The organism is Streptomyces sp. NPDC012474 (assembly GCF_042955185.1).
Taxonomy (GTDB): domain Bacteria; phylum Actinomycetota; class Actinomycetes; order Streptomycetales; family Streptomycetaceae; genus Streptomyces; species Streptomyces cahuitamycinicus.
The window spans coordinates 69,182-126,240 of the sequence record NZ_JBIBEP010000019.1 but is presented as its reverse complement, the minus strand read 5'-3'; the positions used below and the strand labels follow the sequence as shown (position 1 = coordinate 126,240).

52 protein-coding genes and 4 pseudogenes (2 of these 56 running past the window's edge) are annotated in these 57,059 nt (G+C 67.6%); 34 read left to right on the top strand and 22 right to left on the bottom strand.

The annotated features are described in order from the left end of the window. The 3 genes from ACFY9S_RS32670 to ACFY9S_RS32660 all read right to left on the bottom strand — a co-directional run. Positions 1-940, bottom strand: partial view of an FAD-dependent oxidoreductase gene (locus ACFY9S_RS32670; RefSeq protein WP_391135628.1) — the 5' portion only. 311 nt of this gene lie to the left of the window's left edge; 940 of the gene's 1,251 nt are visible here — the first part of the coding sequence; its start codon is at positions 938-940; its stop codon lies off the left edge, out of view. Positions 941-942: 2 nt separating this feature from the next. Further along, positions 943-2,064: a transaldolase gene (gene tal / locus ACFY9S_RS32665; protein WP_391135625.1), complete on the bottom strand. Its 1,122-nt coding sequence runs from the start codon at positions 2,062-2,064 to the stop codon at positions 943-945. Positions 2,065-2,503: 439 nt separating this feature from the next. Further along, positions 2,504-2,908 (bottom strand): Crp/Fnr family transcriptional regulator, encoded by a 405-nt coding sequence (locus ACFY9S_RS32660; protein WP_298552366.1) that lies wholly within the window; start codon positions 2,906-2,908, stop codon positions 2,504-2,506. Between the two features lie 306 nt (positions 2,909-3,214). Between ACFY9S_RS32660 and ACFY9S_RS32655 the strand changes: the two are divergent. Then, positions 3,215-3,709 (top strand): annotated as a pseudogene (locus ACFY9S_RS32655) (CNNM domain-containing protein); the annotation flags it as partial. Positions 3,710-3,803: 94 nt separating this feature from the next. Here the strand turns inward: ACFY9S_RS32655 and ACFY9S_RS32650 are convergent. Then, positions 3,804-4,586 (bottom strand): transposase family protein, encoded by a 783-nt coding sequence (locus ACFY9S_RS32650; RefSeq protein ID WP_391135622.1) that lies wholly within the window; start codon positions 4,584-4,586, stop codon positions 3,804-3,806. A gap of 346 nt (positions 4,587-4,932) precedes the next feature. After that, on the bottom strand, positions 4,933-5,133 hold the full coding sequence (locus ACFY9S_RS32645) for a DUF2191 domain-containing protein (RefSeq protein WP_391135620.1): 201 nt from the start codon (positions 5,131-5,133) through the stop codon (positions 4,933-4,935). 105 nt (positions 5,134-5,238) lie between these two features. Between ACFY9S_RS32645 and ACFY9S_RS32640 the strand changes: the two genes are divergently transcribed. Beyond that, complete coding sequence (locus ACFY9S_RS32640) at positions 5,239-6,009, top strand: transposase (protein ID WP_391135617.1); 771 nt, start codon at positions 5,239-5,241, stop codon at positions 6,007-6,009. Between the two features lie 243 nt (positions 6,010-6,252). Here the strand turns inward: ACFY9S_RS32640 and ACFY9S_RS32635 are convergent, their stop codons facing one another. Continuing rightward, entirely contained in the window at positions 6,253-8,205 is a 1,953-nt protein-coding gene (locus tag ACFY9S_RS32635) for a pentapeptide repeat-containing protein (RefSeq protein WP_391135615.1), read from the bottom strand. A gap of 371 nt (positions 8,206-8,576) precedes the next feature. Between ACFY9S_RS32635 and ACFY9S_RS32630 the strand changes: the two are divergent. The 21 genes and pseudogenes from ACFY9S_RS32630 to ACFY9S_RS32530 all read left to right on the top strand — a co-directional run. Beyond that, positions 8,577-9,223: pseudogene (locus tag ACFY9S_RS32630) on the top strand (zinc-binding dehydrogenase); the annotation flags it as partial. A gap of 284 nt (positions 9,224-9,507) precedes the next feature. After that, a complete protein-coding gene (gene ctaD, locus ACFY9S_RS32625) occupies positions 9,508-11,229 on the top strand; it encodes a cytochrome c oxidase subunit I (protein WP_391135612.1) in 1,722 nt (573 codons plus the stop codon). Then, a complete protein-coding gene (locus tag ACFY9S_RS32620) occupies positions 11,226-11,588 on the top strand; it encodes a hypothetical protein (RefSeq protein WP_391135610.1) in 363 nt (120 codons plus the stop codon). Before ctaD ends, ACFY9S_RS32620 begins: the two co-directional genes overlap by 4 nt. A gap of 433 nt (positions 11,589-12,021) precedes the next feature. After that, positions 12,022-12,888: a universal stress protein gene (locus tag ACFY9S_RS32615; RefSeq protein ID WP_391135607.1), complete on the top strand. Its 867-nt coding sequence runs from the start codon at positions 12,022-12,024 to the stop codon at positions 12,886-12,888. 40 nt (positions 12,889-12,928) lie between these two features. Continuing rightward, a pseudogene (locus tag ACFY9S_RS32610) lies at positions 12,929-13,186 on the top strand (DUF6343 family protein); the annotation flags it as partial. Positions 13,187-13,658: 472 nt separating this feature from the next. After that, complete coding sequence (locus ACFY9S_RS32605) at positions 13,659-14,099, top strand: universal stress protein (RefSeq protein ID WP_391135605.1); 441 nt, start codon at positions 13,659-13,661, stop codon at positions 14,097-14,099. Positions 14,100-14,557: 458 nt separating this feature from the next. Next, positions 14,558-15,316: an HAD-IA family hydrolase gene (locus tag ACFY9S_RS32600; protein WP_391135603.1), complete on the top strand. Its 759-nt coding sequence runs from the start codon at positions 14,558-14,560 to the stop codon at positions 15,314-15,316. Then, on the top strand, positions 15,313-17,682 hold the full coding sequence (locus ACFY9S_RS32595) for a glycosyl hydrolase family 65 protein (protein ID WP_391135600.1): 2,370 nt from the start codon (positions 15,313-15,315) through the stop codon (positions 17,680-17,682). Before ACFY9S_RS32600 ends, ACFY9S_RS32595 begins: the two co-directional genes overlap by 4 nt. 375 nt (positions 17,683-18,057) lie before the next feature. After that, positions 18,058-18,933 (top strand): IS5 family transposase, encoded by an 876-nt coding sequence (locus ACFY9S_RS32590; RefSeq protein ID WP_391135597.1) that lies wholly within the window; start codon positions 18,058-18,060, stop codon positions 18,931-18,933. A gap of 613 nt (positions 18,934-19,546) precedes the next feature. After that, positions 19,547-20,521, top strand: coding sequence for a serine/threonine protein kinase (locus ACFY9S_RS32585; protein ID WP_391135594.1), 975 nt, complete (start codon positions 19,547-19,549; stop codon positions 20,519-20,521). A 40-nt stretch (positions 20,522-20,561) separates the two neighbouring features. Next, the gene (locus ACFY9S_RS32580; protein ID WP_391135591.1) at positions 20,562-21,140 is read left to right on the top strand and encodes an ABC-three component system middle component 2; all 579 of its coding nucleotides are present in this window, start codon (positions 20,562-20,564) and stop codon (positions 21,138-21,140) included. Then, positions 21,137-23,152 (top strand): DNA recombination protein RecN, encoded by a 2,016-nt coding sequence (locus ACFY9S_RS32575; RefSeq protein WP_391135588.1) that lies wholly within the window; start codon positions 21,137-21,139, stop codon positions 23,150-23,152. The genes ACFY9S_RS32580 and ACFY9S_RS32575 overlap by 4 nt, the downstream gene beginning before the upstream one ends. Before the next feature lie 253 nt (positions 23,153-23,405). Beyond that, positions 23,406-24,446 carry a SpoIIE family protein phosphatase gene (locus ACFY9S_RS32570; RefSeq protein ID WP_391135585.1) on the top strand — a complete coding sequence of 347 codons (1,041 nt, stop codon included), beginning with the start codon at positions 23,406-23,408 and terminating at the stop codon, positions 24,444-24,446. A 603-nt stretch (positions 24,447-25,049) separates the two neighbouring features. Continuing rightward, positions 25,050-25,574, top strand: coding sequence for a DUF2231 domain-containing protein (locus ACFY9S_RS32565; RefSeq protein WP_391135582.1), 525 nt, complete (start codon positions 25,050-25,052; stop codon positions 25,572-25,574). Between the two features lie 196 nt (positions 25,575-25,770). Then, a complete protein-coding gene (locus ACFY9S_RS32560) occupies positions 25,771-27,597 on the top strand; it encodes a glycoside hydrolase family 15 protein (RefSeq protein ID WP_391135580.1) in 1,827 nt (608 codons plus the stop codon). Next, a complete protein-coding gene (locus ACFY9S_RS32555) occupies positions 27,594-28,076 on the top strand; it encodes a hypothetical protein (protein WP_391135577.1) in 483 nt (160 codons plus the stop codon). The genes ACFY9S_RS32560 and ACFY9S_RS32555 overlap by 4 nt, the downstream gene beginning before the upstream one ends. 136 nt (positions 28,077-28,212) lie before the next feature. Continuing rightward, on the top strand, positions 28,213-28,710 hold the full coding sequence (locus ACFY9S_RS32550) for a VOC family protein (RefSeq protein ID WP_391135574.1): 498 nt from the start codon (positions 28,213-28,215) through the stop codon (positions 28,708-28,710). Positions 28,711-28,746: 36 nt separating this feature from the next. Next, on the top strand, positions 28,747-29,109 hold the full coding sequence (locus ACFY9S_RS32545) for a DUF488 family protein (RefSeq protein WP_391135571.1): 363 nt from the start codon (positions 28,747-28,749) through the stop codon (positions 29,107-29,109). Positions 29,110-29,327: 218 nt separating this feature from the next. Continuing rightward, the gene (locus ACFY9S_RS32540; RefSeq protein WP_391135568.1) at positions 29,328-29,786 is read left to right on the top strand and encodes a cyclic nucleotide-binding domain-containing protein; all 459 of its coding nucleotides are present in this window, start codon (positions 29,328-29,330) and stop codon (positions 29,784-29,786) included. A gap of 119 nt (positions 29,787-29,905) precedes the next feature. Beyond that, on the top strand, positions 29,906-30,619 hold the full coding sequence (gene folE / locus ACFY9S_RS32535) for a GTP cyclohydrolase I (RefSeq protein WP_391135565.1): 714 nt from the start codon (positions 29,906-29,908) through the stop codon (positions 30,617-30,619). Positions 30,620-30,659: 40 nt separating this feature from the next. Continuing rightward, positions 30,660-31,547, top strand: a complete 888-nt coding sequence (locus tag ACFY9S_RS32530; protein WP_391135562.1) for a dihydrofolate reductase family protein — start codon at positions 30,660-30,662, stop codon at positions 31,545-31,547. Here the strand turns inward: ACFY9S_RS32530 and ACFY9S_RS32525 are convergent. The 3 genes from ACFY9S_RS32525 to fdxA form a co-directional block, all read right to left on the bottom strand. Continuing rightward, a complete protein-coding gene (locus ACFY9S_RS32525; protein ID WP_391135559.1) occupies positions 31,478-31,912 on the bottom strand; it encodes a hypothetical protein in 435 nt (144 codons plus the stop codon). The genes ACFY9S_RS32530 and ACFY9S_RS32525 overlap by 70 nt on opposite strands. 522 nt (positions 31,913-32,434) lie before the next feature. Next, positions 32,435-33,118 carry a helix-turn-helix domain-containing protein gene (locus ACFY9S_RS32520; RefSeq protein WP_391135557.1) on the bottom strand — a complete coding sequence of 228 codons (684 nt, stop codon included), beginning with the start codon at positions 33,116-33,118 and terminating at the stop codon, positions 32,435-32,437. Between the two features lie 11 nt (positions 33,119-33,129). Continuing rightward, positions 33,130-33,450 carry a ferredoxin gene (fdxA, locus tag ACFY9S_RS32515; RefSeq protein ID WP_391135554.1) on the bottom strand — a complete coding sequence of 107 codons (321 nt, stop codon included), beginning with the start codon at positions 33,448-33,450 and terminating at the stop codon, positions 33,130-33,132. Between the two features lie 84 nt (positions 33,451-33,534). Between fdxA and ACFY9S_RS32510 the strand changes: the two genes are divergently transcribed. Together ACFY9S_RS32510 and ACFY9S_RS32505 are read left to right on the top strand one after the other, a co-directional pair. Continuing rightward, positions 33,535-34,266: a DUF2249 domain-containing protein gene (locus tag ACFY9S_RS32510; RefSeq protein ID WP_391135551.1), complete on the top strand. Its 732-nt coding sequence runs from the start codon at positions 33,535-33,537 to the stop codon at positions 34,264-34,266. Continuing rightward, positions 34,259-34,705: a hypothetical protein gene (locus ACFY9S_RS32505; RefSeq protein ID WP_391135548.1), complete on the top strand. Its 447-nt coding sequence runs from the start codon at positions 34,259-34,261 to the stop codon at positions 34,703-34,705. The genes ACFY9S_RS32510 and ACFY9S_RS32505 overlap by 8 nt, the downstream gene beginning before the upstream one ends. Before the next feature lie 530 nt (positions 34,706-35,235). Here ACFY9S_RS32505 and ACFY9S_RS32500 read toward each other — a convergent pair. Then, positions 35,236-35,595 carry a DUF488 domain-containing protein gene (locus ACFY9S_RS32500; protein WP_306947929.1) on the bottom strand — a complete coding sequence of 120 codons (360 nt, stop codon included), beginning with the start codon at positions 35,593-35,595 and terminating at the stop codon, positions 35,236-35,238. 179 nt (positions 35,596-35,774) lie between these two features. Here ACFY9S_RS32500 and ACFY9S_RS32495 point away from each other — a divergent pair, with 179 nt between their 5' ends. Continuing rightward, complete coding sequence (locus ACFY9S_RS32495) at positions 35,775-36,566, top strand: uracil-DNA glycosylase family protein (protein WP_391135546.1); 792 nt, start codon at positions 35,775-35,777, stop codon at positions 36,564-36,566. A 256-nt stretch (positions 36,567-36,822) separates the two neighbouring features. Then, positions 36,823-37,767 carry a DUF5996 family protein gene (locus ACFY9S_RS32490; protein WP_391135543.1) on the top strand — a complete coding sequence of 315 codons (945 nt, stop codon included), beginning with the start codon at positions 36,823-36,825 and terminating at the stop codon, positions 37,765-37,767. Between the two features lie 79 nt (positions 37,768-37,846). On the opposite strand, the gene ACFY9S_RS32485 is transcribed toward ACFY9S_RS32490, so the two are convergent. From ACFY9S_RS32485 to ACFY9S_RS32460, 6 genes are all read right to left on the bottom strand, one after another. After that, on the bottom strand, positions 37,847-38,212 hold the full coding sequence (locus ACFY9S_RS32485) for a UBP-type zinc finger domain-containing protein (protein WP_391135540.1): 366 nt from the start codon (positions 38,210-38,212) through the stop codon (positions 37,847-37,849). A gap of 676 nt (positions 38,213-38,888) precedes the next feature. Beyond that, on the bottom strand, positions 38,889-39,833 hold the full coding sequence (locus tag ACFY9S_RS32480) for an MIP family channel protein (protein WP_391135537.1): 945 nt from the start codon (positions 39,831-39,833) through the stop codon (positions 38,889-38,891). 205 nt (positions 39,834-40,038) lie between these two features. Further along, entirely contained in the window at positions 40,039-40,401 is a 363-nt protein-coding gene (locus ACFY9S_RS32475; RefSeq protein WP_391135534.1) for a CrcB family protein, read from the bottom strand. Between the two features lie 101 nt (positions 40,402-40,502). Beyond that, a complete protein-coding gene (locus ACFY9S_RS32470) occupies positions 40,503-41,927 on the bottom strand; it encodes a glycoside-pentoside-hexuronide (GPH):cation symporter (protein WP_391135531.1) in 1,425 nt (474 codons plus the stop codon). Next, complete coding sequence (uidA, locus tag ACFY9S_RS32465; RefSeq protein WP_391135528.1) at positions 41,891-43,672, bottom strand: beta-glucuronidase; 1,782 nt, start codon at positions 43,670-43,672, stop codon at positions 41,891-41,893. The genes ACFY9S_RS32470 and uidA overlap by 37 nt, the downstream gene beginning before the upstream one ends. A gap of 22 nt (positions 43,673-43,694) precedes the next feature. Next, positions 43,695-44,312, bottom strand: a complete 618-nt coding sequence (locus tag ACFY9S_RS32460; RefSeq protein ID WP_391135525.1) for a cytidylate kinase family protein — start codon at positions 44,310-44,312, stop codon at positions 43,695-43,697. A 162-nt stretch (positions 44,313-44,474) separates the two neighbouring features. Between ACFY9S_RS32460 and ACFY9S_RS32455 the strand changes: the two genes are divergently transcribed. Continuing rightward, positions 44,475-45,854, top strand: coding sequence for a glucose-6-phosphate dehydrogenase (locus ACFY9S_RS32455; protein ID WP_391135522.1), 1,380 nt, complete (start codon positions 44,475-44,477; stop codon positions 45,852-45,854). Between the two features lie 23 nt (positions 45,855-45,877). Here ACFY9S_RS32455 and ACFY9S_RS32450 read toward each other — a convergent pair whose 3' ends face one another. Then, entirely contained in the window at positions 45,878-47,041 is a 1,164-nt protein-coding gene (locus ACFY9S_RS32450; protein WP_391135519.1) for an FUSC family protein, read from the bottom strand. A gap of 81 nt (positions 47,042-47,122) precedes the next feature. Between ACFY9S_RS32450 and ACFY9S_RS32445 the strand changes: the two are divergent. Then, positions 47,123-47,974 (top strand): annotated as a pseudogene (locus tag ACFY9S_RS32445) (SMP-30/gluconolactonase/LRE family protein). A 311-nt stretch (positions 47,975-48,285) separates the two neighbouring features. On the opposite strand, the gene ACFY9S_RS32440 reads toward ACFY9S_RS32445, so the two are convergent. Then, positions 48,286-48,969 carry a helix-turn-helix domain-containing protein gene (locus tag ACFY9S_RS32440; protein ID WP_391135766.1) on the bottom strand — a complete coding sequence of 228 codons (684 nt, stop codon included), beginning with the start codon at positions 48,967-48,969 and terminating at the stop codon, positions 48,286-48,288. 84 nt (positions 48,970-49,053) lie between these two features. Here ACFY9S_RS32440 and ACFY9S_RS32435 point away from each other — a divergent pair, with 84 nt between their 5' ends. Continuing rightward, positions 49,054-49,491, top strand: coding sequence for a hypothetical protein (locus ACFY9S_RS32435; protein ID WP_391135516.1), 438 nt, complete (start codon positions 49,054-49,056; stop codon positions 49,489-49,491). A gap of 1,159 nt (positions 49,492-50,650) precedes the next feature. Continuing rightward, positions 50,651-51,004, top strand: a complete 354-nt coding sequence (locus ACFY9S_RS32430; protein ID WP_391135513.1) for a DUF6343 family protein — start codon at positions 50,651-50,653, stop codon at positions 51,002-51,004. Positions 51,005-51,474: 470 nt separating this feature from the next. On the opposite strand, the gene ACFY9S_RS32425 is transcribed toward ACFY9S_RS32430, so the two are convergent. From ACFY9S_RS32425 to ACFY9S_RS32410, 4 genes are all read right to left on the bottom strand, one after another. After that, positions 51,475-52,923, bottom strand: a complete 1,449-nt coding sequence (locus ACFY9S_RS32425) for an amidase family protein (protein WP_391135510.1) — start codon at positions 52,921-52,923, stop codon at positions 51,475-51,477. Beyond that, positions 52,920-54,128, bottom strand: a complete 1,209-nt coding sequence (locus ACFY9S_RS32420; RefSeq protein ID WP_391135508.1) for an MAB_1171c family putative transporter — start codon at positions 54,126-54,128, stop codon at positions 52,920-52,922. Before ACFY9S_RS32420 ends, ACFY9S_RS32425 begins: the two co-directional genes overlap by 4 nt. Beyond that, on the bottom strand, positions 54,125-54,601 hold the full coding sequence (locus ACFY9S_RS32415; protein WP_266405286.1) for a hypothetical protein: 477 nt from the start codon (positions 54,599-54,601) through the stop codon (positions 54,125-54,127). The genes ACFY9S_RS32420 and ACFY9S_RS32415 overlap by 4 nt, the downstream gene beginning before the upstream one ends. Positions 54,602-54,671: 70 nt before the next feature. Beyond that, positions 54,672-55,103 (bottom strand): XRE family transcriptional regulator, encoded by a 432-nt coding sequence (locus tag ACFY9S_RS32410; RefSeq protein ID WP_391135507.1) that lies wholly within the window; start codon positions 55,101-55,103, stop codon positions 54,672-54,674. 744 nt (positions 55,104-55,847) lie between these two features. Between ACFY9S_RS32410 and ACFY9S_RS32405 the strand changes: the two genes are divergently transcribed. The 3 genes in view from ACFY9S_RS32405 to ACFY9S_RS32395 are tightly spaced (at most 2 nt apart) and all read left to right on the top strand, a layout consistent with a single transcriptional unit that may run on beyond the window. After that, positions 55,848-55,994 carry a hypothetical protein gene (locus tag ACFY9S_RS32405; RefSeq protein ID WP_210964443.1) on the top strand — a complete coding sequence of 49 codons (147 nt, stop codon included), beginning with the start codon at positions 55,848-55,850 and terminating at the stop codon, positions 55,992-55,994. Next, a complete protein-coding gene (locus ACFY9S_RS32400; RefSeq protein ID WP_391135505.1) occupies positions 55,991-56,887 on the top strand; it encodes a helix-turn-helix domain-containing protein in 897 nt (298 codons plus the stop codon). Before ACFY9S_RS32405 ends, ACFY9S_RS32400 begins: the two co-directional genes overlap by 4 nt. Before the next feature lie 2 nt (positions 56,888-56,889). Then, on the top strand, positions 56,890-57,059 hold the 5' end (the start) of the coding sequence (locus tag ACFY9S_RS32395) for a hypothetical protein (protein WP_391135503.1). Its footprint extends 547 nt past the window's final position; 170 of the gene's 717 nt are visible here — the first part of the coding sequence; the start codon lies at positions 56,890-56,892; the stop codon falls past the right edge of the window.

Here is a 57,059-nt window from a genome sequence, read left to right as displayed (position 1 = left end):
GGCCGAGCATCGCCTTGGCCGCGGTCTGCGGCTGGTGCAGCGCGTTGGCCCAGTGCTCGACGCGGATGTGCTTGCCCAGCAGAGGGTGGAAGGCGTTGGCGACGTCACCGGCGGCGTAGATGTCCGGGTAGGAGGTACGCAGCCGTTCGTCGACGCGGATGCCATTGTCGACCTCCAGGCCCGCCTCCTGCGCCAGCCCGGTGTTCGGCATGATGCCGACCCCGACGATGACTACGTCGGCGCCGATGTGGGTGCCGTCGGATAGCCGCACCCCGTCCGCCGCGCCGGCGCTGCCGGTGATCTCGGCGACCTGCGTCCCGAACCGCCGATCCACACCGTGGTCGCGATGCAGGTCCGCGAACACCTGGGCGACCTCGCGGCCAAGGACCCGCAGCAGCGGCAGCTCGGCCCGCTCCAGCACGGTGACCTCCACTCCGGCCCCGCGGGCGGCAGCAGTGGTCTCCAAACCGATCCAGCCCGCGCCGATGACCACGGCCCGTGAGGCGGACTGGAACGCTTCCTTGATCTGGTCGCTTTCCTCGACCCGCCGCAGGTACAGCACCCGCTCCAGCTCCGCACCCGGGACAGGCAGGCGGCGCGGCGAGGATCCGGTGGCCAGCAGAAGCTTGCCGTAGTCGACCCGGCTGCCGTCGGCGAGTGTCACCTCGCGCGCAGCCGGGTCGACGGCGGTGACCGCCATGCCGAGCCGCAAGTCCACGTTGTGTTCGGCGTACCACTGCGGCGGGTGGACGTAGATCTGCTCCCTCGCGTCCTTACCCGTCAGGTACCCCTTGGACAGCGGCGGCCGCTCGTATGGCCGTTCACTTTCGTCCCCGATGAGAATCAGCGGGCCGTCGAAGCCCTCCTCGCGCAGGGCCTGCGCGGCCTTAGCACCGGCCAGACTCGCCCCGACGATCACACACGCGTCGCTCGCGGACATCGTCAGTTCCCTTCCCGGGCTGCGGGACGGCTCCGCAACGTTTCGGCGAGCTGCTCAGAAAGCTGCTCCCAGCTGGCGTCGAACTTCGACACACCCTCGTCCTCAAGGGTCTGCACGAGGTCGACGTAGTCCACGCCCACGGCCCGCAACCCCTCAAGAACCTGCTGAGCGTCGTCGTAGTGGGCGCGGACCGAGTCGGCCGGCACTTCGCCGTGGTCGGCGACCGCGCGCAAGGTGGCCTCGGGCATGGTGTTGACCACGCCGGGTGCGACGAGTTCGGTCACGTACCGCGTGTCGGGGTAGGCGGGATCCTTGACGGAGGTCGAAGCCCACAGCGGACGCTGCGGATGGGCCCCCGCCCCCCGAAGGGCTTGCCAGCGGGGCGAGGCGAGAACCCGCTCGTAGTGCTGGTAGGCCAGCCGCGCGTTGGCGATCGCCACCCGGCCACGCAGCTCGTCCCCCTGCGCGGTGCCGGTCTTGTCCAGGCGTGCATCTGCCTCGGCGTCAACACGGGAGACGAAGAACGAAGCCACCGAGCCGATGCCAGAGAGCTCCCGGCCCGCCTCGCGGGCGCGCTCCATCCCGTCGAGGAACGCATCCATGACCTCGTCATAGCGGGCGAGGGAGAAGATCAACGTGACATTGATGCTGATTCCCTCGGCCAGACACGCGGCGATCGCCGGCAGGCCCTGCCGGGCGGCCGGAATCTTCACGAACAGGTTGGGCCGGTCGACCAGCCACCACAGCGCCCGCGCCTCCGCGATCGTCGCCGCCGTGTCGTGCGCGAGCCGGGGATCCACCTCGATGGACACCCGACCGTCGACACCATCCGTCGCGTCATAGACCGAGCGCAGCACGTCACACGCCCACCGCACGTCGGTTGTGGTCAGCGCCCGCAGCGCCTCACCGACCCCCACTCCGCGGGCAGCCAGATCACGAATCTGTGCGTCGTACGCGTCGCCACTCGTGATGGCCTTGGCGAAGATCGTCGGATTTGTGGTCACCCCCACCACCCGGTCCCGCGCGACCAGGTCCGCCAAGCTCCCGGAAACCAACCGCTCCCGGCTGAGATCGTCCAGCCAGATCGACACTCCGGCATCACTCAGTGTGTTCAACGGATTCATGACGTGCCGCTCCTCCCACGCGCCAACCGGAAGGGCTTCCTGCTGCTCATCCGCGGCCCGCACCAGAGCCTGCCTGTCGCTCCATCGTCCCTGGAAGGCCAGCGGCCCGCATCCGCACGCCGGGCCTGGCCGACGGACGGTGTGTCGGTCTGCCGCACGGTTCACCAACGCCGAATACGTCCGTGTTCGTGATTCTCAGTGAGACGAGCCGCTGGGCTGCCCACCCGTACATGGCCGCTGTCCAGGAACGCGTACGACGGCCTTCACGTTCCGGGACCGGCCGGAACAGGGAGCACTGGGGACGAAAGATGATGCTGCTGCACGCCATGGCATGGGCGAGACTGTCGCATTCCTTCGGGTGCGTGTGTCCGACGGCCACGACCGCTTTGGTCATAACACTGTGCAGAGTCTCAGACACCGGGTGCCTCGTCTCGCCACGTCAGGGCGGCACCTCGCCGGCGCCGTAGGGCGCATACAGGTCGAGCAGCCGTACCCGGGCGGACCTGAGCCGACTTCCGATCACCTCGGCGACATAGGTCCACAGCTCGTGCCTCAGCTCCGGGTTCTTTTCGCACAGCTCACGGACCACAGTCGCGTCGAACTCGTAGGCACGCACCGGGCTGGTGGCATGGGCTCCCAGGTACCAGTGATGAGGAGGGACCAGCCAGGACCAGCCCAGCAGTTCCCCGACGCCGAGTCTCTCGATGACCGCCGCGGGACGGCCGGGCACGCGAATGTCGAGGGCGACGGTGCCCGTGCGGATGATCCAGAAGCGGTCGGCCTTGCCGCCCTCGTCGAAGATGCGCTCGTCGACGTCGAACGACACCTCACGAGCGAGCGACATGAGCTGATCGCGATGCTCTTTGGTCAGGGCGCCGAAGACGCCGGTCCTTGCAACCACGATCCCTTCTCCCTTCTCCGTGATCGCGAAGTGGAGGCGGGCTTTGTGAGTTCGCGGACGCGTCTCACGAACGCGGGTGATGCTCTGGACGGCGAAAACACCGGACACATGGCACGAACCTACGCATTGCAGTGGTGCGTGTGCTGCGAATCGGTCTTGTCTGAGGGGCCGCTCATCAGCCCTGGGTAGCGCACCATTGTCGGGCCAGTCCCGCAGTCCCGCAGGGCTTCCCCCCTCGCCGAGGCGTCGGTGTTCTGCCGCTGGACCCGCAGGCGGAGCGTGCCGATACAGCCGTCCCCATGCCCGCCGCAGAGGCGAAAACCACCTCAGCCATGCCGAGTGGCAACCCCGTACTCCGATCCCAGCCCATTACTCCACGATCGTCGCAAATCGGCAGGGTGCAACCCGAGCAAGAGAGTCTTCGACACCGTTTCCCTCGACCCAGTCAGCGGGCGGTCCGCCTCGCCACAGCGTCCACCGTGGGATTGGCCGAGCACGCCCGGCGTCCCGCGGGCACGCTCGGGCTGCACGGAGCGTGTGGCCTCCGTCACTCTCACACTGACCTTCGTCACCCTGGTGGCAGGCGAACTCGCACCCAAGCGCCTGGCCATGCAGTACGCGGAACAGTGGGCCTTGGTGGCTGCAACACCCCTCGACATCCTCGCTACCATCGCCCGCCCCGCCGTGTGGACGCTGAGCCAGGCCACGGACCTGATCGTGCGCCAGTTCGGCGGCAACCCGCGGCAAGCTCACCACGAAGCCTCTGGTGGAGACGGATTTCTAACGAGCTCGTGCACGGTAGGCGGTGAGACGTCACGAGCTTCGGTGCGGCCCGGATTCATGTCTGCCGTGTCGGCTTCAGGTCCACGGTCTGCTGGTGGGACAGCAAGCCGGCGATTGCTTGGATGGTGTCGCTCATATGCTCGCGGCGGCCGAGGTGGCGGGCCAGGGCTCGCCGGTTCTTCAGATGGGCGATGCCGTGCTCGACCCGGATACGGCGTGAGGAGTGTGCCTTGCGCTGGCGCTCGTACATCTCCTCGTACCAGTCGGGGGCGTTCTTCTTGAACTTGCGGTGCGGTGGTGTCATCACCCGGCCGCCGGTCTGGGCGCCCAGGCCCTGGTAGCCGGCATCGGCGAGGATCTCGACTGCGGGCCCGTCGGCCAGGAGCCTGACCAGCCCTAACTGGCGAGCTTGGGTGATGTCCGCGCAGCTTGCGGGCCGTGCTGGGCTGCACCACAGCACGCGGCCTTCGCCGTCTGTGACGACCATGGACTTGACGGCGTTCTGCTTGTTCTTGCCGGAGATGAAAGTGTCCCGGTCCTTGCGTCCGGCGGCCGGGCGGCGAACCCGGATCTCGGTGCCGTCGACGATGCCGGTCGTTCCGCTCGAGCCGAGATGGTCGACGACCTCGGCCAGAGACCGCAGCCGCACGTCGGGGCTGACGGTGCATCCTCGCTCGGCGAGCAGGGGCCGCACCTCACCGACGGCCCGGGTGATGGTGGAGCGGTCCACTCCGAACCAGCAGGCCAGCACGTCATGGGTGACCCCGTGACGAAGATGGACGAGCGTGGCCAGGAGGCGGTCGACGAACACGAGCCGGTGCTTCGCGCCCGCGCCCACAGCCCGCTTCCGCGGTCGAGCGGCAAGCCTCGCTTGGTGGCGATCCTGCCACAACGGGCCGATCTCCTCGACGAGTTCAGCAATCACTCCGGCAGTCAGGCCCGTGATCCGCCGATTGCTGATGATCACCGCACGAGTCGAGTTCCCCACCACCTGACCATGATCAACCATCCAGGCTCGACGTCTCACCGCCTACCGTGCACGAGCTCGTAAGGGCTGTCCCGTAAATACCCTTCGCCGTCTGTGCCGACGAACCCTTGGATGCGTCGCGAGGCAGTTTGAGCAGCGGCAGGCGGCAGGCGGCAGGCGGCAGGCGGCAGGCGGCAGGCGGCAGGCGGCAGGCGGCTCAGCCTTGCGGCTCCTGCGGCTTGACGTCGAGCTCGCGCAGATTTTGGTCCTTGAGCTCGGTGCGAGCCTCCGTGCGGTGGCCACGGGCGATGTAGTCCCGCACAATCGCCTCGATCGCGTCCTGGGGCGAGCCGATCCCAGCCAGGACCATCACTTCCACCACGAGTTCGGCGTCGAGACTGATATCGACCTTGGCCATCGTGCCCCCTCATCGCGTCGCACGCGCACTCTAGCTGCTCACGGTTCCGTTGTGTGTGCTCAAGATCCGATCCCAGGAGACGGTCCAGAGTGGGATGATCTTGCTGTGGCTGGTGTGCTCACGGCGTCGGAGCCGTCCTGGATAGCCCCGTTCACCGGGCTGAGCCCGCGTCAGTTCGGCAAGCTGATCACCGCGCTGCGGCGTGAAGGCGCGGATCCGGTCCGCAAGGGCCGGCCTTGGAGCCTGCCGTTGGAGAACCGGGTTCTGCTGGTCGCCGCGTACTGGCGCACGAACCTCACCCTGCGGCAGCTCGCCCCCCTGTTCGGCATCTCGAAGTCCGCCGCCGACCGCGTCGTTGACCACCTTGGGCCGTTGCTGGCGCTGCAGCCCAGCAAGCGATTCCGCAGGGACACCGTGCTGATCGTGGACGGCACCCTGGTGCCCACGCGTGACCACACCGTCGCCGCGCAGTCGAAGAACTATCGGTACTCGACCAATCATCAAGTCGTCATCGATGCCGACACCCGGCTCGTCGTCACCGTCTGCCGGCCCGTGCCCGGCAACCGCAACGACTGCAAGGCGTGGGAGCTGTCCGGCGCGAAAGACGCTGTCGGCAAGGCCACGGTCATCGCGGACGGCGGCTACAGGGGCACCGGCCTGATCATCCCGCACCGTCGCGAGCGGGACAAGAAAGAACTCCCCACCTGGAAAGAGGAACACAATGCCCCTCACCGCAAAGTCCGCGCCCGGGTCGAGCACGTCTTCGCCCGCATGAAGGCTTGGAAGATCCTCCGCGACTGCCGTCTGAAAGGCGACGGTGTCCACCACGCCATGCTCGGCATCGCCCGCCTGCACAACCTCACCCTGGCCGGGTAACGGAGAAACAGGCTGGTCAATCAGCACGCTAAAGATCATTTACGGGACAGCCCTGAGGTCGAAAACCCATCTACCAGGGGCTTCACCTGTCTGTCAGCCCGACTGCCCAGCTTGCGCGGCAGGTTGGAAAACGCTCACTGACGTGTGCGGATGAAGCAGTTGAGAATCTGAGCACACGACGGAAAGACGTTCCTTTGGGGCGCCACCTGACGGATCCGATTGTCAGCGGATTTCGCAGGCCGGCTACCGCTTGATTCGTCCACGGACGGCGAGTACCGCGAGACCGAGGAAGACCGGCTCCACGACCCGTGAGACCATCTCGACGTACTTTCCGGAAGTCGTCAGATCCTGCTCCGAAGAGCGGAACACCACAGAATTAATGACCACGCGCAAGGATTTCTCGAAACGCTCTACCGACAACCGCGCAAGATATGACCCCGATGGATTCTCAGGGTCAGGCGTCTCTGTAGTAATTGTGATCTGATTCCCAGATAATCTACCTGAGCTCTCTAGTTTTGCAGATTCCTTAGGTATACCCCAAAACATCATAGCGAGCATGGTGATTAGCATGGAAGTTGCAAGCCATCCAACGGCTCGTGTCGCACGCAGGCCGTACCCGGACACGGCCCAGTAAGACGTTAGAAGCGTCCGCTCGCCTAGGGAGATTTCTGGGTCATGACGACGCATCTCCATTTCACCGTAGTAGAAGTCGGCCGCTCCGGGTTCGTTCTTGCTATCCTCGAAGGCTTTACGAAGCTGCCTGTACACCGGGGCCAGCGCAGCCGGCTCCAGCACTCGAACTCCTTCTGGTGCGGGATTCCAGCCGATTTCCTGCTTGCTCCGCGTGGCCCGCCAATAATGTTCCTCCACCAGCGTCCGGCGTGGTGTCCAGCGCAGAGGGAGCAGGCCCTGCCTTCGCATTCCGGCCGGGGTTGCCGGCAGAGGGCACCGACCTTCAAGCCGCAACTGATCCAGGTGAATTGTTCCCGCGAACCGGCACTCTCTAAGGTCGACATCTGTCAATACGAGGTGCGCGGCGTCCACACCTTGGAGCGAGGCGACACGGGCCACTGGAGGCACATTCGGAACTGCTTCGTGCTCGTCACCTGTCCGGTCGGGCATAAAACCCCCGACGATGCTCACCGGGAACTCCAGGACGGCTTCACTGAGATCCAGCTCGGCATCCCCTGCGTAGAGTGTGGCAGTAGACGCCCAACGTACGCGGCGACAGACTGCCCGCGCCTCTACCTTCATAGCAATGGAAGATTCGAAGGTGACGCCAGACAGATCCGCAGTGCCTCTGCGGAGCAGCATCTCAAGCAGTGGAGCGCGCGTGAACACGGCATGATTGAGTCGCAGAGTGCCGCTCATTTCTGCAAAATCAAACCGAACCTCGCCATCGATTGCCGCTTTATCAAACCGCGCATCACCGTCAAGCGATGATTTGTCGAAAATCACGCCGCCATTGAGTGATGCCCCGGCGAACCAGATGCCGCCCTCGATCGTCGCGAATAGGAAGCGGATGCCAGTCTCAATATTTGCATTGACCGCCCAAAGGCCGCCGTTGACGGTCGTCGCAAGAGACCAGACGCCCCCGCCAATCTCAGCCTTAACGAATCGCGCACCGCCCTCGATCTTCGATTCAACGAACGAGACATCATTTTTAACGCTCGCCCCGCGAAAGAACACGCCGCCTTCAATTTTCGCATTCCCGAAGAAGGCCCATCCGATTTTTGCTTCATCGAAATAGGCGCCGCCCTTGACTTCTACTCTGTTGAGCCGAGCGTCTTCTTCGATTTCAGCGGCGCGGAACAGGAGTTTCCCGCCGACTCTCGCGGCGTCAAATCTGGCGTAGCCCCTAATTGTTGCGAAGTCGAATCGAACATCCCCAACCACTTGAGCTCTATCGAACCGGACGACGCCGTTTACGGCTGCCTTGACGAACCAGGCGTCCCCTTTAATATTCACGCCGTCGAACCGGGCCGTGCCATTGATGGTCGTGTTGACGAATCGGGCGTCACCATCGATCGTCGCATTGCTAAATGTGGCGTCACCCTCAATTTTTGCGCCATGAAACGAAGCGTTTCCGATTCGAGGAAAGCCGCTTTCGGGATCTCTCAACGCATCGAGCAGCCGGGTGATCATTTCCGAAGATAGGACGGTCTCCTCATGGAAAATATCGGCACCAGGCGTCAAGGCCGCAAGGAAGGCCGACTTTTCCTGTTCGCTTAGATGCTCCAGGCACGATCCGTACGGGGCTACGCGGCGACCCCGGCAGCCCACGGAGTCGCTGGCCGGGTCGGATCCGTGCCCGCAGTGCGGCCAGTCTGGTGGAGCACAGGACTCCCCAGCGGGCGAAGTAACAGACATGCCTGTAGGCCCCCCCACACTGACAGCGCCTGGCCGAGAAGCTTAACGCAGGACATGAGTGAGCCGACCAGACGTCAGCCTCAGAGGTCGCTTCCTATGGCATGGCTTCGTCGTCTGGGTCGGGGCGAGGGTGGCCCCTCGTCCAAGCCGTCCTCTGCCTGCATCTGGCCAGCTCAGACTGAGGATGGAAAACGCTCACTGGCTACCACGGTTGTGAACTCGCGCAGGTCCGACCTGGCGAGACGCGGTGTACGGCGCAGGTCCAGTTGGACTCATGGCCGCCTACTCGGCCCTGCTGCGCGGCGCGAGGAAGGTGTTCGTCGTGGACCGGGTTCCCGAGCGCCTGCAGAAGGCCGAGGAGATCGGCGCGATACCGGTCAATTTCGCCGAGGGTGACCCGGTCGAGCAGATCGAGGAGCAAACCGAGGGCATCGGCACGGACAAGGGGGTGGACGCCGTCGGCTACCAGGCGACGGCGCAAGGGAGTGACAGCGAGGAACCGGCGACCGTTCTGAACTCGCTCGTCCGCACCGTCCGACATACCGGAGCGCTCGGCGTGACCGGGCTCTATGTCCCGTCCGACCCTGGAGGCCCGGACGAGCAGGCCAAGCAAGGCATGCTCCTCGTTGCGATCCGCAGGCTCTTCGAGAAGGGCCTGCCGATGGGTACGGGCCAGTGCAACGTGAAGCGCTACAACCGGTTCCTGCGAGACATGATCATCGAGGGCAGGGCGAAGCCCAGCTTCGTCGTCTCTCACGAACTGCCCCTGGATCAGGCATCATCGGCCTACGACAAGTTCGACAAGCGGATCGAGGGCTTCATGAAGGTGATGCTGCACCCGTAGCACTACGGACCTGCCACTCGCCGGTTGCATCGGGGCGCCGGCCGTAGATAGGTGCGTGTGTCACGAGCCGCCTCCAGCTGATCAGTCCGTGGATGGATGGACACGTAGCGGTACAGGCTGCCCACGTTGCGCCGGCATCGTTCCGCCGCTTGGATCGGCATCGCGACCTTGTCCTCACGGGATAGGACGCAAGACCCGCCCGAATGGAGGAATCACAACCCCGGTGGAGCAACGCCATGGTGGCTGTCAGGCGTACGTGTGACCATTGACCGTAGTGTGCCGCAGTGACCACGACGGACAATGCCGGAGCAGCCGTACCCAGCCTCCAGGCCCCTCAGCGGCGGCTGCGGGGCGGCAAGATGGTGGTGGCGTGGCTGACCACCACCGACCATAAGACGATCGGCTCGCTGTACCTGATCACCTCGTTCGCGTTCTTCATCATCGGCGGCGTCATGGCGCTGCTCATGCGTGCTGAACTGGCCCGACCCGGCATGCAGATCCTGTCCAGCGAGCAGTTCAACCAGGCGTTCACGATGCACGGCACGATCATGCTGCTGATGTTCGCAACACCTCTGTTCGCCGGCTTCGCGAACTGGATCATGCCGCTGCAGATCGGCGCCCCCGACGTGGCGTTCCCACGCCTGAACATGTTCGCCTACTGGCTCTATCTGTTCGGCTCGCTCATCGCCGTCGGCGGTTTCCTCACTCCGCAAGGCGCGGCCGACTTCGGCTGGTTCGCCTACGCCCCACTTAACGACGTAGTCCACTCGCCCGGCATCGGCGGCGACATGTGGATCATGGGCCTGGCCTTCTCCGGCTTCGGTACGATCCTCGGCTCGGTCAACTTCATCAGCACGATCATCTGCATGCGTGCTCCGGGCATGACGATGTTCCGCGTGCCGATCTTCACCTGGAACGTCCTGCTCACCGCGGTGTTGGTGCTCCTGGCGTTCCCTGTGCTGGCCGCCGCTCTGCTGTGTCTGGAGGCAGACCGGAAATTCGGTGCCCATGTCTTCGACGCCGCCAACGGCGGACCGTTGTTGTGGCAGCACTTGTTCTGGTTCTTCGGACACCCGGAGGTGTACATCATCGCGCTGCCGTTCTTCGGCATTGTGAGCGAGGTCATCCCGGTCTTCAGCCGCAAGCCGATCTTCGGTTACACAGGTCTGATCGGCGCCACCATCGCCATCGCCGGCCTTTCGGCGACGGTGTGGGCGCACCACATGTTCGCGACGGGCGGTGTCCTGCTGCCGTTCTTTTCCTTCATGTCCTATCTCATCGCGGTCCCGACCGGCGTGAAGTTCTTCAACTGGATCGGCACCATGTGGAAGGGGTCGCTGAGTTTCGAAACCCCAATGCTGTGGGCGACGGGCTTCCTGGTCACCTTTCTGTTCGGTGGCTTGACGGGTGTCCTGCTGGCCTCGCCGCCGCTGGATTTCCACGTCACGGACTCGTACTTCGTCGTCGCTCACTTCCACTACGTCGTCTTCGGTACGGTCGTCTTCGCCATGTTCTCCGGCTTCCATTTCTGGTGGCCGAAGATGACGGGCAAGATCCTCGACGAACGCCTAGGCAAGATCACCTTCTGGACGCTGTTCACCGGATTTCACGGCACCTTCCTCATCCAGCACTGGCTGGGCGCGGAAGGCATGCCGCGCCGGTACGCGGACTACCTGGCCACGGACGGGTTCACCGCGCTGAACACCATCTCCACGATCAGCTCATTCCTCCTCGGCATGTCGATGCTGCCGTTCTTCTACAACGTGTGGAAGACAGCCAAATACGGCACGAAGGTCGAGGTCGACGATCCGTGGGGATACGGCCGTTCTCTCGAATGGGCAACGTCGTGCCCGCCCCCGCGGCACAACTTCCTCACCCTTCCCCGCATCCGCAGTGAGTCACCGACGTTCGACCTGCACCATCCCGACCTCGCCGCGAGAGAAGAACTGCGGGACCGCTCTGCGGGACAAGCGTCCCTGGGACAGGGTGGGGGCGATGAACGGTGAAGCGTTCCGGCCTCGGCGTTCGTGATGAGCGGCACAGCCAGGAGTACGCGCGCGGCCTGAACGAGTTGGAGGGCTATCTACTGGCTCAGGCCGAGGCGACTGACGCCCTCAGTTGCGGCGAGGCATTCGCCGCGCAGATGCCCTGGCTGACGCCCGCTCAACGGGAGGAGCTCGTCCGCCTCTATGCCACCGACCGGCTTCAGATCTCACGTGCCGCCCTCCAGCGCGTCACCGACCGGGTGCTGGAGCTGCAGTGCCAGTACTCCAGCCGCTACCACGCGCTGCAGGTCCGGCTGCTGGGTCTCTTCTTCTCAGCCCTCGCCGTGTTCGTCGTTGTGCTGATGATCCTTGTGTACTGATCAGCCGCCCCCAGTCCCCCGGCCGTTACCCACCAGGGGCCCATCGGAGGCTGGTCAGTGACGAGGAGGCCGTCGTCGCGTGGGCTCCCCCGGCCGTCGGCCCGTCGCTGGGCTGCTGTTGATCCCTGAGCCGCGCTGTCTGCTCGTATGGTGCCGTCCGTCTGGGGCCACCCGGCCCGAGCAACGGTTATGGCCGGACTGCGCAGGCTGGGAGCAGCCCAGCGAGCTCTGCCAGGCTCCCGCGACCGAGGAATGGGGCGAATGTGATCGCAGAAGACGCTCTGCGGCGCTCGCAGTGCGGTAGGAGTTCTTTTGAGGTGTATTGGTACAGGAGCCCGTTGACCGGGCGGTACTAGGGCCTCAAGGCCACGGACAGGGACGCACGCTTCCCGCTTCTCGGCACCCAGCTTCTATCGAGACGAAGGCAGTCGTTATGACGCCAGTGCTCACTGTGGGTCTGGACGGCTCCCCCGAGAGCCTGGCCGCTGCCCGCTGGGGCGCGGCGGCAGCCGACCGGCAAGGGCTTACCTTGAGGCTTTTGCACGCGTGGGTCCCGCTGGCGCCGGGGCCTCGCGGTGTCTCTACGGAGAGTGACCAGCACCATTGGGCACAGCGCATTCTTCACGACGCGCATGTCGAGATCCACAAGCGTTACCCCGTGCTGTCCATCGTTGAGGATCTTGTAGCCGACGACGCCAGGCCCGCACTGCTGACAGCGGCAGCGAAATCCCGGATGATCGTGCTGGGCTCGCGTGGACTGGCGGCGGCTGGCAGTTACTTCCTTGGCAGCACCAGCATGGACGTCGTGTCACGGGCCGAGCGGCCGGTGGTCCTCGTACGTGCAAGCCTGGAGGAGACAGCGCCTCCTCCCGTCGGCAACTGCGTGGTGGTCGGCCTGAGCCTGCGGGACCCATGCGATGAGCTGTTCGAGTTCGCCTTCTCTGCCGCCCACGCACGCGGAGTGCCCCTACGGGCTGTCCACGGCCACGAGGTACCGGTGCAGGCGCATATGCCCTGGGGCGTGGACCCTGAAGTTGCCGCAGAGATCACGGACAAGGCGCAGAAGAAGCTCCGCAAGCAACTCCGTCCGTGGCGCAAGAAGTTCCCCGGTGTGCGTGTGATCAAAGTGCTTACCCTTGACAGCCCGGCCAGAGCAGTCGTCCACGACACGGAGACGGCGGGACTGCTGGTCGTTGGCAGACGCAGGCACCGGGGAGCCCTGGCGCCGCGGCTCGGGCCCGTGGCCCAAGCGGCCGTGCACCATGCGGCCTGTCCCATCGCCGTTGTCCCCCATGGCTGAGCCCGCCTCCCACAGGACATGTCGAGGAGTAGTGGTTCTGATGCGTACGGGCAGTGAACCGATGACAGCCCGGAGTCCCCTGCGAGCACGCTTCTGGCTAAGCGTCTGGGGTCTGGTCTGGGCAACCTTCGGAACGGTCGTGTTCGCCCTGGTCGGGCGGCCCGGCTGGGCAGCGGCGTGCGGCGCGCTGTGGCTCATCGTCACCGTCAGCATGGCCGTGATCCTTCGGCGTATGCACCAAGGCACGCGCTGGCAGCCGGGCCGCGAGGTCCCGCCGTACGTGCCGCCGGAGGGGCCATCGCCGGTAGAGAAGACTAGGAGACCCTGGCCTGCGCAGGGCCGGGGGCGAATCGGTAGAGCGTGGCGGCCACGGTTAGGCCGCACACCACGGGCGCACCAATGTCCTCGTCCCCCCACCGTTCGCTGCCCTGCTGCTCGAATAGATCCTGGATCGCCAGCGGCCGGCCGCCAAGGAACGTCACTTCGGCAACTGCCTCGAGAAAGGCGCGATAGGCGCGTCGCCAGGATGGTCCCCCGCTCGGGAAGGGTGGTGGCTTCAGGGACTTCACCGAGATCGAGGATTGGGCGGCCCGCTTGGCAGGTGAACTTGATGATGAGGAGCACCGCTGCCTTCCGACCGACCGTAAGGCCCCGCACCCGTATGCCATGCCCTCGGCCGCCTCCTCTGGCGAGCCGTAGGGCAGTCACGCAGCGTGGATGGCAGAGGTGCCGGTCAGTGCAGCGGACGTATCAGCCATCGGAGGTGAGGTATGGAGAGGGACTCTGGGCCGCGTGTTGTGGTGGGTGTCGATGGGTCGCAGTCCTCGTACGCGGCGCTGCGGTGGGCCGTCCGGTACGGCGCTCTCATCGGCGCTGGCGTGGAGGCTGTGGCCGCGTGGGAGTCGCCGGGTGGGCGTGTCTGGCCGGCTCGGGCCATCGATGCCACCTTCGATGAGCAGAGAGCGCGAGAGGGTCTGGTCCAGGAACTCAGGGGTGCCCTCGGCGCGGAGCATGCCGACACTGTTCGGGCGTACTTGGTGCAAGGCAACGCCGTTGATGTGCTTCTGGGGGCGGGCGAGGGCGCCGAGGCCCTGGTTGTGGGCAGCCGGGGGCGGGGCGGCTTCGCCAGGGCCCTGCTGGGGTCGGTCAGCCAGAATGTCGCACAGCATGCGAAGTGCCCTGTCGTGATTGTCCGCCCGGACGCGTCGTGACCCAGGGTGTGGTTGTGAGCGCAGAGATGCGATGGCGTACGGAGAAACCCGTCGGCAGCAAATCGGCGCGTCCTGGGACGCCCGACCGACGAGGCGTACGCCCTGGTGATCCGACCGGTCAGTGCCTGCGAAGGCCGTCTGCGGCCGTCCGTTCCCCACGGCCCCTCCGGCCGGGCGATGGGGCCGACGCCCGTGCGAAGCCCGGGGCTATCGGAGAGGCTGGATCTGCAGGGCGATCCCCGCATTGCACCGGCGCCTGGTCGTACCTCCGGCGCAGCGCCGTCTGGAGACAGGAAGGGGAGGGGACGCCGCCGCCATCACCGCAGCGCGCCGCAGGCGGGAGACTTCGGCCTTCAGCTCGGCGGGGTTGGCCACGGGCTGCTGCACCACGCGGCCTGCCCGGTCGCGGTTACGCCGCAGCGGGGGTGCCGCCCGACGCACCGACGAGAGGAGTTCTCATGGCCGTCCGGTCCGAGAGTACGCTCGCACCCGTACTGCGGGATGTCAGTGCCGTCGTCCTCGACACCGACGGAGTGATCACCGACTCGGCTCGGGTGCACGCCGCCGCCTGGAAGGATGCCTTTGACGCCTTTCTCAGTGAGCACCCGCCGGAGGACCCCCCGCAGCGGCGCCCCTTCGACGTCCGGGCCGACTATCTCCCATACGTGGACGGGAGGTCCCGGCTCGACGGCGCCGCCGCTTTCCTCGCTTCACGGGGCCTTGATCCCTCGGCCGAGACGGTGCGGGCTGTCGCCGCGGACAAGGAGCGGCTGTTCACAGCCCGGCTGCGCGAGAAGGGCGTCGACGTGTATCCGGGCACGGTGCGGCTCGTGCATGCCCTGCGCCGGGCGGGGAAGTCCGTTGCCGCCGCCTCCGCGTCCCGCCACGCTCGTGAACTCCTCATCCGGGCCGGGGTGCTGGATCTGTTCCACGTGCTCGTCGATGGCGGTGAGGCGGCCCGGTTGAGGCTGCCGGGCAAGCCGCACCCCGATCTGTTCCTCGAGGCGGCTCGTCGACTAGGCGTCCCGGCCGACCGCGCCGCCGTCGTCGAGGACGCGCTGGCAGGCGTCGAGGCAGGCCGCCGCGGTGGATTCGCCCTCGTCGTCGGCGTGGACCGCACGACCGGCACGGACACCAGGGCGAGACTGGTGCAGCACGGTGCGGACATCGTCGTACGTGACCTAGGAGAACTGCTTGTGGCAGGAACGCCGCAGTGACCGGCTGGACCTGGCGGTACGAGGGCTATGACCCCGCGGACGAGCGTCTGCGGGAGTCCCTGTGCACGCTGGGCAACGGCTACTTCGCCACCCGCGGGGCGCTATCCGAATGCGTCGCGGACGACGTGCACTACCCGGGCACCTATGTGGCGGGTTGCTACAACCGGCTCACCTCGGAAGTGGCCGGACGCCGGGTCGAGAACGAGGACATGGTCAACCTCCCGAACTGGCTGCCCCTGCGTTTCCGCCTCGCCGGGCGGCAATGGCTCACCCCGGACACGGCGACCGTCCTCGACCACGACCAGGTCCTGCACCTGTCCTCGGGCCTGCTCGAGCGCCGGACCCGGTACGGGCTCGGCGACGGACGCGCCCTGTCCGTGCACCAGCTTCGTCTCGTGCACATGGCCGACCCCCATCTCGCCGCCCTGCGTACCGAGCTCACGGCCGAGGGCTTCTCCGGCGAGCTGGAGGTCGAGGCCGCAATCGACGGCGCTGTCATCAACGCCGGCGTGCCCCGTTACCGCGACCTGGACGGCCGCCACCTGGTCCACGTGCACACCGGCCCCGCCGCCACGGACACCGTGTGGCTGCGCTGCCGCACCCGCACCTCCGACATCCGAATCGGTCTGGCGGCCCGGCTGGCCGCCGAGGCGCCCGTCGCCACCCAGCACACGCCGGCCTGCGCCGTCCAGCGAGTGCGCCTGCACGTGACGTCCGGCCAGACCCTCACCGTCGACAAGACCATCGCTCTGCACACCTCCCGCGACCCCGCGATCAGCGATCCGCTGGACGCCGCGATCGACCGGGTCGAGGCCGCATCCGGCTTCGACGAGCTACTCGCATCCCACCGCACGGCCTGGAACCAGCTCTGGCGCCGGGCCGCACTCGACGTCCCCGGGGAGGCAGGCCAGGTGCTGCGGCTGCACCTTTTCCACCTCCTGCAGACACTCTCGCCGCACACCGCCGACCTCGACGTGGGAGTGCCCGCCCGGGGGCTGCACGGCGAGGCATACCGCGGACACGTCTTCTGGGACGAGCTGTTCATCCTGCCGTACCTCAACCTGCACTTCCCCGAGGTGTCCCGCGCCCTGCTCCACTACCGCCACCGACGCCTGGACCGGGCCCGAGCCGCAGCCCGCGCGCTCGGCAGGCGGGGGGCCGCGTACCCGTGGCAGAGCGGCAGCGACGGTCGCGAGGAGACCCAGGAACTGCACCTCAACCCGCACTCCGGACGCTGGCTGCCCGACCATTCCCGACTCCAGCGGCACGTCGGCTCGGCCGTGGCGTACAACGTGTGGCAGTACTGCGAGGCGAGCGGCGACGCCGAGTTCCTGCACACCAAAGGAGCCGAGATGCTGTTGGAGATCGCCCGCTACTGGGCGGACTCGGCGACCTACGACGACAGCCTCGGGCGGCACCGCATCCGCGGCGTGGTAGGCCCCGACGAATACCACGACGCCTACCCCGGCGCGCCCGAGCCCGGCCTCGACGACAACACGTACTCAAACGTCACTGCCGCGTGGGTGCTCACTCGCACCTTGGAGGTTCTGCGCGCGCTTCCCGAACCCCGGCGGCGGGAACTCGCCGAGCGCACCGATCTGGACGGCGGTGAACTCGAGCACTGGGAGGACGTGTCCCGCACGCTCCACGTGCCTTTCCACGACGATGTCATCAGCCAGTTCGCCGGCTACGGCGACCTCGCGGAACTCGACTGGGACGCCTACCGGAAGCAGTACGGCGACATCCGGCGTCTCGACCGGATCCTGGAGGCGGAAGGCGACAGCGTCAACCGCTACCGGGCGTCCAAGCAGGCCGACGTGCTGATGCTGGGATACCTCTTCCCACCGTCCGAACTCCGGGCCCTCTTCGACCGTCTGGGCCACCGGCTTGACGAGGAAATCTGGCGACGCACCGTCGACTACTACCTGGCCCGCACCAGCCACGGGTCCACCCTCAGCAGCGTGGTCCACTCCTGGGTCCTGGCCCGGGCCCGGCGCTCCGAGGCGTGGCAGTTCTGCCAGGAGGCACTGCGCAGCGACATCGCCGATGTGCAGGGCGGCACCACCGGAGAGGGCATCCATCTCGGCGCCATGGCGGGTACCCTCGACTTCGTCCAGCGCGGACTGCCCGGGCTCGAGACCCGCCAGCAAGCACTCTGGCTCGACCCCGTACCACCGCCAGAGCTGTCGTCGTACGAATTCGCCGTCCGCTACCAGGGACATTGGGGCGTGCGGCTGCGTTTTGAGCGCGGAAGGCTCGAGATTAAGGTGCCCCCCTCCAACCGTTCCCCCATCAACATCCGGCTGCTAGACCGCTCGGTATGCGTCCAGCCGGGGGAGACACGCCAACTGCTGCTCCCACACTGAAACTCCAGGGCCGTGGCCCCAGCGACCTTCCGGTGCCGCGGGATGTCGGCCCGGCCGCTGCAGGCACAGGCGGACTGGTGCCGAGGGGGGGGCGGGGGTGGCGGCCCGGATGCCGGGCAGGTTCCGGGGCCGCCACCTCATGCGAGTCCGCCGGGCCGGCGGAACAGGGCATGCGCCCCAACAACGCGCCCGTGCCTGTCGAGGTCACGACCGATCATCCCTTTCACGCGACAAGGTGTTCGCATCTCGCCGCCCGGGCCGCCGACCGCGGCTTGGGAGACCTCCGCCCCCGCCAGCCGCGTCACCAACCTGCCCGAACAGCACATCTAGGCCGTGTATCGAAAGTGGATCTTGGGTTCTGAATGATCATGGTTCATGGGCCGGGGAGATCTCACGGACGAGCACTGGGCAGCGCTGGAGCCGGTGTTGCCGAAAGGGACGAAGGCGGGGCGGCCGCCCGTCTGGCCTCGGCGGCGGCTGATCGACGGCATACGGTTTCGAGTCCGGACCGGTGTTCCCTGGCGGGATGTGCCCATCGAGTACGGGCCGTGGGGCCGGGTCTACGATCTGTTTCGCCGGTGGCAGCGGGACGGCACTTGGCCGCGGCTCCTGACCCGGCTCCAGTCCCAGGCCGACGCGAAGGGTGCGATCGTGTGGGATCTGAGCGTCGACTCCACTGTCTGTCGCGCCCATCAGCATGCGGCCGGGGCTCGTAAGCAGGGTGATCTGCAGAAGGAACCACCCGGCGGTGTGTTCACTGAGCCTCGTGATCACGGGCTGGGACGGTCGCGCGGCGGGTTCACCACCAAGCTGCATCTGGCCGTCGACCAGGGTCAGAAACCAATGTCGATCGTGGTGACGGCAGGGCAATGTGGAGACTCGGCGCAGTTCGAACCGGTGCTGGAGAAGGTCCGCGTGCCCCGCCTCGGGCCGGGCCGGCCACGCGTTCGCCCCGACGGGGTGCGGGCGGACAAGGCATACGCCTCCCGCAAGAACCGCGCTTACCTGTGCCGCCGCGGGATCTGCTGCACCATCCCGGACAAGGCCGACCAGACACGCAACCGCCAGAAGTTGGGCTCTCGCGGTGGTCGGCCGCCGTGCTTCGACCCGCTCGATTACCGCGAGCGCCATGCGGTCGAGTGCGGGATCAGTCGACTGAAACGTAATCGCGCTGTGTCCACCAGATACGACAAGCTCGCCGTCCGTTATGAGGCGACCGTGCTGGTCGCGGCCCTCAACGAGTGGCTCTGACCAGTGTTGGTAAGCCCGGCTATCAGCACTGGCGGAATGCCAGGCGCGCTCGACCACCGAAGAGAGACGTGCAAGACGGGCACGGACGGGAACACTCGATCGCTCTGGCGCCCGTGCCACAAGCTCAAGACTCGTGCGAGGACTTCGGGTCCGCTGGTGCCCAGCCTGGACATCGGCGCGCAGATCGCCCTGCCCGGACAGCGGCAGCCGGGGAGGCGCCGGTGGCCGGGTGACGGCCCATACGCCGAGGGGCGGCCCCGGCCGGGATGGCTGGACCGGCGTCACGACGTACATCACCGGAACACGCCTGCACGGGCCGGCCGCAGTCCGGCTGCCGCACGCAACGGCGGCGTTTGACCACTGCACGACTACGGACGGATGGTGCGGGAGAGCGCGAGAGGGTTGCAGCCCTCTCGCCAAGGCGACCTGCACGCCTGGACCGTGGCCCGCAGGTTTCGCGCGATTGCGGTGCTGCGTGGTGGACCGTATTTGAGATGCCGGTGCGTTCCACTTCTTGATCAGACGAGTGGCCGTTGGGTAGGCTCCGCCGATACGGTGTGTGACGCTCGGGGAACATCCTGTGTGCGGCCACCGGCGCAGGGGGGGGTGGGCTGTGCCTGACTCGATAGCCGTGCCGACGGGTGTCCAGCCAATCAGCTTCGACGTGCACGCAGTCCGCGGGGGAAGCCCCGGCGGAGCCCGCGACGACTTCGAAACGATGATCGCTCAGCTTGCCGCCGCGACGACCCCAAACGTACGGTCCGTCGCTGCCAACCCGGGCGACTGGGGTATCGACGCCTTCGCCGGGAACCTCGGCGGAGCGATCACAGTGTGGCAGTCCAAGTACTTCATGCCGGTCACCACCAAGAAGCACGTACAGCAGGTCAAAGACTCGCTCGACAACGTGCTGAAGGCAGCCGTCAAGAACGGCCACACCATCGCCAGCTGGATTCTGTGCATCCCCTCCAGCATGGACGGCCCCATGACGGCATGGTGGGACACGTGGTCGAAGGCGAGGGAGAAGGAACACAGCCTCGTCATTCAGCTCTGGGACGAGACCGCCCTCCGGAAGAAGCTGCTTAGCCCCGAGGGCGACGACGTGCGTCGCGGCTTCTACGAGACGTACGCTCAGGCCGCCCCCACCCCCGTGGAGCAGCTTCGGCTGGTACTCGAAGTCGAGGACGATAAGGCAGCCGCCCTTGGCTCCGCCTTGTTCATTCGGCAGATGACCGAGGCCGGCCACGTGGAGCTGGACTCGGCCAAGAGGCAGTTCTTCAATGCCGATCTGGTGGCTCGCGAGATCGCGCACAAGGATGTTCCGGTGGAGGTGGCGGCGCTCAGTTCCGCCGATGCGACGCTCCACGGTCTATGGGAGATGCAGTTCAACGAATGCGCGGCCGAGGACGCGCTTCGGGTTCTCCACCCCCGTGTCTGGCGGGATGTACGCAACGAGCACGACAAACTGCCGAAGTCGCTCCGCCTGGAGCTGGTGCACAGCTGGGGGCTGGTCCACCGGCTCGTGGACAACCGCAAGGCGGGCTGGGTCAAACACTGGCGGCAGATCGCGGCCGAGCACTCCGACGGCTGACCGCCGTCGCCTGTCCTGTCAGACCTACGAGGAGTTCGCTGTGGAAGCACACCGGCCGGTGATGATGCCGGAGGACGAGGTGACCTTCCGGCTGGCGCAGCTGCTGCTTCTTCTCGACGCTGTCGCCGGACAGGACGCGAAGGGGGCGAGCCTGGAGCGCATCGGCTACTACGACTTCCTGTCGGCGAATCCCTTCCTCGTTGTCGATTCCGACGGCCGGGAGGCAAATATGCTCAGACTGGCCGGGTTCGACCCGCAGGTGCTCTCGTACGCGTCCTCCTCGCAGCGCTTCACCAGTCGACGCGAGCGCATCCAGCACGATCTCGGACTGCTCGTGGCTTACGGGTGTTGCGAGGTCCACAACCGCAACGGCGCCTTCGCCTATTCGATCAACAACCGCGGTCGGGAACTCGGGGCTCGCTTCACCGCCACCTACGCCGCGTCGTTCACCACTGCAGCGTCCATCGTCGTGCGTCGCCTCCGCAAGCTCAGCGACAAGGCACTGCGGGAACAGACCGCACGGTGGCTGCGGCCAGATGGAGAGGGCGGGCCCGGTGCCGCGCTCCTCAGCGTGCTGGGACCGGGACCGCAGGCACCTGACATGCCCTGGGAGGGATGACCACCATGCAGCCTCTGCCTGGCATCCGGATCCGGCACCTGCGCCTTGCTGGCGTCAGCCGGAACTATGACGTCGATTTCACGCAGGACCAGCGGGTTCGGGACCTGTCCGTGGTGGCCGGGGCATTCAGCTCGGGCAAGACTGCGGTGTTGGAGTTCATCGCCTACGGCCTCGGTGGGAAGCGCCACCCACGGCATCCTGAGGTGCTGCGGAAGGTCCGTTCCTGCCTTCTGGAAGTCGAGCTGTCCGGCGAACCGCACGTCATCGAGCGGCCCGTCGGGGAGCCGTCGAAGGTCGCCTACGTACGCCGGGGGACGCTGGACAGCCCGCCGCTCTCCAAACCTGAGAGCAGGACCATCGAGCCGGCGGGAGCGCCCGAGAGCCTCTCCGCTCTGCTGCTGGGGCACTGCAAGCTCGAAGGCGTACAGCTGCGGGAGGCTCCCTCCAGCCGTGAGTCCCGGACCGACCCCCTGAGCATCCGCGACCTCATGAACCTCGCGTTCCTCCCCAACGAGCGCATCGCCTCCAAGAACTTCCTGTTCGAGAACGAGTACATGAAGAAGCACAAGCTGAAGCAGGTGGTCGACGTCGTCTTCGGCGTTCACGACGACCGCGCCGTCGAGCTTGGGCAACGCATCAAGGAACTGGGCGCCCGACTCACCCAGGCACGCGCCGAACTCGCCGCAGCACGGGCGTTCATCGACGAGCAGGACGTTCCCACGGTCGGCGCGCTGATCGCTGAGCAATACGACGGCGAGCTGCGGGAGCTGACCGAGCAGCTACGGGCCCTCGACGAGGCAGCGCAAGCCGGCACCACCTTCGCCGGGCGTCTGCGCCGCGAGCACCAGCAAGCTGCCCAGCGCGCCCGGCGAGCCGCTGGCGTGGTACGTGACTGCGAGACGCAACTCACCCGGATGATGCCGCTGCGGGCGCAGTACGCGGACGACCTCGTCAAGCTCAATATGCTGGCCGAAGCGCAGCGCCTGTTCGACCCCCTCAGTGTCACGACCTGCCCGGCGTGCCTGAATCGGCTGCCCGCTCCCCCATCGGTGGAGAACGGCGCGTGCAGTCTGTGCAGCCACGAGCTGCCCCACGACGACGGGCACCTGACGCTCGGCACCGCCACAGCCGAGCACTCGTCGGATGAAGGGCGGCTGGATGTCGCGGCCGAGGTCAGGGCCACCAAGGCCCGTTTGAAGGAGATCACTGCCTACGTTGAGGGCCTGGACAGCTCGCTCGTCACGTTGAAGCTCCAGGCAGAAGACGCCGCCATCGACGAAGAACGTGCCGCGGCCGCGGTCGACGAAGCCACTTCGCCCACCGTCACCCCGTTCCTCGCCGCTCGCGACAACCTCCAGCGTCGGCGCGAGGAGGTCCTCCGTCATCTCCAGCACGCCGAGAACGCGACGAAGCTTCAGGCTGGCCTGGAGAAGCGCGCCGCGCTCGTGGAGCGGCAGGAGGCACAGATCGAACGCCTGCGGGAGGAACGCGACCGGCTGGGAGATGCCGCACAGGACCGGGACCTGGTCGTCGGCCGAATCAGCGGCCGGTACAGCGAACTCCTGCGGCAGTGGCGCTACCCGAAACTCAGCCAGCCGATGATCGACACGAACCTGGTTCCTCACGTACGCGGCGACTCTTACCGCGAGGCCTCATCCGGCGCCCGAACACTCCTGACCCTGGCCTGGCAGCTGGCCGTCTTCGAGGTGGCCGTCGAAACATCGGCCGCCCACCCCGGCTTCCTCATGATCGACAGCCCGCAGAAGAACCTGGGCCACGGCGCCACCCGGGACGCGGTAATCGCAGACGCGATCGCCATCGACGACTTCTACCGACACCTGACCAGCTGGCTGGCTGAACAGGGGGCCGGTGCCCAGGTGATCATCGTCGACAACAGTCCGCCCGTGCTCGTGGAAGAGAACGTCGTGGTCCGGTACAGCCGCAACGAGGACCGGCCCCCCTACGGGCTGATCGACGACGAGACCACCACAGACGAAGGCAGCCCCGAATAACCTCCTCACCCCGCCTGGGCCATTCACCCGCCCGCCCCTGCGTCTGCCGCGGCGTTGGCGATCCGCCGCCAGCGGTCTCAGGTGTGAGTGATCACGTCAACAGGCTGCGTCGTCCGCCGTTGCGAGGCCGAAAGAGCTGAAGGAGGCTGGTGGTGTGTTCCGCAGGCGTTTGCCATCTCGTGTAGCCGACGCGCCACTTCTACGCGTCGAGAGCGCGGTTGAGTCACTTCCCAAAAGCGCGGTCAGGGCTCCGATGGTCTATGTGGTCGCGCTGACGATCCCGATTGTGGCGCTGGAGCTGGTCATTGATGACCGTACAGTGCGGCTCGCCCCCCTCTTGATCCTGCTGCCGGCCTTCCCGGCGGCGATCGGCACGGTGCGACAGACCATCTACGCGGTCGGCTGGGTATTGATCGTGATCACCGGAGTACTGATCTACCGGCCGCTGCCGTCGTGGTACAACTTCGTGATCGTCATGGTGCTGGCCGCAACGCTTGGCGTGCTAGGCGTCCTGACCTGCCATTTGCGGATCCGGCGCGAGCAAGATCTCCGCCGGGTCCGGTCCACAGCTGTCGCCCTGCAACGGCAGGTGCTGCGGCCTCTGCCCGTGCTGACCGACCGGGTGATCGTTGACGGCGTGTATCTGCCGGTGGAGCAGGACCGGCTAGTAGGCGGAGACATCTACGAGGCCGTGGCCTCGCCGTACGGCACGCGTCTGCTCTTCGGCGATGTCCAGGGCAAGGGCCTGCCTGCCATCGGAGCCGCCTTTGCCACGCTCGGAGCGTTCCGCGACGCCGCATTGCGCGAGCCGACGCTCACCGCGCTCGTGGATGACCTGGAAAGGGCCGTCGTCCACCACAACGTCTTCGCCCAGCAGACCGGCGAACCTGAACGATTTGTCACCGCTCTCATCCTGGGCATCGACGCCTCGGCGGACACGCAGGCAGTCAACTGCGGCCACCCTCCGCCCTATCTGCTGAACTCAGAAGCGGTTACCCCCATACAGCTGGGCGACCCAGGCGTGCCTCTCGGCCTTGCTGACCTCGCTCCGAACCCCCGGACAGTCGCCTGGTTCCCGTTCCTTCCCGGGGCCACTCTTCTTGCCTGCAGCGACGGCGTCACCGAGGCACGCAGCATCACCGGCGCCTTCTACCCACTCGAAGAGCGCCTGCGAGCCTGGACAGACGTTTCACCCTGGGAAGTCGCCCACAATCTGGCCAAAGACTTGAGTCAACACACCGCAGGCGAACAGCGGGACGACATCACGGCACTCGTGGTTCGCAGAGCCTCCTGAACAGGCGCTTCAGTAGTGAGACCACCACCACGGCCGGTAGGTGGCCTCAGTGGCGAACCACCCCTCTCGAACCCATGTGGCAACGACAACGGTCGTGTGCCTCCTGCGCCTCACCTTCAGCTGGTACCTCTGAGCCGCATGGAGCCTGTGACAGAGGACTGCAAGAAGTTCAGCCGTCGGCCGCGAGGACCGCGGGCCTCCTGCCGATCATTGACCTGGAGGATGACTCTGCGGCCTTCGGCGGCTCGGCGGCCAATCTCCCTGCGAGTGAGGGGCCGCCGTCCTTGCGACATACGCGCAGTCCACTGGAGGGGGCCGCAACACCGGCTCCAGAGGCACCGAACACCCCTGTGCGCCGGCTCACCAATCAGCCCCGAGGCGTCCGACACCCCCCGACCGCGCCAGTGACGGGGCCGAGCCGACCTTTGTCGGTACCGCTCTGATACTCCGCGAGAGACATCTTCAAATCAGCCGAAGCAACGGGGCCAAGGATCTCCTCGCCAGGCCCAGGATCCGTACCGCTGGTCCGGTCCCGTTGGCGCTCCTGTACATCGAAGGAGAGGCTAGAAAGGCGTAGCACGGACCGACCGGCCTGGAGGCGCCATGTACAGCAAGATCACCATCGCCGGCCATCCCATTCACCCGATGCTCGTCGGTTTCCCCATCGCCTGCTACACCGGCACGCTGGTGGGTTTCGCCGTCTACGCGGCCAATGGGCAGCAGTTCTGGCTGAACCTGGCCATCGCTCTCAACATCGCTGGGGTCGGCACGGCACTGCTGGCAGCCCTGCCCGGCATCGCTGATCTGGCGTTCGGCGTTCCCCGCCGGTCGGCGGCCAAGACCGTCGGCATTGCCCACGGCAGTCTCAATGTCGTGGCGCTGGGCCTCTTCGGCGCGAGCCTTGCCATCTACGCCACCCATTGGGATGGCCCAGCGACTGGCGTCACTCCAGGGCTGGCACTGTCCGCGGCCGGACTCGCCTGCACGCTCGGGGCCGGCTTCCTGGGCTGGACGCTGGTCCAGGACTACCACGTCGGCATCCGGCTCACGCCCCTCCAGGAAAGCGATGAACAGGCGGTGCAGGACGCCCAGTTGATCCACCTGCACCGCGGCTCCCACGTGGCTTGAAGGGCGTAGTCAGGCCGCTCCTAGGCCGGAGCCGCCGACCGGCCATTCCACCGACACTGACGCACCCGTGGCCGACCTCCTCCTCGACCAGGAGGACGCGGATTACCGGAAAAGGTGCCTTCAGGTGACACCTACACCGTCCAGTTCGGGTTCTGGCTCGCCGACGCCGGAAAGGCCCAGGAACCGCCAGACTGACTTGCCTGATCTGTCAGACGTCCCGGCCGACCCACCGGCACGTCTGGACGGGTACACGGAACTGCGAAACTACGCGGTGATCGGGGACGGCCGCTGCGTCGCGCTCATAGCCCGGGACGGCTCGGTGGACTGGCTGGCCTGGCCGGACCTTGACTCGCCGACCGTGTTCGCCGCCGTGCTCGACCACCTCAACGGAGGACGGTTCCTCCTCCGGCCAGAGGCGCCCTACACTGCCTCCCGCCGCTACCTGCCTGGCACCAACGTGCTGGAGACGACGTTCACCACAGCAGGCGGCAGGGTTCGTGTGACCGACGCACTGACCATTCCCGACAGCCGCTCGCTGGCGCCTGCCCGGGAGCTGGTCCGGCGGATCGAGGGCCTGGCGGGCAGCGTCCCCATGCGTTGGAGTGTCCAGCCGCGCTTTGGCTACGGTGCCCGTGTACCTCACCTGACACGTCGTGCGGGCGTCCCGGTCGTCACTTCAGGTCCTGAGGCGGTCGGGATCTGTGCCTGGAACGCGGGAGAGCCGCAGCCCACCTCCGATGCCGTCGCATCCCGCTTCCGCGCGGACGCGGGCACCCGGGCCATGCTCGCAGTGCCGTACGCACACCGGGAACCGCTGGTGCTCGCCACGCGTACCGAGTGCGAGGCCCGACTCGACCACACGGCCGCCACCTGGAGAGAGTGGACCGACGGCCGCACCTATTCGGGCCCCTGGCGGGAGGCGGTGCTGCGCAGCGTCCTCGCCCTCAAGCTGCTGGTCTTCGCGCCCTCCGGCGCGGTCGCCGCCGCGGCGACCTGCTCGTTGCCCGAGGAGCTCGGTGGGGAACGCAACTGGGACTACCGCTTCAGCTGGATCCGCGACTCCGCCTTCACCTTGAACGCCTTCCTCAAGCTGGGCTGCGCTCCGGAAGCGACCGGCTACTTCTGGTGGCTGATGCACGCCTCCCAGCTCACTCACCCCCGCCTGCACGTCCTGTACCGACTCGACGGGGGCGCCCGCGCACCCGAGAAGACCCTTCCCCTGTCGGGGTACCGCGGTTCGACGCCCGTACGCGTCGGCAACGCCGCCGCCGGCCAGCTCCAGCTGGACACGTACGGGGAGCTGGTGCAGACCGCGTGGCTGTACACCGCAGCGGGTCATCGGCTCGACGCCGACATCGCCCGCCGTCTGGCCCAGACCGCCGACTTCGTCTGCACGGCCTGGCAGCAGCCCGACATGGGTATCTGGGAGGTCCGCAGCGCTCCCGAGCACTTCGCTCAGTCCAAGATGATGTGCTGTGTGGCCCTCGATCGCGCTCTCGACCTCGCCAAGCGGGGGCTGATCCCCGACCGGCACGCACCTCGCTGGCGGCGCGAACGGCAGGCCATCACCGAGTTCGTCGAGCACCGCTGCTTCAGCCCGCGGCTGAACAGTTACGTGCGCTCCGCCGACAGCGACGAGCTGGACGCCGGCCTCCTGCTCGGGCTGCTCCACGGCTATCGGTCGCCCGACGACCCACGCATGCGCGGTACCGTCGCCGCCATCCAGCAGGCATTGCAGGACGGTCCCTACGTCAACCGCTACCTCGGCGCCGACGGAGTCCACGGCAGTGAGGGTGCCTTCCTCGCCTGCTCCTTCTGGCTCGCCGAAGCCCTCGCCCGATGCGACCGCGCCGACGAAGCCGCCGACATCATGGACCAGCTCGTGCCTCTCGCGAACGACGTCGGCCTCTACAGCGAGGAGATCGACCCCTCCACCGGCGACTTCCTCGGCAACCTGCCCCAAGGTCTGTCCCACCTGGCCCTAATCAGCGCCGCGTGCGCGATCGGGCAGGCCGCACGATGAGCATCTGGGCCGCACTGGCGGGCGGGCTCGTCGGCACCCTGGTACTGACCACAGCCCTGCGCGCGGCCAATGCCCTCAGCCTCACCCGCATCGATCTGCCGTTCCTGCTCGGGACCGCCTTCACCAGCGACCGGACGCGCGCCAAGGCCCTCGGCTACGGCGCACACTTCATCAACGGCCTGATCTTCGCCCTGCTCTACTACGCGGTCTTCGTCGCCATCGACTACAGCAGCTGGTGGCTGGGATGCCTCTTCGGCCTCGTCCACGGCCTGTTCGCCACCACCGCGCTCGTCAACATCCTGCTGCCGCTCGTCCACCCGCGCATGGGCCAACCCGAAACCAGCGCCCCTCATGTCGCGCTGCTCGAACCACCCGGCTTCCTCATGCTCAACTACGGGCCCGGCACGCCCGCCGTCACGCTCACCGCACACCTCGCCTACGGCACCATCGTCGGCGGGTTCCTCACATGGCCAGGATGAGAACCCGTGCCCACACCCCTCGGGGCCTGCCGCACGCCCCCAGCGGACAGGACACCCTCCGGGTAGCGTGGAAAGCGGACCAGGAAACCGCACAAAGAATCCCTCGCATCACGGTCGCAGCCGGAAGGGAGCCCTCATGGCCGACCCACACGAAGCGGCGTCCTCCGGCCCGCGCCCTGCGCGGCTTCCACCGGATGCGTTGCCGAACGGTAGCGAACCGGACACGCGCGGACCCCGGCTAGCCTCGGTCGTGGTGTTCGTCCACGACCACGATGCCTCGGCGGACTTCTACGGAGAGCTGCTGAACATGGAGGTCACCGTACGCACCGCCACTGCCGCGCTGCTCGTGAGCCACAACGGCTTCCAGGTATACCTACGGGCCGTGGGCCCGCACGCCTCCCACCCGGTGGGCCACGCCGGCACGCAGTACGTGATCTGGACGGCAGACGGCCCCGACGACTTCCAGCGCTGTGAGCGCGTGCTGAGAGCCCGCTCCGACCGTGTCGACACCAGAGAAGCTGAGGGCTTCACCCTCATCGAAGGCCGGGACCCCAGCGGCCTGCCGGTCCTGGTGGCTTATCCGGGACCGGACGAAGTGGCGCGGCTCGAGATCATCTCTCGTTACTACGTGTGATGCCGGAAGCAGCGGAGACTCGGTAGGAGGTCCTCCATGGCACACAAGCGAACGGTGCACGTCCGCCGCGTCTACGACGCACCGACCCAGACCGACGGCGCCAGAGTGCTCGTCGACCGCATCTGGCCCCGCGGCATGACCAAGCAGAACGCCCGCCTCGACGAGTGGTGCAAGCAGGTCGCACCCTCCACGGAGCTACGCAAGTGGTACATCCGCAACCCTGATCGCTTCCCGGAGTTCAGTCACCGCTACCAGGCCGAGCTTCAAGATCCCGAACGCGCAGCCGCTCTGGCGCACCTGCGTGAACTCGCCGAAGACGGAACCTTGACGCTACTTACCGCAACCAAACATCCCGAGACCAGCAAAGCCGAGGTGCTTGCCGAGCTACTCCGAAGCTGACAGCACAGGGTGGCGAGCTCCACTCTCCCTGCAGGCCCCATGGGCTCTGCGAAACCGAGCAGTCGCACCGTCCACGTGCATCTCTTCGTGTGCGCGACGGCCCCGGAGCCCCTGGAGAGATGAGACCCCGTAGGGCAGGCAATTCCCAGCGAGTCCGGTCGCCGCTTCTCTCGAAGCAATTCGGCGTAGAAGGAAGAACTGAGACAGGGAGGGCCCGGATGGCTACCACGACGAATCTGCTGAGCCTGCTCTCGCCCGAAGACCGCGACCGTTTGCTGCAGTTCGCGGCCGACGTGTCTTTCCCCGCAGGAACCCGCATCTTCGAGGAGGGCAGCAAGGCCGACCGGTTCTGGACCGTCATTACCGGATTGGTCGCTCTCGACGTACACGTCCCCGGCCGCCGGGCGGCCACCGTCGACGCCATCGGCCAAGGTGAACTGCTCGGCTGGTCGTGGCTGGTCCCCCCACACACCTGGCAACTCGGCGCAGAAGCACATGGCCCTGTACATGCACTGGAATTCGACGCGACGGCGGTGCGCACCCTGATCGAGGAGGATCCGGTGCTGGGGCTGGCGATCACCCGCTGTGTCGCCACCGTGGTCGGCAACCGGCTTCAATCCACCCGGACCCGTCTGCTGGATCTGTACGGGCCGGCTGGCAGCGGCCCGAAATTCTGACCGGCAGACCGTGCGTTGCCGCGGACGCCTGCGTGAACTCGCTCAGCACTCCGGCACAGGTAGCGCGATAATGGAATGAGCCGACTGCACGGGATGTTTGTCGCGTCTTGAGGCCGCATATGAACGAGCAATTCACGCAGATGCATGGGCCCCCGCCCGTCGTGGGGATGGTGGGCGAGCGGCTCGTGCCCCTCACCGACGAGGCGGAGTGGGCTGCCGTGTCTCCACGGCGGATCGCCCCCGAGGAGTGGCAGCGCTTCGAGGGATATATGAGTGAGATCTTCGGGGCGCTGGGCCTGGCCGTCGGGTCAGAAGCCACCGCGGACACCCCCCGCCGCTTCCTGCGTGCCCTGTTCGACGCCACCAGCGGGTACGAGGGCGACGAGAAGCTGGTCACCGCCTTCGAGACCGAATGCCACGGGGGGTCGGACTGCCGGATCAGCCAGATCGTCGAAGGGCCGATCCCCTTCTTCGCCCTCTGTGAGCACCACGCTCTGCCGTTCTTCGGCAAGGCGTACATCGGTTACATCGCCCACGAGCACATCCTCGGTCTGTCCAAGCTGACCAGGCTGGTGCGGCTGTTCGCCCGCCGCTTCTCGGTACAGGAGCGCATCGGCCGCCAGCTCGCCGAGTCGTTGCAGCAGATCCTGCTGCCCCACGGCGTCGCGGTCCACTTGGAAGCGGTGCATCTGTGTACACAGATGCGCGGCGTTCGGGAGATCGAGTCCAGCACCCGCACCACCCACTGGCGGGGCACCTACGACGAGGATCCGCAACTGCGAGGCGAGTTCTTCACGCTGTGCGGCCAGCGGGGCATCGCCGGCCATGGCTGAGGACAGCGCCGGGCACCCCGAAGGAGGGACACAGACAGGTTTGCTGGAGCCGCTGGAGTTGTTGTACGAGGGAGCCGGGCAGCCCCGGTTCGGACTGCCACCGGTGCTCGCCACTGCCTATGGCGGCGATCTGGGCTTCGCCTTGCCGTGCGTGTACGCGAACTTCGTCACCTCCATCGACGGAGTGGTCGCTCTTGGGCCCGAATACCCCTCCTCCGGCTCGGCGATCAGCGGGCGCGAACCCACGGACCGGTTCGTCATGGGACTGCTGCGTGCATGCGCCGACGTCGTACTCATCGGGGCCGGCACTCTCCGAGCCACGCCCGGCCACCAATGGACACCCGATCATGTCTGCCCGCAGGCCGCCCCCGCCTTCGCCGAGTTGCGGCGCAATCTGCGACGCCTCGCCCAACCAAAACTGGTCGTGATCACCGCGAGCGGTGACCTCCCCATCGAGCACCCAGCCCTGGAATCGGGCGCGCTTGTGGCTACCACCGTGGAAGGCGCCCGTCGACTGGAGGGACGCCTACCGCCGGCGTGCACGACACTCACCGCAGGCGAAGGGACCGTCCTGCGTATGGCCGACGTACTCGCGGTTCTCCACGCTCGCGGACACACCGCAGTGCTCACCGAGGGCGGACCGCACCTCATCGGCAACCTGCTCGGTGAGAGCTTGCTGGATGAACTGTTCCTCACGACATCCCCGGTACTCGCCGGCCGTGCCGACACCTCGCGCCCCGGACTGATCACGGGACTCGAACTGCTGCCGACGCAACTGGCATGGGCCGATCTGATCAGTGCTCGGCGACGGGATTCATACCTGTTCCTCCGCTACCGACTCCGTTTCCGTGTCCTCGGTCACCGGGCCAGGACCGCACAGCCCAGCGTGAGCAGGGACAGCACCTTCACAAGCTCGAGCGCTACGTAGTGCAGGTGGGCGCGGGAGCGGTGCCGCGCGGGATCCTCACCCGCCAGTACGGCGTCGGAACGCCTGTTCAGGCGCGGGCGGACGACGGCGAGTTGTCCGCCCAGGACGGCCAGGGTGATCGCGGTGAACGTGACGACGGTCGTGGACGGTGCGGCCGTGGCGACGGCGGCGACAACGATGACGGCGAGGGCGGCCTCGACGAGGTTGAGCGCGCGGAAGACCATCCGGCCGATGCCGAGTCCGATCGGGATCGTCACTCCCGGGGCCCGGAACTTCAACGGCGCCTCCAGGAAGGAGATCGCCAGCACCATGCCGAGCCAGAGAAAGGTGGCGGCGCCTGCCACGGCCGCCGACGTCGTATTCATTGCTGTGCTCTCTGTCATGTCCGGGGCGGCGGCATCCGTCAGAAGCAACTGCGTGACGTCACCGCCGAGCGGGAAATGTTGGGGCGTGAGGCGGCGGGCGCGTTGGCCCGGTGCTTCAGGCGATCGGTCACGCCGCCAGCCGGGACGCGAGCTCTGGGGGTGGGGCCACAACCATCAGCGGGGCGGGCCCGGTGTCCAGGTTCGCGAGGCTGACCCCGCTCGCCGGTGTCGATATGCGCCGCGGCGCCGGGCACCAGGGTGTGTACGTGCTGGCCGTGGCGCACCTGAACCGACCCCGGAGACCGGGACAGGACGATCTGTGAGGCGCCATAGTCGTGCTCGGGAATGGCGCCGCCGGGTGGGGTCCCCACGTGGATGACGGCGACTTGGTCGGAGGTGGTAGGGGTCGTGAGCGGTGCGGTGGCCGGGCGATCGGCTACGAGGTCTCGGCGGCGGGTCGCGGTTTCGGTGCCGGCGACGTGCATAGGGATTCTTATGCGCAGGGGCAGGTACATGAGGGGACTATGCGGTTGTGGAGGGGGCGAGATGTGCCAGGCAGGCGTTGGGTTCGGCGAAGGGTTCGAGTCTGGTGGCTTCCACGGGGGCGCGCAGTTCGGCCAGGGCGCCCTGTATCAGGCCCAGGTGGAGCGGGCAGACGATCGTGCCGTACTCCTCGGCGAGTTCGAGGAAGGGGCAGTGCCGCAGCCGGACGGGGCCAGGCATCTCACCGTCATCACCGACCTGTGGGTCGAAGCCCAGATCGTCGAGCATGGCGGCCAGCCGGCCGACGGCTTCGTCAGCGGTCAGCTGGCGGGAGGGGGGCACGTGCTCGATCAGATACCGGCCCCAGGCGCGTCCCGCGTCGGTGGCTGCTGCGTCGGTGCCGGGCCCGGTCGAAGCCAGTTGGCTAAGCAGCATCCGGGCCAGCAGCTGGTAACGGCGCGTTCCACCCCGGTCCATTCCCGGTTGCGGCGCGTAGACCGTGCGCGGGCGTCCCGGACCCGACGGTTGCTCCACTGCCCGCTCGACGCGGCCCTGTGTCACGAGCGCGTCGAGATGGAAGCGCACCGTGTTGGGGTGCACGTCGAGCCGGTCGGCGACCTCCGTGACGCCCAGCGGGGCATCGGCGGCCTGCACCGCGTCGAGTACCGCGCGGCGGCGTTCGGACAGCTGTTGGCGATCCGGCGGCTTCTGACTGTTGTCCATGGTGGTCAGCCTTAACGGACGTGCGACTGCAGTGCGGCGATGAGCGGGTGGTCACGCTCGATGAGTTCGAGCTTGGCGCCGCCGCCGGGTGAGCCGAGGGCATCGAAGAACTCGACATTCGCCCGAGTGTAGTCCTGCCGATCAAGCGGGACGTCCTCGTCGTAGAAGATCGCCTCGACGGGGCAGACCGGCTCGCAGGTCCCACAGGCCACGCATTCGTCCGGGTGAATACACAGAGAACGCTGTCCCTCGCAGATGCAGTCGACGGGGCATTCTTCGACGCGGGCCTTGTCTTTCACGTCGACGCAAGGTCCGGCGATCACGTAGGTCACGATGCGCTCCTCCCGCCCACCGAGAAGTTTCTCCAAATACTACATGTAATAATCGTGAGCGGGGGCTGAGAGGAGCATCACGCCGTGGCATCGTCATCCGAGATCCATATCGACGCGACAGAAACCGACCCGGCCGTCCCGGCCCAGATAGCGATCCGTGCCGTGCACCAACGGCTACGGATCGGGCTCGCCGTCTTCGGCGAGTCCGAACCGATCGCCGCCTCCCAGAACGTCGTGCACGCTGCCCTGGTGGACTTCTGCACCGGTGAGCTGCGCCATCATCTGGCCGCCACCGACCAGGCGCTCTTCGCGGCCGCCTCCGGCGCGGCCGAGACACGCCTGCTGGTCCGCGCCCTGCGCACCACAACCGCAGCCCTCGACGCACACATCGACGCGCTTGCCGCCACCGACACCACCACCTCCGCGATGGCGATCGCCCAGGTGATCGAGGCGGTCCTGGCCGTCCATCTGGCTGCCGAGGAGACCGTCCTGCTGCCCGCGCTCGCCGCCCTGCCTGGCGCCGATCTGCCCGCCCTCGTCACGGACATGTTGACCCTGCTCGCGGGCGGTGAGCTCGACCATTCGCCGGTCCTCGACGTCCGTGAGATCCCGCACGGCCATCGGCACCCGCGGATCTTCGCACGCTATGGCCGCCTGGGCCCCGGCGAGGCGTTCGTCCTGGTCAACAATCACGACCCCAAGCCCCTGCGCCGAGAGTTCGAGGCCACCCACCCGGGCACCCATACCTGGGAGTACCTCGAGTCCGGCCCGGAGATCTGGCGGGTACGGATCGGAAGGGCGGCCGTCGATGCCTGAGACCCCACCCCCCGGTGCCCCCGGGGCGATCGACGCGGAGGTCGCCCAGCCCTCGCCTCGGTCCGCTCCTGCGCCGACATCGCGCCTGCTGTGTGACGTCCAAGCCCTCGCCGGGACCGATCCGGCGAGCGCGGGTGCCGTGTGGAAGCTCACCGAGTCTGGCCGTCAACTCGACGCCAACCTTGTCCACCTGCCGGCTCACCAGTGCGTCGAGACCCACGCCGAGCCTGACCTCGACGTGCTCCTGCTCATAGTCGCCGGGTGCGGCATCCTCGTCACCAGCGACCGGACCGAACCCCTCACAGGGGGTGCGCTGTTCTGGCTTCCCCACGGCTCGACCCGGGGCATCACCGCAAGTGCTGACGGCCTGTCCTACCTCACTGTTCACCATCGACGCCCCGGCATGCAGATCCGCCCCCGCCCCGCAACGGACAGCTGATCGCCGGCGCATCTCCACCAGTGCCCGTCCCACAACGCGGGCTGCGCAGCCCCGCCGCAGTGGGAGCGGCACACCCGTTCGTCGGCCTCGGCTCAGCAGTGCCGGTGGTGTCGATGGCAGCGGGTTCGAGGCGGTCGCGGTCGAGCCGGGCCGCCAGCGCGAGGCGAGGGTGGGAGCTCGGTGCCAGGCCCGGCCCCGATCGTAGGCAGCAGGGCGGCTTGTTCCACGGTCAGATGAGCCGCGAGACCGCCTCATGTGCTGAGCGGGGGTGGCCACTGCACCTGCGTCATGGGCGCGGGACTCAATCGTCAATCTGGTCGTCCGAGACGGCCCGCAGCGTCCGGATCAGCAGGCAGTTGGCGGCAGCCCCCGGCCAGCAGGGCCGGTGGCCGATGCGGCCCGAGCGCCGGAGAGTCCCGCTGCCACCTGCTCCGGTGATACCAGTGGAGGGCGCTACCTTTCCGACCAGCCGGGGCACCAGCGAGCCGGCCTTGCAGGGTTCCGGCGTTGTTCAGAGCTTGCTGTACCGGTCAGATCTCGGCAAGCCATTCAGCGAGTACGGCGGCCTGGCTGTGATCCACGTCCTTGGTGGCGGTGAGGAGCGTGAGCTTGTCGTGGGCGGCCAGGTCACGCAGATGCTCGGCGGCCTGCCGGTGCCCGGCGTCCTTCAGCTCGGACAGGTAGCGGCGGCGGAACTCGGCGAAGCGGCTCGGCTCGTGGCCGTACCAGCGGCGCAGGTCGGTCGAGGGGGCGACATCGCGCAGCCACTCGTCCAGGTTCGCCTCGTCCTTGCGCATACCCCGTGGCCAGACACGGTCGACAAGGACCCGCTTGCCCTCTTTGGGCGAGGTCTCCTCGTAAACTCGACGGTAGGTGATCTGCTCGGCCATGACGGCACCTTCCAGATCGATCAGTCAGTCCGGCCCGCGACTGTGAGCGGCCGGTGCCTACCCCACCCAGGGGTGCGGGGTGTTTCTGACTCACCCATTTTATCGGGGGTCGCCGTTTGCCGAGGGGCGAGCGGGCCGGGCTGTTCCGCGACCGTTCGACAGACGGTGTGAGGAGGAGCATGACGAGCACGCACGGCAGCCGCCCGACACCGCAGGCCCGCCACTTCCCCTTGGCGACAGCTCCCCGACTGGATTCCGTGCGCGAACTGGACGAGACGGTGAGCACCTGTCGGGCCTGCCCGCGGTTGGTGGCCTGGAGGGAGGAGGCCGCCCGCGTCAAGCGCAGGTCCTTCCGGGACTGGGCGTACTGGGCCAAGCCCGTGCCAGGCTTCGGTCCGCCGGACGCACCACTGGCGATCATCGGACTGGCTCCAGCCGCGCACGGCGGCAACCGCACCGGACGCATCTTCACCGGCGACCCGTCCGGCGATGCCCTCTACGCCGCCCTGTACGACTTCGGTCTCGCCTCCCAGCCACAGGCCACGCACTGCGACGACGGGATGGAGCTGTTCGGCGTGCGGATCACGGTGCCGGTGCATTGCGCACCGCCCGACAACCGCCCCACCACCACAGAGCGCGACACCTGCCGGCCATGGCTCGCGAGGGAGCTGGAACTCCTGCGCCCGACCCTGCGCGCAATCGTGGTCCTCGGCGGCTTCGCCTGGCAGGCGCTGCTCCCGGCACTCACCGCGACCGGCTGGCAGGTGCCCCGTCCGCGCCCAGCCTTCGGGCATGGCGCACACATGCAGCTGGCCGACGCTCGAAGTGGACGGGTGTTGCACCTGATCGGCGGCTACCACCCAAGCCAGCGCAACATGTCCACCCGCACCCTGACCCCCGCCATGCTCCGCGACGTCCTGCGCCGCGGTGCCGACATCGCCGACCTGCCGGTCCGCCAGCCTCCTGGGTGACCTGCCGTTGACCAACTCTCCTACGACGGGCCGGCGACGCCTGCCGAAGGCGGGATCCGTCCCTGTTCCTCCGCTGCTGCCTTCGACCCCATGCGCGGGCGTCAGCCCACAATGATCATTGTGCAGGCCGCGTCGCCGTAAGCGGTGGTCCGTGCCGGCGGCGTGCCGTTCGCGGCGGGGTCGGCCATCATTGAGGGGTAGGGGCCGCTGGTATCGTCGGCGCTCTCCCGGATGCTCCGTGCAGGAAGGAAGGCTCATGGAGCTCTTCCCGCCGATTCCGCTCGCCGAATGGCGGGACTGCAAGGAGACGCTGCACCGGTTCGCGCAGGTCGTCGGCAAGATCCGGCTCACCGCCAGCGTTCGGCGCAACCACTGGTGGAATGTGCCCTTCCACCTCACCGGACGTGGCATCACCACGCGTCCGATGGGGTCGGCCGAAGGTAATTCGTTCACCATCGACTTCGACTTCGTCCGCCATCAGCTAGTGGTCGCTTCGCTGGCCGGCGCAGAGGTGTCCTTTCCGCTCTACGGCCAGTCCGTGGCGTCCTTTTACCGCGCGACCCTGGACGCTCTGGCCGTGCTGGGTGCCCGCGTGGACATCCCAGCCCTCAGCCCATTCGACTTGCCGGATTCAGCGCGGCCGTTCGCCGAGGACACCGAACATGCGGCCTACGATCCAGTGCAGGTCAACCGATACTGGCGAGTTCTCAGCCAAGTGGCGCTGGTGCTGGAGGAGTTCGCGGCTGGTTTCTCTGGGAAGGCCAGCCCCGTGCACCACTTCTGGCACACCTTTGACATTGCCCACAGCAGATTCTCCGGACGGCACACTGTACAGTCGGCAGAGGCCGACTCGGTTACCCGCGAGGCGTACTCCCGTGAGGTAATCAGCTTCGGCTTCTGGTTCGGAGACGACACGTTCCCCGATCCTGCCTTCTACTCCTACACCTCACCCGAACCCCCAGGGCTGGCGGAGGAACCGCTCGCACCAGGACCCGCCCGGTGGGTAGCGCGCAGCGGCAGTCATCTGGCCGTGCTGCGCTACGACGACGCCCGCGCCGAAGAAGACCCCCGCGCCGCCGTGCTCACCTTCTACGACAGCGCCTACCGGGCCGGAGCCGGGCGCGCTGCTTGGGACATGGCCGGGCTGGCCTGCCCTGGAGGGATTACGGATCAGCACCTGGCGGCGGCTCCGCCTGCATGATCTCAACCCGGCGCATGCTCGCACGGGGCGCTAGCCCGGCCACAACTCGCGTACTGACCCGTTCGACGTTCTCGTTCGTTCAGCGCAGGTGCCGCCGGTCCATGGGGAGCTTGTCCTTGGGGCCAGGCACCGGCTGCGATTCAGGGTGCGAGGTGGGCGGCATCAGTTTCGCCCCCTCAAGGAACGTCTCGGTCTCGACATTCCAAAACCAGCTCTCTCCGGGTTCGAAGCTGGCCAAGATGGGATGCCCGGCGTCGTGTGCGTGCCTGGTGGCGTGCTGGGAGGGTGAGGAATCGCAGCATCCGATGTGCCCGCAGGCGGCGCAACGCCGCAAGTGGAACCACCATCCGGGGCCGTCGCCCGCCAAGCACTTCACACACCCCACCCCACTCGGCCCCGCGGTGAGATCGATTCCGGGGGTGCACTCCGACGCGCCATCAAACATGAACCTATCGTAACTATTGCGCAGGTCTACGTGGCTTTGGCAGGAGGGTGGAGCGACTGTCGCATGACCGCCGGAGTGGACGAGCCCGGTGGGGATTTTCCAACTCCCCGGTCGCAGGAGATCTACGGCAGAGTCGGCCGCCTGCACTCTCGTCAGAGGTGCCCGCAAGGCAATGCGCATGGCCGCAGTTGTGTTGACGCGCCAGAGCGCGTGACGCGATCGGCCGGCAGCGTGTTCGCGAACCGGTGTGCCCACCCATCGTGGGGAGGGCATCATCACTCGGATGCCGGATGCGGATGCCCGGGTGGGCCACTCATGGCTTGAAGTCCGCTCATACTCGGTGGGCTCGCGATTCGTTTGGGCCGAGTTCCGCGTGGCGCTGGGCGATGTCTGCTGCGATTTGGCGGAACTTCTTCTCGGTCAGGGGGTAGGTCACCATGAGGGCAATCGCGGGGATGATGACCAGGGCCGAGACAGCCCTGGCCGCGATTCTGATCGAGGTGACAGCGCTGTCGCTCTGGGCGGCGGCGCCGCCCTGGTGCATCCGGTGAATGACGCGCCGCCTGCCGTTGTCAAGTCGTTGCCACACGTGCCACCCACCCAGGAGCTGCTGCCCCCGGCGTGCCGACCTCGTGACGACGGTGTCGCCAGCCGGGCGCCCGGCTGGCGACACCGGTTACTCATCGTCTGATGTGGTGGGGCTCGTCCGGCCGGGCTCCGGGGCCTCGCCTTGTTGCGCGCGGATGTGGAGCACGTCGCCGATGAACAGGTCGTACACCAGCACCCCGATCACGCCGCCGACGAGCGGTCCGACGATCGGGATCCACCAGTAGCCGCTGAACGCCCCTGCCAAGCTGCCCGGAAACGCCAGTTCCCCCCAGCCCTCCATCCAGGTGAACAGGCGTGGGCCGAAGTCGCGGGCCGGGTTGATCGCATAGCCCGCGTTCGCCCCGAAGGACATGCCGATGGCCGCCACGACGAACCCGATCACGAGGGGTCCGAGGTTCGCCTTCACCGCCGTGTTCCGCAGGTCGATGATTGCCACCACCAGCATGGCCAAGAAGGCCGTGCCCACGACCTGGTCGATCAGTGGACCCCAGATGCCGCCGTGGAAGTACGGCGCCGGGAAGGTGGCGAAGATCGAGAACGAGGCGAGCGTGTGTCCGCCCGTCTTCGGCCCTTTCATGGCGTCGTCGAAGGTGTTGATGGCGTCGTGGTACACGGCGTAGACCAGTGCCGCGCCGGCCAGGGCGCCGAGCACCTGGGACACCCAGTAGGGGACGACCTTGACCCACGGGAACTTGCGGCGAACCGCGAAGGCCAGGGTCACCGCCGGATTGATGTGCGCACCGCTGACCCCGCCGGCCACATAGATACCGAGGATTACAGCCATAGCCCATCCCCAGGTGATCAGCAGCCAGTCTCCGGCACCGAGGAAGAACGTGGTGGGCCCCTCGGTGCGCCCCGAGCCGGGCAGGGCCGCGACCGCCATCGCGACCACGCCGCAACCGAAGGAGATGAGGACGAAGGTCCCCAGGAACTCTGCAACGCATTCGCCCCACAAGCCTCCGCGGCGCCTCAGCCGAGAGGGCTTCAGCAGGGGCTGGATCTCGACGGCCATGGAGTCCTCCCAGACATTCATCCGGCCGCGTCTGTGTACGGCTGCCCGTGCCGTTTGGGTTCGCTTTCCTGCGCCTCCTTTACCGTCATGCCATGTCGCTAAAGTAAATCCGTGCCGCGGCTGCCGCGAGTCGACACCGACGTGGTCAGGGCAGAGGTCCGGCGAAGTGCGAGCGAACCCTCGACGTGATCATGTGGGGCACTGGTCAGGCTGCCTGCAGGCCCACCAGTACTCCAACAGTGGCTACTCCTGCGCCGACCAACCAGCTGGTAAACGCTCTCAGCCCGGCCAAACCGTACAGTCCGCCCTGGGCAAGTCTGAGAAACTCATGCCCGAAGATGCTGAACGTTGTAATAGCTCCGCCCAGGAGCAGGAGCACCGAACTGGGCAGGTCCCGCGCGATCGTGTTTCCCAAGAAGACACCCAACGTGAAGCAGCCGCTGAAGTTGACCACGAAGGCTGCCCACGGCATTGGCTCGTGGGGCCACACTCGGAAGAGCCCCTTTTCGAGGACGAGACGCAATGCGGCTCCACCCACTGCTCCCAAGAACATCATGAGTGACGCCATGTGACGTTGCTCCTCTCACCATGGTTCCGGACCGTAGAGGTTTTACGGAAGGGGCAACTACGAACCAAGATCCCCGGCAAGCTCCAGGGCTTGTTATCCGGTCATGCTCGGGAGACTCGCGGTTCATCTGGGCCCGGTTCCGTGTGGCGCCGGGCGATGTCTGCGACGATTTGGCGGAACTTCTTCTCGGTCAGGGGGTAGGTCACCATGAGGGCAATCGCGGGGATGATGACCAGGGCCGGAACAGCCCCGGCCGCGATCCTGATCGAGGTGACAGCGCTGTCGCTCTGGGTGGCGGCGCCGGATTCGTAGCCTCCGAGGCCGATGATGTAGGCCGCGGCGGCAGCCCCGATGGCCTGCCCGAATTTGCGGCTGAGGGAGAGGACCGAGTAAGTCGCGCCTTCAGCGCGCACGCCGGTTTTCCATTCCCCGTACTCGACGGTGTCGGCGACGAGCGCCCAGATCAGGGTGTTGATGGCACCGATCCCGATGCCAAGGATACCGAAACCGACGAAGGCGATCGCGGGAACGGATCCTGGCGCGACGGCGGTGACGACGCCGCCCAGCACGGCGATGGTCCCGCCCGCGACGTAGGAGGTCCGCTTTCCGACCTTGCTCACCATGGTGGGGATGAGCAGGGTGGCCAGGAGCATGCCGACAACCTGTACGGCGACAAGAACGACGTAGAGGCCGGCGTCGTCGAGCACGTACCGGGCGTAGTAGATGGCGGTGGTCTCCAGGGCGAACATGCCGCACAGGAACAGCACACTGGACAGGCCCAGCCGGAGCAGCGGCTTGTTCTGCTTCACGGTGTCCCACGCCTGGCGCAGGCTGACCTTCTCGACGTCGCGCTGCACCCGCTCCTTGGCGGTGGCGAAGGTGAACACATACAGCGCCATCCCGATCACCACGAGGCCCAGGGTGATGATCGTCAGGGATCGCTGGAGGTCGTCGGAGGTCGCGATCTGCCGTGAGACGACGACCGCCAGCAGCAGGATGACCAGGTTCGTGGCGAGAACTCGGGCGCTGGAGAGTTTGGAGCGTTCGTCGGGATCCTGTGTCATGGCGGTGGACAGGGAGCCGTAGGGGATGTTGACCATGCCGTAGGCGAAAGAGAACAGCGCGTAGGAGATGTAGGCGTACACGAGTGCGCCGCCCTCACTCAGGCCGCCCGGCACAGAGAAGAGCGCGACGAGCAGCAGCAGCAGCGGCAGAGAGGCGAACAGCAGGTAGGGGCGGTATTTGCCCCATCGGGTGGAGGTGCGGTCGACGATGCGGCCGGCGATCACGTCGCCGATCCCGTCCCAGGCCCGCACGATCAGGAACAGTGTTCCCGCCGTGGTGGCGGAGATCCCGACGACGTCGGTGTAGTAAAGGAGCAGGAACATCGAGGCCATGGAGAAGGCCAGGTTGTTGGCGAAGTCTCCGGCGCCGTAGCCGATGTACTGGATGGTGCGCAGCTTGGGGGTCTGCCCGCTCGTCGGGCCGGTCATCGGCGTGCTCGCCAGCGTTCGCGGAGCTGCCATGCGCTGGTTTTGGGGCGGCGGTCGCGGGTGAACACGCCCTTTTTGTTGCCGTCGACGCGCAGCAGGCCGGGGGCGGTGGCGAAGTCGGCGAAGTTCCAAATCTGTTCGCCGACGACCGCCTCGATGCGGTCGAAGACGCGGTGGTACATCGCGAGTACGGCGGCCTGGTAGTCCTCGGTCCACGGGGTGGGTGTGATGGTGCGCAGCCCCATGAGTGCGTCCGCGCCGTATTCGGTCATGATGATCGGTTTGTCGTGCTTGCGTGTCCAGGCGCGGAGTTCGTCTTCCAGGTTCCGCTCGGCCGCCGCCAGGTCGGCCAGGTTCTTGTACCAGCCGTAGTAGCGGTTAAGCATGAGGACGTCGAACAGGCCGGAGATGACGTCGTTGTCCGGGGTGGCGCTCATGAAGTTGGCGAAGGCCAGCGGGCGGGACGGGTCCAGCCGCCGGGCTTCGTCGACCAGCGGCTCGAAGTAGGAGCGGGAGGCCGTGGTGGTGGACTCCGGCTCGTTGGCGATGCTCCAGATCACCACACTGGGATGGTTCTTGTCCCGGGCGATCATCTCGGCGAGCGCCTGGCGGTGGACCTCCTGTGTGGCGCTGTTGATGGTGAACTCGGAGAACGTGGTGAACACCGCCTCGGCGAGCGTGGCACCGAGTTCGGCGTTGAGTCCGACAGCGGGGGTTTCGCCGATGACCACGATGCCGTGCCGGTCCGCGTACTCGAGCACCTCCTCCGCATAGGGGTAGTGCGAGGTGCGGAAGGAGTTTGCGCCGAGCCACTCCAGCAGCGCGAAATCATGGACCATGAAGGCGTCGTCGTGGCCCTTGCCGCGTACGGGGCTGTCCTCGTGTTTGCCGAATCCCGTGAAGTAGAACGGCTCTCCGTTGATGAGGAACCGGTTCCCCTCGACCGCCACAGTCCGTACTCCCACCTGCAGCGTGTACGCGTCGGCCGGTTCCTCATCGGCGTCCCGCAGTTCGGCATGGAGGTGGTAGAGGTAACCCTCGCCCGGCCGCCAGGGGTGCACGTCCTCGAAGGTGAGTCCGCCGGTGCTGCCGGTGGCTCGCGCGACCTCGGCGCCGTCGGCGTCCCGGAGGATGACGCGGACGTCGTGCTCCTCGTGGCCGACCGCCTGGATCTGGTAGTCGACGGTCCCGTTCGATCCGGCCAGCCGGGTGAAGACGGTGATGTCACCGATGTAGGTGCGGGGTGTGGTGTAGAGCCAGACGTTGCGGTGTAGACCGGCGTAGTTGAAGAAGTCGTGGAAGTAGCGCTGGCGCGGTCCGTCGGGAGTCTGCTCGACGTAACCCGGGGGGATGGACTGCCATGACAGGGTGTTGTCGACCACGATCGTCACCCGGTGCTCGGCGCCCGGCTCGACCAGGTCGGTGAGGTCCGCCTCGAACGGCGTGTACCCGCCCTCGTGGGCCGCGACCTCCGTGTCGTCGACCCAGACCACCGCCCGGTGGGTCGCGGAGTCGAAACGCAGGACGATCCGCTGGCCCTCCCACCGCCCCGGAATCCGTATCACCCTCTGGTACCAGACGTCGCCCACATGGTCGTGGACCGTCGGATCCGGGAACAGGTCGTTGTAGCTGGCCGGCACGGGAGCCTCCCGCCTGCCGGGCAAGGTGTGGCGCCACCAGCCGTCAGCCCGGCCGACCCCTTTGGTGTCGACGGCGAACCGCCACAGGCCGTTGAGCGAGGTGCACTCGCGGGTGGGCGTATCGCGGGGCCTGAGCATAGGTACTCCTCATGTCTTTAACTCACTTGCTGCGCGACATGCGCAAGGTGGCGGCAGCGACGATCAGTTCCACGCACGCGTCGACGCTGAAGGCGGTGGCGTCGATCATGAGGTGATACAGGGCCGGGTCGTCACCGTCGGTGCCGTACGCCCTGCGGACGTACTCCCTTCGCGCCCAGTCGTTGGCCTTTACGCGCTGCTCAGCAGTGGCACGATCGACGTCTTCAGCTTCCATCGCCTGTGCGATACGGGCATCCAGGGACCCGCCCAGGTACACGTGCAGCGCTTGCGGCAGCTCGCGCAGCACGATCGCGCCGCCGCGCCCCAGCACGACACCCCCGGACCGGGCAGCGGCCACCATGAAGCGGCGGATCTGCGCCCGCATCTCGCTCTCTTCCAGAGGCCAGCGCTCCTGGGCCGGGCCGGCTGTCAGGCTGGGCGCCCTGCCCAGCAGCGCCAGCAACCGTTGCCCGCGCCTGAGCGGGCGCTCATCGGCTGCGGCGACGACCTCCTCTGGGACGCCGGTCTGCGCGGCGACCGAAGCGGGGATGGCGCGATCGAGGAAGGCAACGCCGAGCCGCTGCGCCACCTCGGGCCCGATGACGACGCCGCCCGTGCCGTACAACGCGGCGAGCGTCACCACCGGAGGAGACCGCTTCGGTTCCGAACCTGCCGACTCAAGATCAGGCATACTTGGAATTCTTCATGAACCGCAGCAAACCGCCACTCAATCGTGTTTTCTGGATTAAACGGCACCTTCGCGCTGTCCGGTGCTGCCGATTCGTCGTACAGGGGCCAGCAATTGATCAAGACGTTGGTGCTGCTCGGTGCGACCGGTGACCTCGCCGGCCGCTACCTGCTGCCGGCTCTCGCTGTACTCCGCGCCGCGGACCGGCTCCCCGACGGCTTCGAGATCATCGCGGCCGCCCGGCAAGACCTGGACAACCGCGCCTTCCAGCGCACAGCCGCGGAGAGGCTGGAGCGTCACGCCCCGGATGTACCGGCCGCAGCCCGCGAGGACCTGCTGCGCTGCGTGCGCTACCGGCGAACCGAGATGGCCGATCCGAAGAGCCTCGCCGGCCTGCTGCACGGTGTCCGGCAGCCGGTGGCGGTCTATCTGGCCCTGCCCCCCGGTCTGTACACAGCGGTGGTGACCGCGCTCGGGGCCGCCGGGCTCGCTGCGGGAAGCCGGATTGCCCTGGAGAAGCCCTTCGGTGAGGACCTCGACAGCGCCGTGGCGCTCAACCGGCTCCTCGCCCAGGTGGCCGGCACCACCGGGGAACAGGCGGTGTTCCGGGTCGACCACGTCCTCGGGCTCCCCACCGTCCAGAACTTGCTCGCGCTGCGCCTGTCAAACCGGGTCCTGGAACCGGTATGGAACGGCCGGCACATCGAGCAGATCGACATCCTGTGGGAGGAAGACCTCGGTCTGGAGGGCCGGGCGGGCTACTTCGACCGCTCCGGCACCCTGCGGGACGTGATGCAGAACCACATGCTCCAGATTCTGTCCCTCATCGCGATGGACCTGCCCACCTCTCTGGACGAGCACGCCCTGCGGGACTGCAAGGTCGACGTCCTGCGTTCCGTGCGCCGCCTGAGCCGCGACGAGGCCCCGTCCCGCACCCGTCGCGCCCGGTACACCGCCGGTACGCTCCCCGACCCGGCAGGCGGGGGCAGACGCGCCGTTCCGGCCTACCGGAATGAGGGCGGCGTCGACGCGGACCGCGGGACCGAAACCTTCGTCGAGGTCGCGCTGGACCTCGACAGCGAACGGTGGGCGGGCACCCGCTTCCTGCTCCGGGCCGGCAAAGCGCTGCACCGCCGGCGCAAGCAGGTCACGGTCCGCTTCCGGCCTACCGAGCACCCGTCGGCCCACAGCGCTCCGGCCAACGAACTGCGGATCGGCCTCGACGGCCCCGACGACCTCGCTTTGCACCTGACCGGCGGTGCCCTGAATCCGCCGAGCCCGGCGCCGGTGACGCTCGCCGCGCCGCCTCCCGTCTCCGACCTGCCGGCCTACGGTCACGTGCTGCTGGACGTCCTGTCGGGCGGCAGCACGCTGTCCGTTCGCGGCGACGAAGTCGAAGCGGCCTGGCGCGTAGTGACGCCCGTACTGGCCGCCTGGAACGCAGGGTTGGTCCCGCTGGAGGAATACGCGGCTGGAAGTGCGGGCCCGCCATGACGCACGGCCGGCACCACCGGTTGTCAACGTCGGCGCCGCCGTCGGCTCAGACGGCGGAACACTGCGGCGGGGCGCTGCAGGCCGGGCAGGTGGAAGTCTTCCGGCGGCGCGACCACCCGCGGCATGCCTGCGCCCCCCTGCTGGAACACGGCGAACGCTTCTGAAGGGGCGGCGCCTGCGAAGACCATGATGTCGAGGCAGAGGAACCGCACGCCGGCGGCCACGGCTTCCCGCTCCATATGCGGCACCGGGGCCTCGCCGGCCCGGCGGGCAACGGTGAAAGCGCGGTCCACCGCCCGCTGGCGGACCGGGCGGCCGCCCAGGTCTACCGAAAGGTCGGTGATCGCTCCGGCCAGCTCCCGTACCGCCTGCGCGAGCCCGGCCTGCCCCGGCAGATCCGCGCTGGCAGCGGTGCGCAGGAGCATCAGACAACTGGCTCCGAGCAACTGGACCTGGGCGGCCTCCTCGGTCGTCCGCCTGGCGGCGGGGCGCCGGTAATGCCAGATCAACGAGTGGCCGGCGACCCGGGCACCGGCCGGCCCAGCCCTGCCCACCTCGGCGAGGTGCTCCCGCACGCCAGACATGCACCTGATCAGCCCCGCGTGCAGCTCCTCGTTGCGCGCACCACGCTGGATCGCCTCAGCCGCCAGCCGCAGGCCCTCGGCCATCGTGGCCAGCGCCGCCCGCTCCGCCCGGCGCACCAGGGCCAGCGGCTCGGGGGGAAACAGAACCTGCGTGAACACCAGCGCCACCCCAGCACCGATCAGCGCATCGATCAACCGGTTCACACCAGCCCCGCCGTCGGCCGCGGCGATGGTCAAGATCGCCCCGGCGGCCGCCTGGACGCGCATCAGCCGATTGGCCCCCAGCGCCTGAGCGACGACCAGCGCGACGAACGTCGCAAGCGCCAGGCTGTCCCACCCGCTTCCGAGGACCACGACCGTGAGTTCTCCGAAGACGATGCCGATACACACGCCGAAGACCAGCCGCAGGGCGTTCCGGCCCCGCTCGCCCCGCCCGAAGTTGAGAGCGACCATCGCGGCGATCGGAGCGAAGAACGGGGCATCGTGACCGCCCACCCGGACAGCGATCACCCAGGCCACCGTGGCCGCTGCCGTGGCCTGCACCAGCGGCCAGGTCTCGGCGAGCCACGTCCGCAACGCTGCGGCTGTTGGCGAACGGGCCATACGGAGGTCTCCAGGTTCAGGCACTATGAAGAAGAATGTGCGCTTTCCGGCTAAAAATACCTGTCTTGTCAGGAGGCGCCGATGCGCGTGGAGCAAGTGACCGATCCGATCGTGTACCACGGCGAGGGGCCGGTATGGTCGCCGCGCTGGGGCGGCCTGCGCTGGGTCGACATGCTGGCCGGGGATGTGCTGTCCCTTGCTGGCGACGGAACCGTCACCCGCCGCCATGTGGGCGATGTCGCCGCAGCCGTGCGGCCCCGCCGCCAGGGCGGCGCGGTCATCGGAGTCGAGCGGGGCTTCGCCCTGGAGGAGGCCGACGGCACCGTCACGCACCTGCCCGCCCTGTGGGACGACGACTGCGGGATACGGATGAACGAGGGCGGCTGCGATCCCGACGGCCGCTTCTACTGCGGCTCAATGGCCTACGACAAACGCCCCGGCGCAGGCACCCTGTACCGACTGGCGCCTGACCGTTCCATCACGGTGATCCTCACCGGGGTGACCATCTCCAACGGACTGGAGTGGAGCCTCGACGGCAACCACGCCTACTACAACGACACACCGACATAGCGGATCGCCGTGTTCGACTACGACCCCGAGTCGGGCCTGACCGGGCAGCGCACCTTCGTGACCGTGCCAGCCGAGGCCGGGCGTCCTGACGGGCTGACCGTCGACGCCCAAGGCGGCGTCTGGGTGGCCCTCAACAACGGTGGAGCGGTACGACGCTACTCCCCCGCGGGCGTCCTCGACGAGGTGATCGAACTGCCGACGCGAAAGGTCACCGCCTGCACCTTCGGCGGCCCGCGCCTGGACGAGCTGTTCATCACCACATCCCGGGAGAACCTCGAACCTGGACAGGACCCGCTGGCAGGCTCATTGTTCCGGGCACGAGTCGACATCGCCGGGCTGCCCGTCCGCGAGTTCGCGGGATGAACCAGTCCCGCTGATGGCGTCGACGCGTATGTCAGGGCTCTGGCCGCGCTGTTGGCACTTTTGGTAGCGAGACGTCGCCATCCCCGCCGAATCCGCTCACGGTCAAGAGGTCCACACCAAGGCCCAGCCCGACAGCACCGCCGCGAACTGACCTGCGGCCCGGGCCGTATCGAGCCATGACAGCCCCGGTGCCGCCGGTCCCGGGCGGTGCCCCCAGATGAAGGCTGAGGCGTACGGGAAGTTCGCCGAGGAGCCCACGTCTGGAGAGCACTTCTTCTTCCTGGACGACATCGACCGCGACCTGAATCGCGCTACGGCGAGGAAGTCGGCCGGAGGCGGACGCAGCAGTGCCCGGGGCTTGGCTCCAAGCAAGCCTTGAGGTCGCTTTCATCGAGTCCTTCCAGCACGCCGCGGAGCATGTGGAGGTTCATGCCGCACACGGTCTGGGTGTAATCGCGTGCCAGCGCATGGAAGGGGCAGTTGCCCAGGACGATGGCGTCACCGTCGTAGCGGGGTTCGAACCCGTTGCCTTCCAGTAGGTCGAAGACGCCCGCTGGCTCTTGTCCAGCGAGCTGTGTGCCCAGCTCGTGGGCCTTTCGGTGCAGGACGGTCCGCACCGGTTCGCCGGTGGCCTCGGATTCCTCCAGGGCCTGCGCGAGGAGCCGTCCGGCCAGTTCGTAGTGACGCTCGGGCAGGCTGACGGTGACCTGCTTGGCGGAGCGCTTGTAGAGCTTGGCTGGCCTGCCGGCTCCCGGGCCGGTGCGGCCGCTGCGCCGTTCGTAGACGACGTCGAGCAGGGATTCGTCGGCCAGGCGGTCCAGGTGGAAGGCCGCCGTCTGGCGCGCCAGTCCCAGAGCGGCGGCCGCTTCGTCGCGGCTGACCGGCCCCGGCTGGCGCACGACGTGGTCGTACAGCCTCCGGCGGGTCGGCTCGTCGAGGGCGGCGATGGCGGAGACATCGGGATGGGGTGCTTCCTTCGGGTGGTCCACGAACACCAGTGTAAAACCCATAGCCATTGACTAAAGAAGGTTTGCGCGCTTCTATCGTTAGTGAGAGTTGTCGATAGAAGGAAGGGCGTCATGTCGTCCCCAACCACAACCACCACGTCTGCCACCCCCCGGCGGGCCGCGCTCGCCGACCCCAGCTACCAGGCGTTCGTCATCCTGCGTACCGGGTTCGCCGTGGCGCCGATCCTGTTCGGGCTGGACAAGTTCGCCAACCTGCTCGTGGACTGGCCCACCTACCTCGCGCCGTGGATCAACGACATCGTCCCGGGCAGTGCCCAGGCAGCCATGTACGCCGTGGGCGGCATCGAGATCATCGCGGGTCTTGTCGTCGCCCTCGCCCCACGCTTCGGGGGCTGGCTGGTCGCCGGATGGCTCGCCGGAATCATCGTCAACCTCCTGACCATCCCCGACCACTACGACATCGCGCTCCGCGACTTCGGCCTCCTGCTCGGCGCGGTCGCCCTCGCCCGGCTCGCCCAGCGCTACCACGGCAAGCGACAGCCGCGCTGACCAGACCGCACGCGGGCGCAAGCGGGGACGAGGCGGGTGGGCGCTGTAAGGGCTTACCCGCCTCACGCGTGCTCGCTGACGCGCCCTGTGGCGTACGGACGGCCACGAAGACCAGCTCGCGGGCGGCACGCCGTGGCGAATGGAAGGTGGTCTCACGGGAACCACCAGCGGTTCTCCGACCAGAGCCACCGATCCGGGCCCGTCGGCCGGGGTCTGCGCCTGCGTAGCTACGCTCCATTGCGGGACTACGCGGTGATCGGTGACGACCGCACTGCCGTCTTGGTCGCGCCCGGGGCGGGTCGGTGGACTGGCTGGGCCTGCCCGACCTGGACTCGCCGGCGGTGTTCGGGGCTGTGCTGGACGCCGACCACGGCGTCCGGTTCAGGCTCGCCCTGTCCGTGCCACCGGACCGAGCGCCGCTCCCTGCCCGGCACCAACGTCCTGAAGACAACCGTCCGCACCAGCCGTGGCGGCCCTTTCGGCGCAGGATCCTCTCCGGGGTGCGGTGACCGCCGTCCAACCGGTTGAGCACGTTCAGCTCGGGGTGGGTGAGCCGGGAGGCGTGCATCATCCACCAGAAGTAGGCGTGTGCCTCCGCCGGTCAGCCCAGCCGCAGTAAGGCGGCCAGGGCGAAGAGGGAGCCACGCCCCCAGGTGGCCACAGCGCCATCCAATGGTCGGTTTATAGCCCGCTGAGCGGGCTACGCGGGCGACACGGACATCGCACCCCGACCCGATACTTGGACGGTGCCCATGACCGGATGGATACGAAGGTGATGTCGTCCGGCACGTCCGTCGAGTCGGACTACGGGCGGCGTGCGCGGCCAAACTGAGGAACGAACCCGACATCAGGCGACGTCGCAATGGCCTGGTTAACGGCTGCAACCTGTTTGGTGTACTCACTCACCGTGACCCCGTGATCCGGGCTGTCGCGGAGGGTGGGCCCCGGGCACGACGGTCAGCTGGGTCCAGGCACCGTTGTAATACCGCTGACTCCCGACGACGACCGGGCGAGCTGATGCGACGGTAAGCCGTCCGCAGGCTCCCCGGCCGCTGCCGGCTTGGCATCGTCATCAGCATCGGTGACCTGGCTGCCAGGAAGGACCCGCACACCCTGGCGGGCACAGCAAGGCGGTCCCCAACTTCTGAGGGAAAAGGGCATGAGCGACGATCGTTCCAACGGCCGTTCCGGCGGGACGGGCAGGCCGGTACCGCGAGCGCGGTCCGGGATGGTCGGCCGTCGGTGGCCCCGGACAGGTACTGAACCGCGGACGGCCCAAAGTCCGCTCGGATTGCGCCTACTGCTGTCCGCCGTCTTCCTGCCGCTCTTCCTCGCGGCTGCCTCATTCTTCGGCGTGTGGGCAGCTCGGTCCGGTCCAGGCGACAGCCCGGATCGCGTCCTACTGGTCGCTCTCGCCGCCGCGTGCGCGGCGCTCGCTTTGACCGCGGTGGTGGACTTGTGGGTCGTGGTGCGCCGGTTGCGACGCGAGCGAGGTTCTCCGTCGGCCGGTTAGCCTCGGCAGCCATCGTCGTTCTGTCCGGTCAGCGCTGGTACAGCCACCAGATACCAAGCGGCTGGTCGATGCCTCGTCACCGTCCAAGCTACCGGGGACGACCGACGATGTCGCCCATCGCGGCTTCAGCCGGCAGCGGACCACGGCGGATCACTCTTGGCCAACAACGGAACCGCACAGCGCGCCAGTACGGGCCCAGTCCACGGAACCGTATACAGACCGCATGCCTGACATGAGCAGGATGTTCATGCTTGGTGAGGGTTCGTGTGAGTGAGACGGTGCCGGTGTTGGCGATGCCCGTCAGGCGCGGGCGGCGGCGAAGCCAGGGTCAGGAGGCGGCCAAGCCGGCGACCGCCCGGGTGATGACCAGGGCACTGAACATACAGGCCAGCACGCCGATGCCCAGGGTGACGCCAAGGCCGCGCACGGGCCCGGATGCGAGGAAGGCACCTACTACAGTGACGTAGAGGTCATCCGCTCCGCGGTGCGATGACGCCCTCGGCCGTCCCTCCGAGCAGGGGTGCCAGATGCTCGGCCATCACGAGCAGGGTCCGGTCCGAATAGGCCGGTCCTACGAGCTGCACACCGATCGGGAGGCCGTCGGCGCCCTGCGCAATAGGCATGACCAGGCTGGGCAGACCGACGTGGCTGGTGAGGTTGGCCCAGCCGGTCTGGTCGAAGAAGCTCCGTTCGACGCCGTCGACCGTGAGAGAACGGCTCCCGGCTGGGATGGCCGCGGTGGGAGCAGCGGGCGTAATGAGGACGTCGGACTGGCCGCCGGCGAAGAACCGGTGCCACGTCTGCTGGAGCCGGAGGCGCTCCTCGTTGGCGCGAAGCCAGGCGCGGTGTGTCTGCGTGCGGTAACGGAGGATGGCGGCCCGTGGGCTCGCGTCGTCCGTGTGCAGGTCACGGGCGGCGGCGAGTTCGGCCGCGCCGGCGGCATCGTCGGTGGCGGCCGTCGCGGTGGCGTGGAGGAGTTGCTCGAAGAGGCGGAGGGATTCGGCGAAGCCGACCGGCCCCGCGGTGCGGTGGACACTGGCGCCGGCGAAGGCGAGTGTCCCTTCGAGGGCGGCGACAGCATCGGCGATGTTGCGGTCGACGGGGCAGCCCGCGTCGTCGGCCCACACCGCCACGCGGAGCTGGCCGATCGGGCGCTGCGCCGTGGGCAACGTGACGCGCCAGGGGGTGTTCTCGTCGGGTGACGGTGTCGTCAGTGCGGCGAGGAGCAGGTCGAGGTCGCGGGGGTGGCGGGCCAGGGGGCCGGGGGTGACCATGTCACTACTGGTGATCCATCCCGGCGGTCGGGGGATGTGGCCGCGGGCTGGGATGAGTCCGTGGGTGGGGCGCAGGCCGTAGACGCCGCAGTAGTGGGCGGGGAGCCGCAGGGAGCCGGCGAGGTCGCTGCCGAGGTCGGCGGGGGTCAGGTGGGCGGCGACTGCTGCAGCGGGGCCTCCGGAGGAGCCGCCGGTGGTGTGCTTGGGGTCGTGCGGGTTGAGCGTGGGGCCGAACAGGGAGTTGTCGGTGTGCAGGTCCTGGCAGTACGCCGGAGTGTTGGTCTTGCCCATGATGACGGCACCTTGGTGGCGGAGCCGGGCGACCGCGTCGGCGTCGCGTGTGGGGACGTGGTCGGCGAGGTCTTCGGCGCCGCTGGTGGTGCGCAGGCCGGCCGTCTCGAAGCTGTCCTTGATCGTGAGGGGAAGGCCGTTGAGGACGCCGGTGCTCTCACTGCGGGCGCGGCGTTCGTCGGCTGCGTGCGCGGCGGCTCGGGCCGCGCTGTCGTCGCGCGTGACGACGGCGTTGATCTGGCTGGCGTCTATCTGGGCGAGGTGCAGGTCGAGCAGTTCGCGGCTGGAGATCTCGCCGCGGTCCAGGGCCCGGAGCTGGACGTGGGCGGGCTGGTGGGTGAGGTCGTTCGTCATGCGGAGACTCGCTCAAGGTGGGGGGCTCGTGCGGGCTGGCGGGGCAGGTGGCGCGCGACGTCGAGGAGAGCGTCGATGTCGTCCATGGGCCTGGTGGTCTGGCGTTCGAAGTCGGCGAACTCGGTGAGCTGGTCGGGCTCCGGGCGGGCGCCGGCGGCTCTGGCGGCGATTCCGGCGAGGATCTGGTCCGCCGTGACGGCCGCGGACAGATCCTTTCCGTGAAGCCCTCGGGCCCGGTGACGGGCTTCGCTGGCCTCGCGGACGGCGGCGTCGAGGTACTGGCGGATCACGAACCGGCCGTCCCGGATCTCGACGGCTCGGCGGTAGAGCCGGATCGAGATGCGACGGAAGCGGCGCCGCTGGGCCGGGTCGACCCTGTCGATCGGCAGCTCGATCTCGGGTGCCTCGCTGTAGAAGGCCAGCCATAGGGGGCGCAGGCCGTAGTAGCTGCGGTACTGCTTGATCCGGTACCGGACGCTCTGGGCCTGGTCGCTGATGGTGGGCACGAGCCAGCCGATCAGCGTGAGCATGGCGCCGACATCGCCGCAGGTCCAGGCAAAGCCCTCCCATTCCGCGAGGGAGGTGTCGAAGGCGCCGGCGATCACGTTGCCGATGCGGACGGCGCTGTATCCGAGGGTGACGGTCGCGCCGAGGGCGACGATGCGCAGGCCGACGCGGACGGACCCGCGAGTGCTGCGGCGGGCCAGGCGCCAGCAGGCGCGGGCGAGGAAGACTTCGCCGATGGTGTAGGCCGTGACGTACAGGGTGAGGTACGCGGCGTACCAGTCGTCGTGCGCGTAGTAGAGCGTGAAGTCGATCGGGTGCGGCGCGTTGGGCGTCAGCAGGGCGAACAGCACCAGCAGCCCAGCGATCACCGCGAAGCCGGCCCAGAGCCAGCGGCGACTGCGCCGGCGGGCCACCTCGGGCGGGGACCCCCAGTAGGTGAGGACCACCTGTTGGCAGGCCAGGAGCGCGACCACGCAGTCCTGCGCGAGGGGCACGGAGATGTTGACGGTGCCGAGCGCGCGGTCGAGGTAGTTCCACATCGGCGTGATGGAGAACAGGAACGAGAGCCCTGACAGCAGGAAGACAGCGGCCAGCGCGGCGGAGGCGGGGTCGCGGCGCCGAGTGGGCACGTCCCGCAGGAGGCAGAGGAAGCCGAGCGTCGCTACGACGAGGCTGATCGGGTGGAGCAGGTCCTTCACGGCCGGGCCTCCCGTCGGCGCAGCAGCGTGTGCGTCACCCGATCCTGCACTTCGTCCCCGGAGGGCTCGTCGCTGCGCAACCACCGGTCGATGATCCGGCGCTGGAGCAGCGATGCTAGGAGTTCGGTGTCTCGCTCCTCGTCCTCGTCGTACTTGGTGCGCCCCAACATCATCTGCACGGTGGCCGGGTCCACGCTGGTGATGAAGGCCGGAGCCAGGGCGGAGACCGGTCGGTTCTCGTGGTGGCCGAGCAGTAGGTGGCTGAACTCGTGGGCGATGATGTGGTCTTGATGCAGGACGCTGGTCCACGGGTCGTAGAAAACGTGGACGGCACTCTCTGTAACTGCACATGCCCCGCACACCGAGGGCGCTTGCTCCCGGGGCTCTAGGACCACCGTCCGTCCCGTGCGGCGAGAGACCTCGTCACTGAGGTCGCGGATATTGGTGACGTGCGGGAGCTTCAGCTCGGCCAAGAGGTCAGGCCGGCGCAGCCTACGTGCAGACCACATTGCTTTCCTTGATCATTTACTGAACTGCGGCCGTTTACGCGCCAGTTGAGGGCGGCAACCCCTCGGATTTTCGTACGCTCTCAACGATCCCCAGAACGGCATCCTTTCCGTCTGCGGAGACGTCGGATAGGCGAAGAAGAACGTTCTTGATCTTCGCGTCGCGAAGCAGCGCGAGCAACTCAAGTTCCTGCACGGTCTTTTCGGCGACAGCATCGTCGAACCAATAGGCGGGATCCACGCCGAAGAACCCTGCGAGCGCCTCGAGATGACGCTTCGTCGGGTTATCCCGCTGCCCGGTCCGCAAGAGCCACAGGTACTGGCCCGACAGCTTGCCCAGCCCTCGCTTCTCCATCAGTTCGGCCACTTCAGCGTTGCTGTAAGGGCCGCGATGGGGCGGGTGCACAGTGTCGAACAGGCGGTTTAGGCGATCCATGAGCCCTTTGGGGCTCACCTGACCTTCGGCCACTCTTTCATGATCCTTTCCAGGGCGGGCTTCCTCGCAACTTCAGCCACCCTACCCCGCCATAAACACCAGTTTGACGCGCCGATCACACGTATGGAAAGTTCTTCCCCACCAGCACGTTTCCGTGTGGCGCGTACCGCCTGCTTCAGGTCGACCTGTCCGTTTCCGCCAACAGGAGTACGCCGGGCGACGTGGCGCAAGCCACATTCGCCCAGCGACATTACACGTCTGGCAGGCCGTATTTGATCTTCGATCGGAAAGCGCGGAGGCGACCGTGGAAACACCTCATCCACATCGCATTTCCGCTGCGGGGAATACCAGACTCCCGCTCCAATTCGGACACGATGGCACGCTCTCGGCGTACGGGGCAACCGCGGCAACGGTGCACTTCGACGCGAGGGCGGACCCCGCCAGGCTCTGTGAGGACGACTGCGGCACACGACCGTTCGGCGACTCTCTGCAACCAGTACAGAGTTTAAGAACCAAGTCTGGATCTTGACACCGGTCCATGCGTATGTTCGTCGTCCCCGGGCAGCCCGCCTGCGGCGACGAACGTGAGGAGACCGCGAGCACGGACCGGACCGCGAAGGTCCGCAAACAGCGACGGCGCCCGAGAGCGGTAACTCACGGACGCCGAACGCTAAGCGGCATACCCGCCCCGGCAAGGGCGGAGATTGCCCACCATCACCACGCTGAGTCCTTCCGAGGGGCGCGTCAGCGTGGCAACACTGCAAAGGGGAGTATCGCATGCCTCCTGCCCTGCGCAAAAGGCCCTTCCGCCTGGCCTGCGCGGCAGCCACCACCGCCTCGGCGCCTCAGCGCCCCGAGCCGGACCGCACGACCCTGGCCCCGGCGAGCAGCCGGACCCGCCCGCTCGTCTGGAGCGGCCGATGAGCAGCGAAGCCCGCGAGTGGGTGTGGGAGCACAGCTCCAGCCGAGGGGCCGCGCGCCTGGTCCTGCTGTCGATCGCCGACCGGGTGGCCGACGAGCAGTGCATCTCCTGGGCCTCGCTGTCCAGCCTGGCCAAGCGCACACGCGCCTCGGTCTCCACGGTTCGCGAAGCCGTCGAGCGCCTGCTCCTGTCCGGCGAGCTGGAACAGCTCCATGACCTCGTAGGCCCGCAGCGCAGCACGGTCTACCGCATGCCTCTCGCCGCCGAAGTGGTCGCCCAGGCCCAGCGCGAGCAGCAGGAGCAGGAAGACAGCGACACAGCAGCAGACGAGCCCGCGGGCCCCGCGAAGCTTCGGCTCTCGGCTCTGCGGCGGTACGGAATCCGGCCGCGTGAGGTGCCGGAATCCCCCGCGAGGGTCCGGAATCCGGCAGTACCGGAAACCGGCAGGTCGAGGCGGAAACCGGCACAGCGACGTACCGGCCACCGGCACAGCGATGTACCGGCTACCGGCACACAGAACCGTAGTGAACCTGATTTGAACCGGAGGTACAGCAGTAGTGGTGCTGCCGTCCTCCCGGCTGCCGAGTGGCAGGTCGACTCCGCCACCCACACCTGGGCTCGCCAGCAGGGACACCTCGATCGCCTCGGCGAGCAGGGCCTGCGGGCCGCCGACGCGAAGTGGCGTGCACACCGGGCGGGCCATGCTCCGAGGGCGGCGGAAGCCTGGGCTGCCGACTGGCGCTCCTGGGTCGCCCGGGAGCACGCTCCCAGCCGACCGAACCTCTACGCCGTGCCCGGCAAGAACACCGCCGTATCGGGGGGCATGACGCGGACGGAGGCCCACACCGCCGCCCTGCTTGCCGCCCTCGACGAGCCGACCGGAACGGAGGGCTGACCGTGGACCGCCGCGAAATCGCAGCCCTGCTGGCCTACATCGGCCGACTCGACCCCCGCACCATCCGCACCGACCAAGGCGAGGCCCGCGACCAGCTCGCCCAGTGGCACGAGCTGCTCGGCGATGTGCCGATGTCCACCCCGCATGGCTGGGACGTCCGCGTAGCCGCCCG

Excerpts from the sequence above, each read along its gene's own strand:
- tal (WP_391135625.1), bottom strand. The coding sequence starts at position 2,064 with ATGAATCCGTTGAACACACTGAGTGATGCCGGAGTGTCGATCTGGCTG.
- ACFY9S_RS32660 (WP_298552366.1), bottom strand. The coding sequence starts at position 2,908 with ATGTCGCTCGCTCGTGAGGTGTCGTTCGACGTCGACGAGCGCATCTTC.
- ACFY9S_RS32645 (WP_391135620.1), bottom strand. The coding sequence starts at position 5,133 with ATGGCCAAGGTCGATATCAGTCTCGACGCCGAACTCGTGGTGGAAGTG.
- ACFY9S_RS32615 (WP_391135607.1), top strand. The coding sequence starts at position 12,022 with ATGACGCCAGTGCTCACTGTGGGTCTGGACGGCTCCCCCGAGAGCCTG.
- ACFY9S_RS32605 (WP_391135605.1), top strand. The coding sequence starts at position 13,659 with ATGGAGAGGGACTCTGGGCCGCGTGTTGTGGTGGGTGTCGATGGGTCG.
- ACFY9S_RS32600 (WP_391135603.1), top strand. The coding sequence starts at position 14,558 with ATGGCCGTCCGGTCCGAGAGTACGCTCGCACCCGTACTGCGGGATGTC.
- ACFY9S_RS32590 (WP_391135597.1), top strand. The coding sequence starts at position 18,058 with ATGGGCCGGGGAGATCTCACGGACGAGCACTGGGCAGCGCTGGAGCCG.
- ACFY9S_RS32575 (WP_391135588.1), top strand. The coding sequence starts at position 21,137 with ATGACCACCATGCAGCCTCTGCCTGGCATCCGGATCCGGCACCTGCGC.
- ACFY9S_RS32570 (WP_391135585.1), top strand. The coding sequence starts at position 23,406 with ATGGTCTATGTGGTCGCGCTGACGATCCCGATTGTGGCGCTGGAGCTG.
- ACFY9S_RS32565 (WP_391135582.1), top strand. The coding sequence starts at position 25,050 with ATGTACAGCAAGATCACCATCGCCGGCCATCCCATTCACCCGATGCTC.
- ACFY9S_RS32555 (WP_391135577.1), top strand. The coding sequence starts at position 27,594 with ATGAGCATCTGGGCCGCACTGGCGGGCGGGCTCGTCGGCACCCTGGTA.
- ACFY9S_RS32550 (WP_391135574.1), top strand. The coding sequence starts at position 28,213 with ATGGCCGACCCACACGAAGCGGCGTCCTCCGGCCCGCGCCCTGCGCGG.
- ACFY9S_RS32545 (WP_391135571.1), top strand. The coding sequence starts at position 28,747 with ATGGCACACAAGCGAACGGTGCACGTCCGCCGCGTCTACGACGCACCG.
- ACFY9S_RS32540 (WP_391135568.1), top strand. The coding sequence starts at position 29,328 with ATGGCTACCACGACGAATCTGCTGAGCCTGCTCTCGCCCGAAGACCGC.
- folE (WP_391135565.1), top strand. The coding sequence starts at position 29,906 with ATGAACGAGCAATTCACGCAGATGCATGGGCCCCCGCCCGTCGTGGGG.
- ACFY9S_RS32525 (WP_391135559.1), bottom strand. The coding sequence starts at position 31,912 with ATGAATACGACGTCGGCGGCCGTGGCAGGCGCCGCCACCTTTCTCTGG.
- ACFY9S_RS32520 (WP_391135557.1), bottom strand. The coding sequence starts at position 33,118 with ATGGACAACAGTCAGAAGCCGCCGGATCGCCAACAGCTGTCCGAACGC.
- ACFY9S_RS32505 (WP_391135548.1), top strand. The coding sequence starts at position 34,259 with ATGCCTGAGACCCCACCCCCCGGTGCCCCCGGGGCGATCGACGCGGAG.
- ACFY9S_RS32500 (WP_306947929.1), bottom strand. The coding sequence starts at position 35,595 with ATGGCCGAGCAGATCACCTACCGTCGAGTTTACGAGGAGACCTCGCCC.
- ACFY9S_RS32495 (WP_391135546.1), top strand. The coding sequence starts at position 35,775 with ATGACGAGCACGCACGGCAGCCGCCCGACACCGCAGGCCCGCCACTTC.
- ACFY9S_RS32490 (WP_391135543.1), top strand. The coding sequence starts at position 36,823 with ATGGAGCTCTTCCCGCCGATTCCGCTCGCCGAATGGCGGGACTGCAAG.
- ACFY9S_RS32485 (WP_391135540.1), bottom strand. The coding sequence starts at position 38,212 with ATGTTTGATGGCGCGTCGGAGTGCACCCCCGGAATCGATCTCACCGCG.
- ACFY9S_RS32480 (WP_391135537.1), bottom strand. The coding sequence starts at position 39,833 with ATGGCCGTCGAGATCCAGCCCCTGCTGAAGCCCTCTCGGCTGAGGCGC.
- ACFY9S_RS32475 (WP_391135534.1), bottom strand. The coding sequence starts at position 40,401 with ATGGCGTCACTCATGATGTTCTTGGGAGCAGTGGGTGGAGCCGCATTG.
- ACFY9S_RS32470 (WP_391135531.1), bottom strand. The coding sequence starts at position 41,927 with ATGGCAGCTCCGCGAACGCTGGCGAGCACGCCGATGACCGGCCCGACG.
- uidA (WP_391135528.1), bottom strand. The coding sequence starts at position 43,672 with ATGCTCAGGCCCCGCGATACGCCCACCCGCGAGTGCACCTCGCTCAAC.
- ACFY9S_RS32450 (WP_391135519.1), bottom strand. The coding sequence starts at position 47,041 with ATGGCCCGTTCGCCAACAGCCGCAGCGTTGCGGACGTGGCTCGCCGAG.
- ACFY9S_RS32435 (WP_391135516.1), top strand. The coding sequence starts at position 49,054 with ATGTCGTCCCCAACCACAACCACCACGTCTGCCACCCCCCGGCGGGCC.
- ACFY9S_RS32430 (WP_391135513.1), top strand. The coding sequence starts at position 50,651 with ATGAGCGACGATCGTTCCAACGGCCGTTCCGGCGGGACGGGCAGGCCG.
- ACFY9S_RS32425 (WP_391135510.1), bottom strand. The coding sequence starts at position 52,923 with ATGACGAACGACCTCACCCACCAGCCCGCCCACGTCCAGCTCCGGGCC.
- ACFY9S_RS32405 (WP_210964443.1), top strand. The coding sequence starts at position 55,848 with ATGCCTCCTGCCCTGCGCAAAAGGCCCTTCCGCCTGGCCTGCGCGGCA.
- ACFY9S_RS32400 (WP_391135505.1), top strand. The coding sequence starts at position 55,991 with ATGAGCAGCGAAGCCCGCGAGTGGGTGTGGGAGCACAGCTCCAGCCGA.